Source organism: Pseudovibrio ascidiaceicola, from assembly GCF_900114245.1.
GTDB lineage: Bacteria > Pseudomonadota > Alphaproteobacteria > Rhizobiales > Stappiaceae > Pseudovibrio > Pseudovibrio ascidiaceicola.
Genome location: NZ_FOSK01000017.1, coordinates 57672 through 104537, shown reverse-complemented (window position 1 = coordinate 104537; position 46866 = coordinate 57672). Strand labels below are relative to the sequence as shown.

46 protein-coding genes (1 of these 46 cut by a window edge) are annotated in these 46866 nt (G+C 51.5%); 13 read left to right on the top strand and 33 right to left on the bottom strand.

The features are described 5' to 3' along the window. Positions 1–428: 428 nt before the first annotated feature. The 9 genes from BM231_RS24305 to BM231_RS24260 all read right to left on the bottom strand — a co-directional run bounded on the left by BM231_RS24305 (position 429) and on the right by BM231_RS24260 (position 11541). Positions 429–1043, bottom strand: a complete 615-nt coding sequence (locus BM231_RS24305; protein ID WP_093523673.1) for a TetR/AcrR family transcriptional regulator — start codon at positions 1041–1043, stop codon at positions 429–431. Positions 1044–1054: 11 nt separating this feature from the next. Next, complete coding sequence (locus BM231_RS24300; RefSeq protein ID WP_093523671.1) at positions 1055–1912, bottom strand: crotonase/enoyl-CoA hydratase family protein; 858 nt, start codon at positions 1910–1912, stop codon at positions 1055–1057. Positions 1913–2256: 344 nt separating this feature from the next. Then, the gene (locus tag BM231_RS24290; RefSeq protein WP_093523667.1) at positions 2257–5481 is read right to left on the bottom strand and encodes a 2Fe-2S iron-sulfur cluster-binding protein; all 3225 of its coding nucleotides are present in this window, start codon (positions 5479–5481) and stop codon (positions 2257–2259) included. 411 nt (positions 5482–5892) lie between these two features. After that, positions 5893–6276: a hypothetical protein gene (locus BM231_RS24285; protein WP_093523665.1), complete on the bottom strand. Its 384-nt coding sequence runs from the start codon at positions 6274–6276 to the stop codon at positions 5893–5895. 225 nt (positions 6277–6501) lie between these two features. Next, positions 6502–7038: a P-loop NTPase family protein gene (locus BM231_RS24280; RefSeq protein ID WP_093523663.1), complete on the bottom strand. Its 537-nt coding sequence runs from the start codon at positions 7036–7038 to the stop codon at positions 6502–6504. A 17-nt stretch (positions 7039–7055) separates the two neighbouring features. Next, positions 7056–8195 carry a helix-turn-helix transcriptional regulator gene (locus BM231_RS24275; protein ID WP_093523661.1) on the bottom strand — a complete coding sequence of 380 codons (1140 nt, stop codon included), beginning with the start codon at positions 8193–8195 and terminating at the stop codon, positions 7056–7058. After that, a complete protein-coding gene (locus BM231_RS24270; protein WP_063313058.1) occupies positions 8192–9337 on the bottom strand; it encodes a helix-turn-helix transcriptional regulator in 1146 nt (381 codons plus the stop codon). The genes BM231_RS24275 and BM231_RS24270 overlap by 4 nt, the downstream gene beginning before the upstream one ends. Before the next feature lie 187 nt (positions 9338–9524). Further along, on the bottom strand, positions 9525–10847 hold the full coding sequence (locus tag BM231_RS24265) for a sensor histidine kinase (protein ID WP_208860618.1): 1323 nt from the start codon (positions 10845–10847) through the stop codon (positions 9525–9527). After that, the gene (locus BM231_RS24260; protein WP_093523659.1) at positions 10837–11541 is read right to left on the bottom strand and encodes a response regulator transcription factor; all 705 of its coding nucleotides are present in this window, start codon (positions 11539–11541) and stop codon (positions 10837–10839) included. Before BM231_RS24260 ends, BM231_RS24265 begins: the two co-directional genes overlap by 11 nt. A gap of 235 nt (positions 11542–11776) precedes the next feature. Here BM231_RS24260 and BM231_RS24255 point away from each other — a divergent pair, with 235 nt between their 5' ends. Continuing rightward, a complete protein-coding gene (locus tag BM231_RS24255; protein ID WP_093523657.1) occupies positions 11777–12187 on the top strand; it encodes an OsmC family protein in 411 nt (136 codons plus the stop codon). 69 nt (positions 12188–12256) lie between these two features. Here BM231_RS24255 and BM231_RS24250 read toward each other — a convergent pair whose 3' ends face one another. Then, on the bottom strand, positions 12257–13108 hold the full coding sequence (locus BM231_RS24250) for a PhzF family phenazine biosynthesis protein (RefSeq protein WP_093523655.1): 852 nt from the start codon (positions 13106–13108) through the stop codon (positions 12257–12259). A gap of 114 nt (positions 13109–13222) precedes the next feature. Here BM231_RS24250 and BM231_RS24245 point away from each other — a divergent pair, with 114 nt between their 5' ends. Next, the gene (locus BM231_RS24245) at positions 13223–13678 is read left to right on the top strand and encodes an Lrp/AsnC family transcriptional regulator (RefSeq protein WP_093523653.1); all 456 of its coding nucleotides are present in this window, start codon (positions 13223–13225) and stop codon (positions 13676–13678) included. A 3-nt stretch (positions 13679–13681) separates the two neighbouring features. Here BM231_RS24245 and BM231_RS24240 read toward each other — a convergent pair whose 3' ends face one another. The 4 genes from BM231_RS24240 to BM231_RS24225 form a co-directional block, all read right to left on the bottom strand. After that, positions 13682–14074 carry a hypothetical protein gene (locus BM231_RS24240; protein WP_093523651.1) on the bottom strand — a complete coding sequence of 131 codons (393 nt, stop codon included), beginning with the start codon at positions 14072–14074 and terminating at the stop codon, positions 13682–13684. Positions 14075–14115: 41 nt separating this feature from the next. Continuing rightward, positions 14116–14394 carry a hypothetical protein gene (locus tag BM231_RS24235; RefSeq protein ID WP_093523649.1) on the bottom strand — a complete coding sequence of 93 codons (279 nt, stop codon included), beginning with the start codon at positions 14392–14394 and terminating at the stop codon, positions 14116–14118. Between the two features lie 170 nt (positions 14395–14564). Continuing rightward, on the bottom strand, positions 14565–15188 hold the full coding sequence (gene plsY, locus BM231_RS24230; RefSeq protein ID WP_093523647.1) for a glycerol-3-phosphate 1-O-acyltransferase PlsY: 624 nt from the start codon (positions 15186–15188) through the stop codon (positions 14565–14567). A gap of 11 nt (positions 15189–15199) precedes the next feature. Next, on the bottom strand, positions 15200–15790 hold the full coding sequence (locus BM231_RS24225; RefSeq protein WP_093523645.1) for a TetR/AcrR family transcriptional regulator: 591 nt from the start codon (positions 15788–15790) through the stop codon (positions 15200–15202). A 248-nt stretch (positions 15791–16038) separates the two neighbouring features. Here BM231_RS24225 and BM231_RS24220 point away from each other — a divergent pair, with 248 nt between their 5' ends. The 7 genes from BM231_RS24220 to BM231_RS24190 all read left to right on the top strand — a co-directional run bounded on the left by BM231_RS24220 (position 16039) and on the right by BM231_RS24190 (position 25433). Beyond that, the gene (locus BM231_RS24220) at positions 16039–17187 is read left to right on the top strand and encodes an isovaleryl-CoA dehydrogenase (RefSeq protein WP_208860621.1); all 1149 of its coding nucleotides are present in this window, start codon (positions 16039–16041) and stop codon (positions 17185–17187) included. Continuing rightward, complete coding sequence (locus tag BM231_RS24215; RefSeq protein WP_093523641.1) at positions 17187–18794, top strand: carboxyl transferase domain-containing protein; 1608 nt, start codon at positions 17187–17189, stop codon at positions 18792–18794. The genes BM231_RS24220 and BM231_RS24215 overlap by 1 nt, the downstream gene beginning before the upstream one ends. 10 nt (positions 18795–18804) lie before the next feature. Continuing rightward, positions 18805–20793, top strand: coding sequence for an acetyl-CoA carboxylase biotin carboxylase subunit (locus BM231_RS24210; RefSeq protein ID WP_093523639.1), 1989 nt, complete (start codon positions 18805–18807; stop codon positions 20791–20793). Positions 20794–20796: 3 nt separating this feature from the next. Then, positions 20797–22428, top strand: coding sequence for an acyl-CoA synthetase (locus BM231_RS24205; protein WP_093523637.1), 1632 nt, complete (start codon positions 20797–20799; stop codon positions 22426–22428). A gap of 6 nt (positions 22429–22434) precedes the next feature. After that, positions 22435–23298: a hydroxymethylglutaryl-CoA lyase gene (locus tag BM231_RS24200; protein WP_093523635.1), complete on the top strand. Its 864-nt coding sequence runs from the start codon at positions 22435–22437 to the stop codon at positions 23296–23298. Continuing rightward, complete coding sequence (locus BM231_RS24195; protein WP_093523633.1) at positions 23295–24080, top strand: enoyl-CoA hydratase-related protein; 786 nt, start codon at positions 23295–23297, stop codon at positions 24078–24080. Before BM231_RS24200 ends, BM231_RS24195 begins: the two co-directional genes overlap by 4 nt. A 108-nt stretch (positions 24081–24188) precedes the next feature. Continuing rightward, a complete protein-coding gene (locus BM231_RS24190; protein WP_093523631.1) occupies positions 24189–25433 on the top strand; it encodes a TCR/Tet family MFS transporter in 1245 nt (414 codons plus the stop codon). Between the two features lie 24 nt (positions 25434–25457). Here BM231_RS24190 and BM231_RS24185 read toward each other — a convergent pair whose 3' ends face one another. From BM231_RS24185 to BM231_RS24170, 4 genes are all read right to left on the bottom strand, one after another. Next, on the bottom strand, positions 25458–26018 hold the full coding sequence (locus BM231_RS24185) for an isochorismatase family protein (protein WP_093523629.1): 561 nt from the start codon (positions 26016–26018) through the stop codon (positions 25458–25460). A gap of 145 nt (positions 26019–26163) precedes the next feature. After that, complete coding sequence (locus BM231_RS24180; protein WP_093523627.1) at positions 26164–26712, bottom strand: cysteine hydrolase family protein; 549 nt, start codon at positions 26710–26712, stop codon at positions 26164–26166. Between the two features lie 34 nt (positions 26713–26746). Continuing rightward, positions 26747–27307: a cysteine hydrolase family protein gene (locus tag BM231_RS24175; RefSeq protein ID WP_093523625.1), complete on the bottom strand. Its 561-nt coding sequence runs from the start codon at positions 27305–27307 to the stop codon at positions 26747–26749. A gap of 158 nt (positions 27308–27465) precedes the next feature. Continuing rightward, positions 27466–28014 carry a cysteine hydrolase family protein gene (locus BM231_RS24170; protein ID WP_093523623.1) on the bottom strand — a complete coding sequence of 183 codons (549 nt, stop codon included), beginning with the start codon at positions 28012–28014 and terminating at the stop codon, positions 27466–27468. Positions 28015–28114: 100 nt separating this feature from the next. Between BM231_RS24170 and BM231_RS24165 the strand changes: the two genes are divergently transcribed. Beyond that, entirely contained in the window at positions 28115–29050 is a 936-nt protein-coding gene (locus BM231_RS24165) for a GlxA family transcriptional regulator (RefSeq protein WP_093523621.1), read from the top strand. On the opposite strand, the gene BM231_RS24160 is transcribed toward BM231_RS24165, so the two are convergent. From BM231_RS24160 to BM231_RS24120, 9 genes are all read right to left on the bottom strand, one after another. Then, positions 29047–29604, bottom strand: coding sequence for an isochorismatase family protein (locus BM231_RS24160; protein WP_063313076.1), 558 nt, complete (start codon positions 29602–29604; stop codon positions 29047–29049). The genes BM231_RS24165 and BM231_RS24160 overlap by 4 nt on opposite strands. Positions 29605–29809: 205 nt before the next feature. Then, a complete protein-coding gene (locus tag BM231_RS24155; protein ID WP_093523619.1) occupies positions 29810–30598 on the bottom strand; it encodes a nuclear transport factor 2 family protein in 789 nt (262 codons plus the stop codon). Positions 30599–30665: 67 nt separating this feature from the next. Continuing rightward, complete coding sequence (locus BM231_RS24150) at positions 30666–31106, bottom strand: ABZJ_00895 family protein (protein WP_093523617.1); 441 nt, start codon at positions 31104–31106, stop codon at positions 30666–30668. Between the two features lie 125 nt (positions 31107–31231). Beyond that, positions 31232–32455, bottom strand: a complete 1224-nt coding sequence (gene nqrF, locus BM231_RS24145; protein WP_093523615.1) for an NADH:ubiquinone reductase (Na(+)-transporting) subunit F — start codon at positions 32453–32455, stop codon at positions 31232–31234. Positions 32456–32467: 12 nt separating this feature from the next. Then, on the bottom strand, positions 32468–33076 hold the full coding sequence (nqrE, locus tag BM231_RS24140) for an NADH:ubiquinone reductase (Na(+)-transporting) subunit E (protein ID WP_057465438.1): 609 nt from the start codon (positions 33074–33076) through the stop codon (positions 32468–32470). A gap of 2 nt (positions 33077–33078) precedes the next feature. Beyond that, complete coding sequence (locus BM231_RS24135) at positions 33079–33735, bottom strand: NADH:ubiquinone reductase (Na(+)-transporting) subunit D (protein WP_057465439.1); 657 nt, start codon at positions 33733–33735, stop codon at positions 33079–33081. After that, positions 33735–34556, bottom strand: a complete 822-nt coding sequence (locus tag BM231_RS24130) for a Na(+)-translocating NADH-quinone reductase subunit C (RefSeq protein WP_093523613.1) — start codon at positions 34554–34556, stop codon at positions 33735–33737. Before BM231_RS24130 ends, BM231_RS24135 begins: the two co-directional genes overlap by 1 nt. After that, the gene (locus tag BM231_RS24125; protein ID WP_063301437.1) at positions 34549–35757 is read right to left on the bottom strand and encodes an NADH:ubiquinone reductase (Na(+)-transporting) subunit B; all 1209 of its coding nucleotides are present in this window, start codon (positions 35755–35757) and stop codon (positions 34549–34551) included. Before BM231_RS24125 ends, BM231_RS24130 begins: the two co-directional genes overlap by 8 nt. Positions 35758–35760: 3 nt before the next feature. Further along, positions 35761–37113 carry a Na(+)-translocating NADH-quinone reductase subunit A gene (locus tag BM231_RS24120; RefSeq protein WP_093523611.1) on the bottom strand — a complete coding sequence of 451 codons (1353 nt, stop codon included), beginning with the start codon at positions 37111–37113 and terminating at the stop codon, positions 35761–35763. 533 nt (positions 37114–37646) lie between these two features. On the opposite strand from BM231_RS24120, the gene BM231_RS24115 reads away from it, so the two are divergent. Both BM231_RS24115 and nqrM read left to right on the top strand, forming a co-directional pair. Continuing rightward, positions 37647–38675 carry an FAD:protein FMN transferase gene (locus BM231_RS24115; protein WP_093523609.1) on the top strand — a complete coding sequence of 343 codons (1029 nt, stop codon included), beginning with the start codon at positions 37647–37649 and terminating at the stop codon, positions 38673–38675. 12 nt (positions 38676–38687) lie between these two features. Continuing rightward, the gene (gene nqrM / locus BM231_RS24110; protein ID WP_093523607.1) at positions 38688–38921 is read left to right on the top strand and encodes a (Na+)-NQR maturation NqrM; all 234 of its coding nucleotides are present in this window, start codon (positions 38688–38690) and stop codon (positions 38919–38921) included. 55 nt (positions 38922–38976) lie between these two features. Here nqrM and BM231_RS24105 read toward each other — a convergent pair whose 3' ends face one another. Continuing rightward, on the bottom strand, positions 38977–39426 hold the full coding sequence (locus BM231_RS24105) for a hypothetical protein (protein WP_208860617.1): 450 nt from the start codon (positions 39424–39426) through the stop codon (positions 38977–38979). A gap of 96 nt (positions 39427–39522) precedes the next feature. Continuing rightward, complete coding sequence (locus BM231_RS24100; protein WP_063291484.1) at positions 39523–39738, bottom strand: hypothetical protein; 216 nt, start codon at positions 39736–39738, stop codon at positions 39523–39525. A 438-nt stretch (positions 39739–40176) separates the two neighbouring features. On the opposite strand from BM231_RS24100, the gene BM231_RS24095 reads away from it, so the two are divergent. Next, positions 40177–42036 carry a DEAD/DEAH box helicase gene (locus BM231_RS24095; RefSeq protein ID WP_093523603.1) on the top strand — a complete coding sequence of 620 codons (1860 nt, stop codon included), beginning with the start codon at positions 40177–40179 and terminating at the stop codon, positions 42034–42036. 1591 nt (positions 42037–43627) lie between these two features. On the opposite strand, the gene BM231_RS24090 is transcribed toward BM231_RS24095, so the two are convergent. The 4 genes from BM231_RS24090 to BM231_RS24075 all read right to left on the bottom strand — a co-directional run. Continuing rightward, on the bottom strand, positions 43628–44695 hold the full coding sequence (locus BM231_RS24090; protein WP_093523601.1) for a hypothetical protein: 1068 nt from the start codon (positions 44693–44695) through the stop codon (positions 43628–43630). Positions 44696–44816: 121 nt separating this feature from the next. Then, positions 44817–45293, bottom strand: coding sequence for a YaiI/YqxD family protein (locus tag BM231_RS24085; protein WP_057465450.1), 477 nt, complete (start codon positions 45291–45293; stop codon positions 44817–44819). Positions 45294–45365: 72 nt separating this feature from the next. Beyond that, positions 45366–46685: an amidase gene (locus BM231_RS24080; RefSeq protein WP_208860616.1), complete on the bottom strand. Its 1320-nt coding sequence runs from the start codon at positions 46683–46685 to the stop codon at positions 45366–45368. A gap of 164 nt (positions 46686–46849) precedes the next feature. Further along, positions 46850–46866, bottom strand: the 3' portion of a protein-coding gene (locus tag BM231_RS24075; RefSeq protein ID WP_093523597.1) for a CesT family type III secretion system chaperone. Its footprint extends 367 nt past the window's final position; only the last 17 of its 384 coding nucleotides appear in the window; its start codon lies off the right edge, out of view — the gene reads right to left on this strand; the stop codon is at positions 46850–46852.

Here is a 46866-nt window from a genome sequence, read left to right as displayed (position 1 = left end):
GGCCAAATCTCAGACCCAGGAGAACGTTCGCTCACCCCAGCACTTCGTCGCAAACACCCCTGCCCCAAAATGCAGCAAGCACAAACATCATCAGCACCCAGAGCAAACGGCCAAACTCAAACCACCTCAAGCCTTCAAATCAAGCCAACACTAAATATCAGCCCAATCCCGGCAACCAAATCACAACCAACAAAGTCTCAAGGAGAACATTACAGGAATAGACCACGATCAAATCAGGCTTCACTATCCAAACAAACGCCAAACACCCGACTATCGGTAAAACCCGAGTTCTTTGACAATTGAATAATGAACATCCCGAGCACCCCACACTGTGGCCAACATTGCAAAACCAATGCAGGCGGCAGGCTCTTACCTGAGCTAGCGGAAGAGGCAGCACGCTGTCACCCCAGAAAGAAAGCAAAAGCCAATCACCGACGTAAAAACTGTTCCAACAGGTAACGACCCTCATACTCCCAGTGAGACAGACGACCTGTATGACCCATCACCAACAATCCCATGCAATGCGCAATTGCACCCGCTGTCCACTCAGGAGGTCGGCCTCCAGCACAAGCACGGTCCTCAATCAAGTCAATCACTCCACCAACTTGCTGATTAAGAACGCCATCAAGATCACGCCCCAATCCAACCCGCTTCAATCCACCAAAAACATACAAACCCAAAGACAGATCATCCGGGCGTCCATTATAGAAGTCAAAGAATGCAAGCACACCAGCTCCAGCCTGCTCTTCTATAAGGGAACAGTTCTCAATGGCGTCAGTAACCACTAATTGCAATTCCTTGAGCGCCTCTTGCAAAACTGCGTAGTAAAGCTCTTCTTTGCCGTGAAAGTATGGGTAGATCGCTCCGGTTGTGCACCCGGAAGCACGGGCAATAGAACGCATCGAGGCACCGTCCAGACCTTCTTTTGCGAAAACATCACGTGCGGCATTCACAATGAGTGACCGGCGCGCTTCTCGCAGGTGGTCTGCCCGCCTTTCGCGGGCATTAACCTCGGTGCTTTCTTGGTTATTTAAGTCAGGCATAATCTCTCACATTAAAGGGGCGCATTAATTGGGCGGTTCGTGGTCCAATCAAAAGTGCCCTGATCACGCTCACGAACAGCTTGCTTCCACGATACATCTTCCGCTCGCTGTTTGAAGTTCATCCCTTCAGGGCTATGGCGTGTAATGCCGTCAAAAAGCGTCGCAATCATTTGAGTTTGGTAAAGTCCCATAGACTCAATTGCCTGGTTGATCATGAGTTTTTGCATCATAAGCTGGTTCACCGGAATGCCAGCCATCCGCTCAGCAAGCTTTTCAACTTCATCATCAAGTTGATCGGAAGGGACTGCTTTATGGATCAAGCCAATTCGCTCTGCCTCACGGCCATCAATCTTGTCACCAGTCAACAGCATGCGTTTTGCACGCTCCGGACCAAGCCGGTAAACCCACATTGCGGTTGTAGGGCACCCCCAAACGCGGACCGGCATATAACCAATGTGCGCATCCTCTGCCATGACAATCATATCTGAACACAATGCGATATCCGAACCACCGGCAACAGCATGACCATGCACTTTTGCGATGACAGGCCGATAGCTGCGCCACAACGACATAAATAGATCAGTATTCTGCTTCATGAAGGCATAATCCTTCATAGGATCCCAAGGCATTTCCTGAACGCCGGGGTTGCTGCCCTCAGCTTCAGCATAAGCCGTCAAATCATATCCAGCGCAAAATGCAGGTCCACTGCCGCCAAGCACGATGACATGAACACCATCATCAGAGTTAGCCCGCGCCACACAAGCCGCCAGTTCCTGCGGAATATCCATATCAATAGCGTTCATCACCTCTGGTCTGTTCAGCGTGATGCGTGCAATACGGCCATCTTTTTCATAAAGTACTTTAGTCATAACCTCTCCCATAACGACTCAATAAAAATATAACAGTGTTATATCTGAAAAAATTGGCCAATAGGAGAACTCGGCAGCTCAGTTAGCCTCCGGGTTTCAACGCTCCTAATACGTCTCTAGGTTCGGCATAACTATAGGATCCAACACCAACATCCATGTGATCCATTGATCCTGATATTTATACGCTCCAACAAAACTGAGATCTTGAAAAGCACCTCCCAACAGCACCTCACACCAAATACGGAGCATGCTCGGTTGAAAAATAAGAAGCCGCCAGAGAAGCATTAAGGCGGAAACATCAGTTCCCGCCTCACAACTCATGCAAAACATCGCTGAAAATTCATTTACAACTCAAGCCGAAGCTCTGCACCTTCATTTTTCGCACGCGAACAACACAGAACCAGAGTGTTTTCTTTTTCTTTCCCACTCAGCACAAAATCGCGATGCTCAACTTCAGCACCTTGGTACTTGGCAGTGCAAACCCCACAAATGCCATCCGAGCACTTAGTTGGCACAGAGATTCCCTTTTCATTCAGGACATCAGCCGCACTCTTGTCCTCTGGAATCTCAATACGCTCACCCGTTGACGCCAGTTTTACAAAAAAGCTCGTATTAACGTAGTCGCCCTGATCCGGCACCGAGAAATACTCTTTATGTAGGCTCTCTTCAGCCCAGCCCTGAGCAGCAGCAGTATCCAGCACACCATCCATGAAGACATCCGGACCACACGTGTAAATATGATATCCATCTTCAAAATCGGCTAGAATGGTGCTCAGATCTGCCCGCGTTCCCTCACTGGAACAATGGATAAAGGCCTTGTCCGACCAAGGAGCATTCTCAATTTCATCAATAAAACCAGCTTTGTGGCGGTAGCGAAAGCAATAGTGTAATTCAAAAGGTTTTCCAAGCACATGCAAACGATGCGCCATTGCAATCATTGGCGTCACACCAATTCCACCACCAAAGAGCAGGGTTTTCTTAGCATCCTCATCCAATGGGAAATGATTGATTGGTTTGGAAATGAAAACCCGGCGTCCCTCATGGAAAATCCGGTGCATCAGCGCAGATCCACCGCGCCCTTCTTTTTCTTCTAAAACACCAATCACATATTTACTGCTGTCTGCCGGATTGCCGGCCAGAGAGTACTGACGCAAAAACTCAGGGGCCACAACAACATCAATATGCGCTCCGGCTTCAAACACAGGCAAGGGAGAGCCATCATCCAGCATAAACTCGTAGCGTGATACCCCTTCCGCTTCCACATCCACCTTAGAAAGACGAACAGCCAAGACCGGCGACGAACTCGCGCTAACCTCATAAACAGGTGCAAGATCATTAGAGCCAGCCGCAAGTCGGGCTTTATACTCATCAGCAGAGATCATGCCCTGATAGGCTTTGATCCCCGCCTCGCGATCCATCATAAACGGAAACGGCCACGGATGCGGCGCAAGATTGGCTGGGTATACCGCCAGCGTCTGATCTTCATATTTGAGATCAAGATCAAGCTGCAGTTCACGCGCATTGGTCTCTTCAGCAATCACGTAGTTGCCATCACCGCTCGCGACGAGATCCCACCACCATTTCTTGACAGGGTTTATGGATCCGTTGCCTAACTTGTCATCCAGCTTAGCAAGAACCTTAGCAGAAGATGGCATCTTCATTGCCGTCCAGCGGAATGGAGCTTCGCTGAACAGGCCTTCAAGGTTCCACGGACACGTTTTCATGCAGCGACCGCACAAAGACCCTGCAGGCTGGGAGACGCGATATCGCGCGCACTTCTCGGAATCTGACTTCCAGATCTCGTAACCGTTGAACATGCGTTTCGGCCCGGCCGTGATAGCCCCGGATGGACACTCACGCGCGCATTTATTGCAGCTCTCACAAAAGCGTTGCAGGCCGAAATCAATTGGTTTGTCGTAGGTAAACGGCATATCTGTCGTCACCACGCCGGACTTTAAGCGCGGGCCGAGATAAGGGTTCAGAATAACCTCCCCAATCCGGCTCACTTCACCAAGACCAGAAAGCAGCAACAGCGGAGGCTGAAGAACCTCGCCATCCACCACAGAATGACAGCGCGCCGGATACCCAAGGCGGCGAATTTGCTCGGCGACAATACCGCCGATAATGGAAGTCCGCAAATATGCACGCATGGACTGAGCGCCGGAGATCCAGTCATCGCCACTGGCACCCTCCATTGTCTCATGCCCCTGATCCACCAGAATGGAGATCGCATTTTTGTGGTACGGCGTGATGGGTTCACCGCGCGCATCATGAGAATAATAGGCGTGATCCGGACAGCGGGACAGCCCAACCGCATCGGCTCCAAGGAAATAGAGTGCTGATTTTACGTTGGCCGCGTTTTTATCCAGATCCAGGGCACTCGGTGAAACGTCTGAGGCGGTCTCACCATCTTGCAGCAAGATCAACGCGGCAAGGGCACGGCGGGCGCAGTATCCCATCGGGTTTTTGGCGAGGTAACCGCCGTTTTTGGCCGCTTCCTGAAGAGGTTTCCCCATATCCCCAAAGAGAGCACGCGCAAACATGTCCGTCCGTTTGGGGACGCGTGGCACGCGCGGCTCATCAATAAAGGTCGTTGTCTCGTCAACCCGCTTGATCTTCTCAAACGGAAACGCCCCCATGTGATAATCGCGGTTCTCAAAGGGCTTCCGGTTGAAGGCATTCTTGAACGTTCCCATGCCCAGCTGCCATGCAGGGCCGTGAGAACTCCAGATATCCGCCAAACTCCGCGGCGCAAGCGGCTGGTCGGATGTCAGTTTAAGCGTGGTCGTCACAGCTGCCAGCGTAAATGCACGCCCGACATATGGATTGGAAACGATTGCGTCGCCGTCTTTCTCAAGCACTTCCACCAGTCCAGCAGAAACCGCTAATCGGTTCAGATCAACATCCGCACTGCTCGTGGTATGCGCACGCGCTTCAACCCCCAGCAAACGCAGATAGTTGGCAAGAACCACCGCCACTTCAGCCGCGCGGATAGCAGAGCGCTGCTCACAAGTACCCACGATCCAGTCACCACCGGGTTCATTAGCTCTCGGCTCACGCGGATGTTCCATCAACACCACCAGCGCAGAACCATGATGCGTCACAGGACCAGGTGTGGATGCAGCACTGTCGCGCACATCTGCCATCGTCACATCAATACCGGCTGCCAATGTCTTGGGCTGAAAACCCTGCAAATCTTTTGCTAGCTTATCCAGATCAGGGTTGCGCAGCGATTGCTCAAGAAAATGCTCCGGAATCAGGTCACAGGTACCCATCATCGTTGCATCAAAGAAGTAGCCTGCAGCTTTGAGGTGATTGGCCCGCTCCTGCGGATCATCTGGAATCTCAGAGAGCTTGGCATTGTGGGCTCCATCACGGATCGCATCCATGATCGCGCTGAAGGATGCCATCGAGTTACTCAGGATCTCTGGATTATCGGTCTGCGAGAAAACCGTTGGCACCACCCCAGGCACACGCCCCAGATCAACTGCCTCATGCGTCCGTTTCAATCGTTCAGAAGGATATGGCCCAAGATGAACCTTTCTGTTCTTATAAGAAAACAGACGCATATTACTCTCCCCCGGCCGGCTAGTTTGGCGATACTACTATGTCCCGGCTTATTAGCTCTTGCAGTGGCCTAGTCCTCCCCGACCAAACCACTACGAAAATTCATCAATCAACTCATAGGCATTGCTGAGCTCATGTCAACATTAAGCACCCAGATCACCGCGAGTTGAAAGAAAACCCGCAGCCAAACGACAATATAATTGCCACCCAAAGGATCACAATTGAGTTTTTCACTCAAGACGCTCATAATTTGAGGAGATACTGCCAGCAACGCAAACCCTCCAGACAGACAAATCCGTCTCAATGAAATGCATCTGAGAGCCGTGTTGGAACGATGGCTTGAGCTTACAAAAAAACAGCCGCCCGGTTAATGATGAACCGAACGACTGCTCTTCTGACAATAAAACTGGCTGCTACTTAATTTCAATCTCATATGTATTCCCACCGGATATGATGCGTCCTGCGGAATACATTCGAAATTTGGTCACGACCTTGTCTGTGCCGCGAAAATCTTTATCCGGCGAATAGTACATGATCAGATCGTTCGTCTGTTTACCTGCACATTTGCCTGCCGATTTTGGCAGAGCAGATCGGGATTGCACAAAACGAACCACACCATGCTCCGGCTTTTTGACAAAAGAGACTTTTGGCAAGGCTGCGGAGTTGCACGTCTCAGGAACATAATAGCTATAAACGTTAAGTTTTGCAGTACGGTTAGCTGCAACCTGCGACCTGATCAACTCAGCATTTGCACTGAACGAGAACACCACAAATAGGAAGATCCAAATGTATTTCATCGCAATTCTCCCAAAATTTAAATCAAAATTATATAAACTAGAGAATCGACAAAGCACAATCAAACATATGTAATATTCATATTGAACACACAAGTAGATCTACTCTTTAATTTCAGACTTCTCCCTTGCGTAAACCTTCATTCAAGAAAATAATCGCGAAAATATTTTAGAATACAAAATCTATTTTCATTTGCGAAATACCGTAAATTATTGATTATGCAGAGCTCATGCAGATGTTTGTAATACTTTTGCAACCAGATCATCACGACCTAATCTTCCATCGAGACGCAAAACAGGCGTTTCGCACTCTTTCAACCAAGCTTCATGCCGATGTCTGCTCCTGCCAGAAAAGTCTGGTTGCTCATATTGCGATGCCCACTGAAAGAAAGCTTCGTGCGTCTCAAACATGTCACCGCCTTCAAGAATACGATCTCCAAAGCGTTCTTTTTCTCGCTTCTTCAATCGTTGAAGACGCTCTTCCTGCGGCACACTTATGAAGACAATAAGAGAGCTTTGTGAAACCAGCGCTTTCGCCCAACCCTCACACGCTCCACTCAAAACCCATCCCCCCTCGCCCATAGCTGGTTTCATAAGCGAAATCCGTTCTTCTTCGGGCCGTTTTACTGAAAAGGGTGGCTCTGTTTGCTCCCAAAAATAATCATCAGAATCCACATGAGGAACCGAAAGAGCCTGAGCAAGCCTATGGCCAAGCGTGGTCGAACCGGCGCAAGAAGCTCCGAAGACATAAATACGTTTATGCAAGGCAAGAACCTTTCTTGCTAAGATAAGGAGGATGGAACGCGCGCGGCAAGGTCGCTGGCAATACGAACCAGCTCGCTTTGAGACCCAAAGCCAGCCTTTTCCGTTATTCGTGCCATATGATTACGCGCAGTATTATAGCTGATATGCATTTTGTCAGCTGTCTCCCGCATTGACAAGCCAACAACAAGGTTTTGGATCAGCTCCGCCTCTCGCTTCGTAACATCCATGCACTCCTGCAAATAGTTGACTGGCGCAACAGACACAACGGAAGGATCAATCACAATGGCAAGCACAGCATCATCGGCAGGAACAAAACAATCAAGATAAACAGGCGAACGCTCCAGTCCCCGAATAGGAGTCATTGCAAACAGAGCCCCTCGCATCTGCTCACTTTGAAGCGCTAAGGGGCCTATTGGCATTTTTCCAAGCCGAACTCTACTCGCAGTTTCTTCCAGCAATTTTCGCTGGTTATGAGAACGGACAGAAAGCTCACCACGACAATCAACTTGAATGAGGTTTGATGATTGAAACAAGCGCTCGGCTTCTACATTCGCAGCAGAAACATGCAATCCACGATCCAGGATCATCGCCGCACTGGGAACCCGCTCCAGCCAATGGGAATCTGAAGGAACCCATTGCTCTCGCTGCCGCAACTCAAGCGCCAAAGAAAAAGCTCGCTGAAAATGAGGCCGGATGCGCTCCAACGTATCACACAGGATCTGGTCTTCTTTGCCTACAAAGTCATCGGGCATTGTGAACGCAACAATCGCGGCATCGCCACCCTGACGATGCATCAAGAACCCACGCGAGCGATCAAAGGTGTTCTGTTTGGCAAGCACTCTTTCATAAAACTCAGAGCGCTTAACCACGTCTGGCGGGATGTAGCGTTCACTATACAGGACAGACTGAAACGGAGCGATAGCGGCGAGAGGAGGAAATGGATTGCAAGCTCCAGCTTCATTCATATCTGCAACCATACCCTCCGCAGCATTTTGAAAAGACATATAGTAATAGTCATTATTCAGATAACACTGAACCTGAACGCCAATCAGAACATCAGGATGGGAGGCAGCAAGACCTTCAAAAACCTGTCCAAGATCCTGCCCCAGTACCACACTGGAATACATTCTCCCGATCAGATCTTCACAATCCGTCATCTCACCCTCTGTCGCGGCACTCTCGCAGCAAGATCACTTGCAAGCCGAACCAACTCACTTTGAGAATTTACTGAAACCTTGTCGGCAATACGCGCCATATGATTGCGTGCAGTATTGTAGCTGATCTCCAGTGCATGAGAGGTCTCACCTACCGAAGCCCCACGAACCAGATACTGGAGTAACTCAGCCTCACGTTTAGAAACTCCGAAATAGTGCTGAAGGTTCTCCAGTTCCGCCAAGGGTTGATCCCCCGGATCCATTATCATGCAAAGAAGCGGCTGCGGCCCGCGTACAAAAGGAGCCAGATAAACAGGTGTTTCTGAGAGCACATTTATTGGCATCACAACAAAGAACGGATTGGGCGCTGCCTCACCAGTCAGGACCAGCGGCCCAAGGGGTTTGCCTGAGGTCCGACACTGCACAATAGCATCCTCAAACAACTTGCGATGTGCGTTATGGCGTGAAGAAACTTCTCCACGACGATCAATAAAGAAGCTCTGGCTGGAACCGAAAAACACTTCTGCCTGCTTGTTGGCAAAAGCAACATGATGCCCTTGATCCAGAATAAACGCCGCACTTGGAATACGATCCAGCCAGAAGGAGTAAGCATCTGTCAGACCACGTCTTTGTTCCAGATGTAGCGCCACCGAAAACGCATTTTGAAAATGAGGCCTGACAGTTTCAAGAGTGTGATCGAGCTGTACTGCATCAGGTCCGCCAAAATCAGATTGCACCGCTACCGAAACCATAGCCGCGTCCATCCCCTGACGATGGATCATAAAGCCGCGCACGCGGTCAAACACTCCGTAATCGCTGAAGACTTTGTCAAAAAAGTCAGTATCTCGAACTTCATCTTGGCTGATAAAATCCTCTGTATGTATCAAGCCATTCAATGGAGCAAATTTCGCAAATCTGGGTAATGGATTGCTCTGCCCCGCAGCAAGTATTTTCGCTTCCATATCCTCTTTGGTGTTGAGGAAGGCCATGTGATGATACTCGAGTGAATTAAGCGAGACGATCTTGTAACAGAGCATGGTCTCGCGAAAAGACGACGCCATTGGCTCAAACGCCTGCCCAATATCCTCACCAAGAGCGATATTGGCATAAAGTCGCTGGACCATTTCATCGTGTACGCTCTGCATCACCCCACCCGAATCGGACAAACACCTCTTATGTCTCTACGTAAATTAAATAGTAAAATTTCCAGATATCAATAAAACTGAAGAATATTTTCTTTGAGACGCTATAATTTCAAAACTCAAACTAGAACCACCCTAGAAATATCCTTAAATATTTTTATTTATTCATGACGAATACAAGCAATTTAAACTACTTACTATCTGCATCAGCAGGTCTCAGAACCAGACGCGTGATGATGGCATCCTTCTGCTCCTCAAGAGTAAAATCCCAGCCCATCCGTCGCGCTATACGCTCGCAAAGTGAAAGCCCAAAGCCGAAGCTTTCTTCATAAACAGAGGCAGCATCCGCTTTACTGCCAGCTGAGACAGGGTTCTCAATCTCAAAAACCCCATTTCGATAACTAATTTTGATCTCACCCTTCTGGGCATGCTGGAACGCGTTGCGGATCAGGTTACCAAACAAGATCAGCAAAGGCGCTTTAGGCAGCTCTGCTTCATCCTCACTCAAATCCAGTAGTTCTGTGAGCGGCTTATTCCCCTTCAGATAAGACAGCTCTTCAATACACCCAATAATCAGTTTCGCTGGCACAAGTTTCTCAACTCGTGGTGGCGCGGAGCTCTCTCTGCCCAACCAAAGCAAAGTCTCTACGATAATGCGCATGTTCAGGTTAGCCCGTTGAATACGCTCCACGGGCACTGTGTCGTCAGAGCCGCTTTCCTGACTTTTCAGGAGTGCAATATTGCCTGCAATCACTGTAATCGGTGTCCGCAGCTCATGGCTCGCATAGCGCAGAAACGTCTGCTCACGTTCAACAAACTCAGAGATCCGGGAAACGGTATCTGTGAGTTTCAGCGCAAGATTGTTCAGTTCACGAAACCTGAAGTTGGGAGGTGTTTCACCCACATTCTCAGCATTCAGTGATTGCGCCCAGTTCTCCAGATTTTGGATAGGTCGGATCAGCCGCTTCGATAAAATACGCGCACTCACAAAGGTCGCAAGCAGGTTGACAATCCCCACGATGGCAAACGCAAGAAGGACCACCTGATCATCTTCAGAATCCTCCGTATACTCTTCTGTACTCTCAAGCGTAATGTAGAGATTGCGACCATCTTTCAGCGGGTAGATGTACAGATAGAGGTAATAGGTCTCCTTGCAATTTCCCTCGGCATCGCAACCTCGATCTTCATCATCGTAATAAAGCTCCAGCGGCTCCAGTGTCTCATCCTTAAAACGACGAGACGCTTCAGCAGGCAACGCTTCAAGCGAAAAGGCACTCTGGATCAGGTAAGTCTCTGGCAGCGGAGCATCAGGATTTGCCTGCACAGCCTCTTCATAACTTTGCCCCAGATCATCTAGCAGGTAGATGATGCTCTCATCTGAGCCAGCCACAAAGAAGATTGGCAGCAAAAGCGTGTAGACCAGCAACAGCAGAATAACGCCAAGAAAGAAAGCGATACCAAGTTCGCGAAATATGCTACGCCCGCGCACTCTGGCTACTTTCTTACTCACCATCTATCTTCTCCCTCAGGCTGTATCCTCCGTTAGCATCACGGCAGATCACCTCAGTCTCTGCAGCCCGTTGGATTTGCTGGCGAAGTTTGTACAAATGCACATTCAGGCTGTTACTCTCCGGCGGTTCATCCCCCCACAACCCACGCTCTAACTGCTCCCGGCTCACTGATGCTGGGCTATGCTTGCTTAGAATTCCCAGGATCTTCCAGGCCGTCGGCGAGAGACGCAAAACACGGTCTCCGCGCTTCGCGATGTTCCGTGCAAAATCCACCTGTAAGTCAGCAACTTCAAATATCTTCGCCTTCGCACTCCGCCGCCCGGAAAGCGCCCGCAGCCTCACAACCAGCTCCTCAAACGCAAAGGGTTTGACCAGATAGTCGTCCGTTCCGGCTTCAAATCCAGCCAATTTGTCAGAAAGTTCATCCCGTGCAGTCAGCATCAAAACAGGGCGGTCAATGCCTTCCCGGCGCAACGTTTCACAAACAGTAAGACCATCCATCTTAGGCAACGTCAGATCCAGAATGATAACGTCAAAATATCCCTGCCGCGCAAATTCTAGACCCGCCTCACCATTGTAAGCGTGATCGCAGCTAATACCGTGGATTTTCAACACATCAGCAATCGTTCCGGCCAAATCCAGGTCATCTTCTACCAGCAGCGCAAGCAGGTTTTCAGTCTCATTCGTTGCCATCATTCTACCTGCCAAACTCGCCAATCAATTCCGTCATCAAAAGCACACCAATGCTGCAGCATCATGTGCTTCACCCCGCCCACATTGTGTTTACAACATATACCAGTAGAGCAAGCCCAATAACCAACGAGTGAACACCGTTGGTTTTTTCATCCCTGCCCGATATTTACGTAAGGCTGGGCTTGCTCGTATACATGTCGCAGCAACAACAATCTCCGAGAATGTTTGAGACATAAATATGCCGATTAAAATGAAGCCCAAGTCCTATGGCCCACTGACGGTCGCCTCTCATGAGTATGGACAGTTCTGGGTGACCAATGAGTTCGGCCATCAATACTCGGCAGGCTACGGAGACTCCGATGAGTTCTCCGCCCCATCAGACCTGATCATGTCCGCACTTGGGTCTTGCATGGCAATTTCTTTGGAAATGGTGGCCAAGCAGCAGAAGGTCTCACTCGGCAATGTCTACATCACCGTAAACGCTGAAAAAGCATCCACGCTGCCTCACCGCTTTGGCAGCTTCCATCTGGAATTCGCTCTCCCAGAGTTTAAGGACCGCGAAAGAGCAGAGGCTCTGATCAAAGCCGCCAAAGAGATCTGCACCGTGTCCAACACGCTAAACGCAGAGATTAGCTTCGCGCTCATCTAGCTTCTTCCAGTAAGAAGCCCGAGACAAATCTGCCTCGGGCTGAAAATTCCAACTCAATCAATGAAAGCGTCAAACCAGGCGCCGTGCAGCGCCGGAAATGCGCACAGAAGCGCCCGCCTCCGATGGGATTTTTGCCGAAATGAGCGATTTCAAACCCATATCCTCGCCCTGGACAATCTGGATCTCACCACCATGTGCCCAATCGATATCACGCAGGTAACCAGAAAACGCCGCCGCAGCAGCACCCGTGGCCGGGTCTTCAAACACACCAGCTGACGCAAACGCATTGCGCACATTAAACTCTTGCGGCCCACGAACATGAACCAGCATGATTGTCACAAGACCCTGCCCAAGCATGAACTGCTTCATTGCCTCCAGATCGTAAGCCATATCTGCGAGCTTAGCCCTGTCAGTCAAAGCAAGCACCAAATGATCCGCACCGCCATGCACCCGCGCAGGCAGAATGCGAAGATCCAGATCATCCTCACTTAAACCAAACAGCTCAAGTACCTGTGCTGTCACGTCATCACTCAGAGCTTCGCTCCTGGTCTGCGGAGATTGCAGAGCGGCTTGCAGCTGCCCGTTCTCCTGCCAGCTTTCCACTGAGATCACAGCTTCATTTAACTCAAGGCGATGTGTTTTCCGGCCTTGCTGCTGAGCCAGAACCGCGCCCAGCGCGATCGTCGCATGCCCACAAAACGGCACTTCATTTTCTGGCGAAAAATACCGCACCCGATACCCACCTTTATCAGCAAGAGGTACCGCAAACACGGTCTCGGAATACCCAAGATCAGCCGCAATAGACTGCATCTGCGCATCAGGAAGCATCGTCTCACCCACCAGCACACCTGCTGGGTTACCACCTTCGTCTCCATGAGAAAATGCCGAGATATGTTGAAGCGCTAAAAGATCTGTCTGCATGAGAACCTCCAATCGTCATGACTGAAAAAATAGCCAGCAATGGCCTCATGCTATATAGAGAAAGAAAGGCAAATTGCACGAAATGCCCTCACATTTTAAAGCGAGTTAACAGAAGTGCCTAAAGAGATAAAACAACTGGACGAAACTGCCTGTAAAATCCTAGAGATTCTGGAGCGCGACGCCCGCATCTCCATCAGCGAGCTGGCGGGCCGCATCGGCCTCTCCGCCCCCAGCACCACAGAGCGTGTTCGTAAGCTGGAGCAGGACGGCATCATCACAGGCTTTACGGTCGAGATAAATCCCAAGGCACTCGGCTATAGCCTGGAAGCAATCGTGCGCGTCAAACCAAGCCCTGGCAATCTGCATGTGGTGGAACAGCTCATCCTAAACGAACCCCGCTTCACCTCCTGCGATAAAGTCACCGGAGAAGACTGCTTCGTCACCCGCATCTACCTAAAAGACGTCAGCGAACTCGACGACCTGCTCGACCCTCTCCACGAAAAAGCAATGACCAACACATCAATTGTGAAGGCTTCTCCAATTAAGAACAGGATGGTTCCGCTACGGTGATAACTATTTTTGATGATTCTTTTCTTCCAGCTTCTGATTAAATAGATAGCCAAAAATAAAAGTAAGGAAGCCTGAGAGCACAGTTATGACCCTCTCAACTACAGTATCAAACTGCTCAGAGGGGAAATGGCCTAGAGATAAGATCCCCGAGTGAACGAGTATCCAAAAGGTGCAGACCAGACCAATTAATCCAGCCAAGCCATAAGCAATCATAATTGCTGTATTCTTGGAGGCATGTTCGTAAGAATTTTCAGTATAGCTAAATCGCGGAGTTCGATGAGTTTCGTTCTTGTATTCCTCAACTGAGTCTTGCAGAGATTGATTTTTCAATCCTGAGAAAGCCGCTTCTACAAACTTCAAGTCGTTTTCATAGGACGAAGCATCTTGCACTGACATAGGATCGTCTCACGTACTTAAAGTGCCATTTCCAGCTTTATTTAACTCACAATTGCTTTTGCAAGACCTTCTTCATAGCCTGCTTCCTGCAGCCGCAACATTGCCAGGTCATCAGCCTCAGAAATCTCGGACAGAATGTATTTAATCGCCTGTTTTACAGCATTAGCCTTAGCCCCATCAACACCATAATGTTTCGCTAGAGTACCAAAGCTTACTCGATCTAATGCGACTTCAAGAGAGCTTTTCTGTCTATTGTATCCATAGCCATACGTCGATTGAGAAGGCATCACTTCATGTTTCTCTTTTAACAAAGCTGACATCACATTCTCCAGTATGGTATTGTTTGCTTAGCAAACTGCTAAACGTAAGTTGCAGACGACCAACGCAAGCAATGACAAGACAGATTTTGAGTAAAGATTGAACAGATTATGCGGAAAGTATAAGTCTAAACTCAGCTGGCTATAAATACCCGATATTAGGGAGAAAAAATCTAGAAGCTCAGTTTATTCTCAGTACCGGAGAGCAGTCTGCCGATATTCGCGCGGTGCTTGGCAACCACGATGAATGCCATCGCCAGTGCGAAGATCTGGAAGTAGATTGTGTGACCAAACATCGGGATAAAGGAAAGCACAGTGAACAGCAGCGCGGCGCAGATGGAACCCAGAGAAACATAGCGGGTCGCAGCAACAATGAGCACAAAAGACCCAAGGCAGCTTAGCGCGATAATCGGATCCAGCATAAACAGCACAGCAGCAGCCGTCAGCACACCTTTGCCGCCTCTGAAGCCGATAAAGACCGGCCAGTTGTGGCCAACTATCGCCCCAGCCCCGGCAAGCAACATGCTCACACTGTCCACCGTAACACCTGAACCAGCGTATACACCCAGATACAGACCCACCAGACAAGCAACAATGCCTTTCAGGATATCTCCTACAAGAACAAGCAGAGCAGCAGGTTTGCCAAGCACGCGCAGTGTATTGGTAAGTCCGGCAGACTTGCTGCCATACTCACGGATATCCTTGCCATAGGCTTTGCCAACCAACACAGCCGTACTGATACTGCCCAGCAGATAACCCGCTCCAAGAGCTGCAATTAGCTTAATCAGATCAATCACAGGAATAGCCCCTAGCCCACAACGCCCTGTAGCACCAGTTTCTGGTGCACCTCGATAATCTCATCGATACTAAGACGTCCGTCGGGACGATACCAGAAGCAAACACCGGTCAGCATGGCAATGATCGCATAAGCGGCAACTTCCTGATCCACTTTAGGAAACACTTCTGCCCTAACCCCGTCGGACAAAATGTTCCGCAAATTGGCCTCATACTGGCTGCGTTTGGTCACAACATCCGCACGGTAGTCCTCCCCCAGAGACCGCAGCTCCAGATTCGCAATCACAACGTCCGCCCGGCGTTCAATGTGGTAGCGAATGTGAAACGCAACAAACGCTTTGAGACGGGAAACCGGGTCGTCCCCCTTGCCCTCCAGCTTCTCCCAGTTCTCAATCAAGCTGATCATATGCTGGTTCATCAGCGCCTGAAGCAGCTCGTCCTTACTCTCTACATAGCGATAGACTGACCCCGGCTGCACGCCCACCTCAGCTGCAAGCTGGCGAAGCGTCATCGCCTCAAAGCCCTTGGCTTCAATCAGCTTTTTCGCTGCTGCGTAAATCGCAGTTTTGGTATCTGCGCCAACGGAGCCTTTGGTTCGTGCCACGGTCTAAACCTTTTCCAATCAATCAGGAGACGCAATGTTTCAGCGCATGCCCGAGCGATGCCTAGCAGTTTTCGGGAAAGAATACGCAACAGGAAATGCGCCCTAAGGGTTATTGCATGGTAGCTGAGCCCCTGCTATTAATCAAACGAACGTTCGTTTAATTAATTTACGATCCACTGGGAAGCTCGTTAAAGAGCGTGGATCGCAGAGCTTCGGTAGCAGGAGGAAGCGCCGTGTTTGACGCTGTAATGAATTTTGGTCTTGGTGAAGATATTGACGCTCTGCGCGAAACCATTCGCCGGTGGGCACAAGACAAGCTCGCACCGCGCGCCGCTGAGATCGACGAGACCAACGAGTTCCCCAATGATCTCTGGAAAGAGATGGGTGACCTTGGCGTGCTTGGCATGACAGCTGACCCGGAATACGGCGGAACCGGCATGGGCTATCTCGCCCACGTTGTTGCGGTTGAGGAAATCTCCCGCGCCTCCGCATCTGTTGGCCTCTCCTACGGAGCACACTCCAACCTGTGTGTGAACCAGATCAACCGCCACGGCACCCCTGAGCAGAAGTCCAAATACCTGCCAAAGCTCTGCTCCGGTGAGCATGTGGGCTCTCTAGCCATGTCTGAGCCGGGCGCAGGCTCTGACGTTGTTTCCATGAAGCTGCGCGCTGAAAAGCGTAATGACCGCTACGTGCTCAATGGCAACAAAATGTGGATCACAAACGGCCCTGACGCCTCCACTCTGGTGGTCTACGCAAAGACTGATCCAGATGCTGGCCCCAAAGGCATGACAGCTTTCATCATCGAAAAAGGCATGAAGGGCTTCTCTACAGCGCAAAAGCTGGACAAACTCGGCATGCGCGGCTCCAACACGTGTGAGCTGGTCTTTGAAGACTGCGAAGTCCCATATGAGAACGTCCTCGGTGAAGAAGGCCGCGGTGTAAACGTGCTGATGTCCGGTCTGGACTACGAGCGCGTTGTCCTTTCCGGTGGTCCACTGGGCATCATGGCAGCAGCTATGGACATTGTGGTTCCTTACATCCACGAGCGCAAACAGTTCGGCAAAGCCATCGGTGAATTCCAGCTGATGCAGGGCAAAATCGCAGACATGTACACCCTGATGAACGCCTCCCGTTCCTACGTGTACGCCGTCGCAAATGCGTGTGACCGCGGCGAAACCACCCGTAAGGACTCCGCTGGCTGCATCCTCTATTCCGCAGAAAACGCAACCAAACTGGCGTTGGAAGCAATCCAGTCCCTCGGCGGTAACGGTTACATCAACGAATACCCAACCGGTCGCCTGCTGCGTGACGCGAAACTCTATGAAATCGGCGCAGGCACATCTGAAATTCGCCGTATGCTGATTGGTCGTGAGCTCTTCCAGGAAACCAAATAATGGCTGTTATCAAGTCTCAAGCTGCAACGGGTTCGGAAAGTTACAAAAACAACCGCGCCCTGCATCTCGCCGCAATGGATGAGGTGCGCACAGCAAGCCAGCAAGCCCTTTTGGGCGGGGGCGAAGGCCCTCGCGAACGGCACGTGTCCCGCGGCAAGATCCTCCCGCGTGAGCGCGTTGCCCGTCTGATCGACCCGGGTTCTCCATTTCTGGAAGTTGGCCAGTTTGCTGCCCACAACATGTATGAGGGCGCCTCGCCTTCAGCTGGCATAGTCACCGGCATTGGCCGGGTCAACGGCATTGAGTGCATGATCGTGGCCAACGATGCCACGGTGAAGGGCGGTACTTATTATCCGCTGACAGTCAAGAAGCACCTGCGCGCCCAAGAAATTGCCATGGAGAACAATCTCACATGCATTTACTTGGTGGATTCTGGCGGCGCTAACCTGCCCCAGCAGGATGAAGTGTTTCCGGACAAAGAGCACTTTGGTCGTATCTTCTACAATCAAGCCAACATGTCTGCAAAAGGCATTCCGCAAATCGCGGTGGTTATGGGTTCCTGTACCGCGGGTGGCGCATATGTGCCAGCCATGTGTGATGAGACCATCATCGTAAAAGAGCAAGGCACCATTTTCCTCGCCGGTCCTCCACTGGTGAAAGCCGCCACGGGCGAAGTGGTTTCTGCTGAAGATCTGGGCGGTGGGGATGTTCACACCCGCCTCTCCGGTGTGGCAGACCACTTGGCCCGTGACGATGCTCATGCTTTGGCACTGGCCCGTCAGGCTGTGTCCAACCTCAACCGTCGCAAGCCAGACCAGCTTCAGCTGCAAACGCCGGAAGATCCGCTCTACGATCCAGAAGAAATCCTCGGCGTTGTCCCTGCGGATCTGAAAACACCATACGACGTGCGTGAAGTCATCGCCCGCGTGGTGGATGGCTCTCGCTTTGATGAGTTCAAAGCCCGCTACGGCACCACGCTCGTCACCGGATTCGCTCACATCCACGGTATGCCTGTCGGCATTATCGCCAACAACGGTATTCTGTTCTCAGAAGCCGCGCTTAAAGGCGCCCACTTTGTAGAGCTGTGCTGTCAGCGTAAAATCCCGCTGGTCTTCCTGCAAAACATCACCGGCTTCATGGTCGGGCAGAAGTATGAGGCAGGCGGCATCGCAAAAGATGGCGCTAAGCTGGTAACAGCCGTGGCATGCGCAAAAGTTCCAAAAATCACCATGCTCATTGGCGGTTCCTTCGGCGCTGGCAACTACGGCATGTGTGGCCGGGCTTACTCACCGCGCATGCTCTGGACATGGCCAAGCTCCCGCATCTCCGTCATGGGCGGCCCGCAAGCTGCCGGCGTACTGGCAACAGTGCGCCGTGACGGCATTGAGCGCAAAGGCGGCACTTGGTCAGCGGAAGAAGAAGCAACCTTCAAACAGCCGATCATTGATCAGTTTGAAGAGCAAGGACACCCGCTCTACGCCTCTGCACGCCTCTGGGATGACGGCATTGTCGACCCGCGCAAAACTCGTGACGTCCTGGCACTGTCCATCGCAGCAAGCCTCAACGCACCAATCGAAGACACGCCATTCGGCGTCTTCCGCATGTAAGGGGCTCGGTATGTTCAAGAAAATCCTTATTGCGAACCGTGGCGAGATTGCTTGCCGTGTTGCAAAATCCGCCAAAGCCCTCGGCATCAAGGTTGTTGCTGTCTACTCAGATGCAGACCGCGATGCTCGCCACGTGCAGATGGCTGATGAGGCTTATCGCCTTGGCCCTGCGCCAGTGGCGGAGAGCTACCTCAACATTCCAGAGCTACTCAACGCTGCCAAAACCAGCGGCGCAGACGCCATCCATCCGGGCTACGGTTTTCTTTCAGAAAACCCGGAGTTCGTGGAAGCTGTCGAAGCAGCTGGCCTTGTCTTCATCGGCCCACCCGCGGACGCAATCCGCGCTATGGGCCTTAAAGATGCTGCCAAAAAACTCATGGAAGAATCCGGCGTTCCAGTCGTACCGGGTTATCATGGCAGCAACCAGGACGCTGAGTTCCTGAAAAGTGAATCCGACAAGATCGGCTATCCGGTCCTCATCAAAGCCCGCGCAGGCGGAGGCGGCAAAGGCATGCGCCGTGTTGATGATCCGGCAGACTTCTTTGAAGCTCTGGAAGGCGCTCAGCGCGAAGGTCAGTCCAGCTTTGGTGACCCACGCGTCCTCATCGAGAAGTACATCCTGTCACCACGCCACATCGAGGTGCAGGTCTTCTGTGATGGTCATGGCAATGCAGTACACCTGTTCGAGCGCGACTGCTCCTTGCAGCGTCGCCACCAAAAGGTGATCGAAGAAGCCCCTGCCCCCGGCATGACAGAAGAGATGCGCAGCGCCATGGGTAATGCTGCCGTTAAAGCAGCTCAGGCCGTGGGGTATGAAGGCGCTGGAACCGTTGAGTTCATTGTTGATGGCTCAGAAGGTCTACGATCTGACCGTTTCTGGTTCATGGAGATGAACACGCGCCTTCAGGTGGAACACCCAGTCACGGAAGCCATCACCGGTCAGGACTTGGTCAACTGGCAGCTCTCCGTAGCAGCTGGTGGCAAACTACCTCTGATGCAGGACGAGCTCACAATCTTCGGTCACGCATTCGAGGCACGTATCTACGCAGAGGATGCTGAAGCAGGCTTCCTGCCAGCAACCGGAACTTTGAACGAGCTGAAACTGCCGGAATTGTTCGCTCGTATCGACAGCGGTGTACGCAAAGGCGATACGATCACCCCTTACTACGATCCAATGATTGCAAAGGTGATCTGCCACGGCGAAACCCGTGAAGCTGCTCTGGCAAAAATGTCTCTGGCCTTGGAAAAGAGCCAGGCAGTTGGCTGCACCACCAACATCACCTTCCTGCATCGCCTCTGTAACCACGAAGGCTTCGCAAAAGGTGAGATGGATACGGGCCTCATTGACCGTGAACTGGAAACCCTCACCAAGCCGACAGCACCAACCAAGCACGCGTTCGCAATGGCAGCTCTCATCGAGCTCGGCTTTGCAACTGAAACTGCATTGGTCCATAACGATCCGTGGGTGAGCCTCACAGGTTGGCGTCATTGGACAGCAGCACAGCAAATTGCGCATCTGTCTTGGCGTGACGAAGTCACCGAAGTTGTGGCAAACCGTCATCATGATGGTAGCCTGACCGTTACGATTGATGGTGAAACCTTCAATTTGCAGATCCTCTCCGTAGACAACAACCACATGCGCGTGGATTTTGCCGGCCAGATCACCTCAGCTGATTTCTTCGCAGAAGACACCAGTCTCACATTATTCTCCGACGGTGTTACATGGCGTTTTGATTTGCCGGATCATCTGGCAGAGCAAGACGACAACACTGCCTCAGGCAATGCAATTGCCTCGCCAATGCCAGGTCTTGTACGGGCAGTAAACTGTAAGCCGGGTGACGAGGTTTCTGAAGGCGATACGTTGATCGTGACCGAAGCCATGAAGATGGAACACTCTCTCAAAGCACCGCGTGACGGCGTTGTGGCTGAAGTGATGGCATCTGCGGGTGACCAGGTGGAAGAAGGCGTTATACTCCTCACGCTTGAGGAGGAGGAATAACCGTTGTTGCCATCAGCGAATACCTATGAGGAACTCCGAGAAAAGTTTCAGTGGGACATCCCGGAGTTCTTTAACATTGGCGTAGATATCTGTGACAAGTGGGCGGACAAAGACGCCGCCCGCGAAGCACTCATCTTCGCCGAAGAAGACGGGCCAACAACCACCTACAGCTTTGGTGACTTGAAAAAGCTGAGCAATCAGCTGGCCAATCTGCTCCTATCTCAAGGCATAATCCGCGGTGATCGCGTCGGCATCCTGCTGCCGCAAGCACCAGAAACAGCCTTCTCTCATATTGCAATTCACAAGCTCGGCGGCATCTCCATTCCGCTCTTCTCCCTGTTTGGCGAAGAGGCACTGGAGTACCGACTGGGTAACTCCGGCGCCAAAGCTCTCATCACCAACAACGCTGGTGCTGCAAAGCTTGAAAAGATCCGCGAAAGCCTACCAGAGCTTGAACTAATCCTGAACATTGAGGGCACTGACTTTGGCACCCGCTCACTCCATGCAGAAATGGCAGAGCAGAGCGAAGACTTCACACCGGTGAAGACGAAGGCTGAAGATCCTGCCATCATCATCTACACCTCTGGCACCACAGGCCAGCCGAAAGGCGCGCTGCATGCACACCGCACGCTGCTGGGTCACCTGCCCGGTGTGGAGATGCCGCACAACATGTTCCCGAAGGAAGGTGACCGTTTCTGGACGCCTGCGGACTGGGCATGGATTGGCGGTTTGATTGATGTTCTCCTGCCGAGCCTGCACCACGGCGTTACAGTCGTTGCCTGTCGCTTCAAAAAGTTCAGCGGCGAAGCAGCTTTTCAGCTGATGCAGGATCTGAAAATTCGCAACGCCTTCATCCCACCAACCGCGTTGAAGATGATGCGGCAGGTTGAGAACCCGAAGGACCGCTGGACCTATTCCCTCCGCTCCCTCGGCAGTGGCGGCGAAGCCCTTGGCGCAGAGCTGATCCAATGGGGCCAAGACACGTTTGGCCTGACAATCAGCGAGTTCTATGGCCAGACCGAATGCAACCTCGTTGTCTCCACTTGCGCAGAACTGATGGAAACCCGTCCCGGCGTCACCGGCAAAGCCGTACCGGGCTTTGATGTGCAAATCGTAGACGACAAAGGCACCGTTCTCGAAGCTGGCCAGCTTGGCAATATTGGCGTTCGCGCACCAAACCCCGTCATGTTCCTCCAATACTGGAACAATCCGGAAGCCACGAAAAAGAAGTTCTCTGGCGAGTTTCTCATCACGGGCGACAAAGGCGTGATGGATAAGGATGGCTGGATCCAGTTTGTTGGCCGCGATGATGATGTCATCACCTCATCTGGTTACCGCATCGGTCCCGGTGAGATTGAAGACTGCCTGCTGAAACACGACACAGTTGCCATGGCAGGTGTCATCGGCAAGCCAGACAAGCTACGCACCGAGATCGTCAAAGCCTACATTGTGCTGAAGGAAGGTGTTGAGCCATCCGACGAACTGGCCAAGGAACTTTCTGATTTTGTAAAACAGCGATTAGCTGCGCATGAATATCCACGTGAACTGGAATTTGTCGAAGCCCTGCCAATGACAACAACCGGAAAGGTTATCCGCAGAGAACTTCGTGCCCGCGCTATCGACGAGGAGGTTTGATAAGCGATGAGCAAGAAACTAAACATTTTTGAGATGGGCCCGCGCGACGGCCTGCAAAATGAAAAAACGCTGATCCCGACAGCGAACAAGATCGAGCTGATCAACCGCCTCTCCGAGTGTGGGTTTGAAAAGATTGAAACATCCAGCTTTGTCTCGCCCAAATGGGTGCCGCAAATGGCAGATGCTGGAGAGGTTTTTGCAGGCATCACACGCAAGCCGGGCATTCGCTACACTGCGCTAACGCCAAATATCAAAGGCTATGAGCGTGCTAAGGCGTCTGGAGCTGACGAAGTTGCGGTCTTTGCATCCGCATCTGAGGGCTTCTCTCAAAAGAACATCAACTGTTCTATTGAAGAGAGCTTCGAACGCTTTGCTCCAATCGTAGACGCAGCAAAAGCAGACGGCATCCCGGTCCGCGGTTACGTCTCTTGCATCGTTGAGTGCCCATATGACGGCCCAACACCAGTCCAGAACGTAGCAATGGTTTCAGAACGTTTGCTGCAGATGGGTTGTTATGAGGTCTCACTCGGCGACACAATTGGCGCGGCAACTCCAGAAACCACAGAAGCGATGCTGGAGGCCGTTCTAAAAGTCATTCCAGCTGAGCAACTCGCAGGCCATTTCCACGACACCAAGGACTTGGCTCTGGCCAACATCATGTCCAGCATCAAAATGGGCCTTCGCACGTTCGATTCAGCCATCGGTGGTCTCGGTGGTTGTCCATATGCACCAGGAGCCAAAGGCAACGTCAGCACATTGGCCGTTGCAAAAATGGCAAAGCTACTGGACTACGACTCCGGCCTCAACATTGAGAAGCTGGAGCAAACGCAAGAGTTTATTCTCTCCATTAAAGAGGCGGCGGCGGCATGACTTATCAAAACCTTCGCATCGAAAAAGCAGACAACGGCATCACCACGCTCTTGCTGGCGCGCGCTGAAAAGCACAATGCTATGAACGCACAGATGATGGACGAACTGGTCGCTGCTGCTGAAGAACTGGACAACTGCGAGCAGACCCGCGCAATCATTCTGGCAGCGGACGGCGAAACTTTCTGTGCTGGCGGCGATCTCAAATGGATGCAAGCGCAGGCAGAGAAAGACCGCATTGGCAAAATGCAGGAAGCCAATCGTCTGGCAGGCATGCTGAAACGCCTCGACAACATGAAGAAGCCTCTGATCGCTCGTGTTCATGGTCCTGCTTACGGTGGCGGAGTTGGCATACTCAGCGTCTGTGATCTGGTGGTTGCTGCAGACAACACCAAGTTCGCGCTGACTGAGACCCGCCTCGGTCTGATCCCAGCAACCATCGGCACTTATGTTGTACGTCGCCTGGGCGAAGGTCACGCTCGACAAGTCTTCATGAATGCCCGCCCGTTTGGTGCGGAACGAGCCCATCACCTCGGTCTCGTCTCATTGGTGACAACACCAGAAGACCTGCACGCAGTAACACAGAAAGAAGCAGAAGCTTATTTGAACTGCGCACCGGGTGCCGTAGCCGACGCAAAAGCTCTTTGTCAGAATTTAGCTCGCATGCCGGTAGAAGATCAGATTGACTACACAGCAAATGCCCTAGCGGATAGATGGGAAACCACTGAAGCTCAGGCTGGAATTTCTGCATTCTTTGCTAAAGAAACACCACCGTGGCGTAAATAGATCTTCACTCTGATTGATTGACCTGCGGCATATGCACAAATGCTGAGTTTTTTCTTTACTTGCTGGGGCGCTTTGTTACATAGCATTTAGCGAAAAAACGAGAAAAGAATGCTGCCGACACTGCAATCTATCAGGTCAAAACAGGACTTTCACACCCTTGTCTTCATTGCAGGGACTGTTTTGCTGAACGCGATTGGTGCCGGATTGATCATTCCGGTGACCCCGGCACTCGTCGCAGAACTCAGCCAAACGACCATTGCAGATGCGGCACTCTGGGGTGGTTACATCGCGGCGAGCTATGCAGCAATGCAATTCCTTTTCGGTCCTGCTGTTGGCGCCATTTCCGACCGTTTTGGTCGTCGTCCAGTCCTGTTACTTTCTCTCGCTGTCCTGACAGTTGACTACCTGATCATGACCTTCGCAGGCTCCCTATGGGTTCTGTTCATTGGCAGGCTCTTCGCTGGAATAGCCAGCGCAACATACGCCACGGCCTATGCAGCTGTCTCCGACATCTCGCATAACGGCAAGCGCGCCACCCGCTTCGGCATGGTCGGCGCAGCCATCGGTTTTGGCTTTGTCATTGGCCCGGTCATCGGCGGGACACTTGCGCTCTTTGGCGTCCGAGTTCCCTTCTACATTTCCGCAGTTCTGATTGCGATAACCTTTGCTTACGGCCTATTTTATATGCCGGAAACTCTACCAAAGTCGGCGAGAAAGGCCATTCGCTGGCGCAGAGCAAACCCTATTGGCGCGGCCATGGACATCGCCCAGTCTCCTGTTCTGGTGTGGCTCTTCATTGCGCTCTTCCTGTTTGAAATGGCAAACTTTGTGTATCCGGCAATCTGGTCGTACTACACAATTGAAGCCTTCAATTGGACCACGGCTCAGGTAGGTCTCTCACTCGCTATCGTCGGCATTGGCTTCTCCAGCGTCAAAGGTGGTCTTATCCGCTGGATTATTCCGCGCAAAGGCGAAGCAAAGACCGTGCTTTATGGCTTCTTCTTCGCGGTGCTCGCACTGCTTGGTTTCGCATTCGCACCAAACACACTCACTGTTATCCTGCTCCTGCCACCAGCAGCGCTTGGTGCCATGATCCCACCTGCCATGATCGCCCTGATGAGCCATCACGTCTCTCAGGACAAGCAAGGCCGTCTGCAGGGCGCGCTGACAAGCATCATCGGACTTACGCTTGTGCTTTCCACCTTGATGATGACGCAGCTGTTCACCAGCTTCACAGCAGACAGTGCAGAGCTATACTATCCGGGCGCACCATTCCTGCTGGCCGCATCATTTATGCTGCTTGCCATTGGTCCATTCTGGGTTGGCCTGAGAAAGATCAATATCAGCGGCTGATCTCAAATGCCCTAGGATCCACGCCTACGCTGGAGAATGTCTCTGCAGATATTCATTTGTGGAGACAATATTGCTGCAAATGAACGACAGCGAAGCCATTATCGCTGCTTGCACAAACTCTTGCTGAGAAGACGTATCACAAGATCCCGGCTCCCGCGTCGCGCATGCATCATAAATAATCGTAATTGGGTATCCGAGTTCTGTCGTCGCATGTGCTGCAGCTGCAATGCAATCCTTGCTCATAGACCCGCAGATAACCAGTTCCTCAACATTTTCGTCATCCAGAATCTGCTTGAGATTGTTATTGAGGAAGATGTTGGAGGTATACTTGGTTACGATCGGTTCGTGCGGCAGCGGCTTCGCCATATCGTGGATCTCTGCGCCGATCGTACCTTCGACTGTAAAAGGCGCGTCTTTCTCTTTAAAATGATGCTGGATATGAACGATGGTTTGATCCTTAACGCGCGCATTTGTAAGCAGCATCTGAATGTTCTCCGCAGCCTCGAACTGCCCTTCCAACTCACATTTCCCACCGGGAAAGAAGTCGTTCTGACAGTCAATTATCAGCAACGCCGTTCTCGTCATCTTACGCTCAACACCTCACGTGACAGACCAACCCTGTAACAGTCTAATAGATATCGATTGACGGAACTCAGCTAGAAAAACCCGCATTTTTCATAAAACCTAGGAGTAAACACCAGACCTGATAAAGCCCGCACCACAAACCTGCTCAGTGCCCCAGATATTCCTCAGTCGAAATAACCTTGCCATAGGCAAATGAAAGCGCGGCCATAATCGCCCCTTGGACATATTTTGCGGGAACAACTTCCCCTTCAAACTCAAGGTCACATGTTGCACAAGCATCGTAGATAACGGTGATTGGATAACCAAGATCAACAGTCGCACGCGCTGCCGCATCAATGCACATATGAGACATGCCCCCGCAGATCACGATTTCCTCAACACCCACATCCTCTAAAATCTGCTGAAGGTTCGTGTTCAGGTAACTGTTGGCGGAATATTTGACCACCACATGCTCCCCCTCAGCGGGACTGCAACTATCATGCAGCTCTGCGCCGATGGTTCCCTCAACAAGGAACGGGGCGTACTTGTCTTTAAAGAAATGCTGGATATGGACAATGCATTCATCATTATCGCGAGCGTTCTTGAGCAAACGCTGAATGTTTGCAGCAGATTCAACCTGGCCCTCGAGTTCACACTTCCCCCCCGGGAAGAAATCGTTCTGACAATCAATAATGATTAGGGCTTTCTTGGCCATATCCCCTCAGGAGGTTGCTTATCCCAATCGTCGATTATGCTCCATTCAACGATTGAAGGAATTCATCGGTAGAAATCACGTTGCTATGCGCGAACCTTAAAGACGCCATCATCGCGGTGTGAACATGATCCGCAGGGACAGTTACGCCATTGAATTCAAGATCCTCTGTGGCACAGGCATCGTAGATGATGGTCAGCGGGTAACCCAGGTCAAGGGTCTGACGCGCAGTCGCGTTCACGCAGTTCTGGCTCATAGAACCACACATGACAATCTCATCAATACCAGCCTCAACGAGGATCTGCTGCAGGTTGGTATCCTTATAGCCATTCATATAGTTTTTAACGACAACAGGCTCCCCGTTCACGGGCCTGGCACACTCGTTAATCTCTACTCCTGGCGATCCCTCTACCAGATACGGCTCTGTTTTATCTTTGTACATGTGTTGAAGGTGGATGACGTTTTCGTCGTTATCTCGCACCACCTCAAGAAGACGGGCAATATTTTTTCCTGCTTCCACCTGCCCTGCTAAAGGACAGCTACCACCGGGGAAATAATCGTTCTGGCAGTCGACAATGATCAGGGCCCTTTTAGGCATAAGCACACCTCAGTCCTATTGGTCTTATTTGAGCAAACAATAAGGCCAACACGTTTAAGCATGCCGGATTTTAAAAAGCAGATTTTATAAAATCCCGACCTAACCTAGATCAGAAGCCAGCCTCAAGTGCCGGCTTCTGAAAGCAGCAAAAGCCTGCATTAAGCAGCCAGATACTCGTCTGTGCTGACAACTTTGCCGTATGCAAAAGCCAGTGATGCCATGAACGCACCGTGCACGTGCTTCGCAGGAATAGTTTCGCCGTTGTGTTCCATATCCAATGTCGCACAAGCATCTTCAATAATGGTCGCTGTATATCCCAGATCAACAGCACCGCGCACTGTTGCATCAATGCAGTTGTGAGACATAGAGCCGACAACAACCAGATGCTCAATGCCCTGCTCATCCAGCAATTCTTTCAGGTTGGTTTGCAGAAAGCTATTTGCAAACTGCTTGGTCACGAGCGGCTCACCATCCTGTGGCACCACATCATCATGAATTTTAACACCTTCAGTGCCTGCATTGAAGAACGGCGCATTGCCTGCTTCAACCACATGCTGAATGTGAATGACCGGTGTTTTCTTGCTGCGGCTGTCTTCCAACAGGCGCTTTACATTTTGAGCAGCTTCAACCTGCCCATTCAGCTCCCAGGCGCCACCAGGGAAATAGTCGTTCTGAACGTCAACAATAACCAGTGCGGATTTAGACATTTGTGCCTCCTTAGATTTGCTCTTGTCAGCAGCAAACCTAATCAACACCTCCAATCAACTCGATTGGCATATACGACATAAAACATGCTATAATTGCCACATGACTAGATCAGAGACACATCATCCTATCGGCATCCTGTCCTACACCGGCGCGCAACTCTCAGCGGTTTATGGGCTGATCGATATGTTCAACGCTGCCAGCAAAAGCAATGCCAGCAGCATTGAGGCAACCGTTCTTCACGAAGATCAGATCAGCTCAGTCGGAACCACCAGTTTCTCGGCGATAATCCTGCCTCCCAGTCTGGTTGATGATCACCCAACCGTCTCACCAGCACTCATCCAATGGCTCAAACACCAGCATGAGCATGGAGCCATTCTCTGCTCAATCTGCGTCGGTGCAATGCTACTCGCCGAAACGGGTATTCTCGATAACAGACCTGCGACAACCCATTGGGCAATCACCGAGGATTTTGCAAAGAAATACCCTTTGGTACAGCTCAATACTGACAAAATGATCGTCGACGAAGGCGATGTCATCACCGCAGGCGGTATCATGGCATGGACTGATCTGGGTCTCAGGTTGATCGATCACTTCATCGATCACACAACCATGCTCGAAGTCTCTCGCAGGTTTCTCATTGACCCGGCTGGGCGAGAACAGAAGAACTATAGTCGTTTCTACCCCAATTTCTCCCACGGTGATCAGGCTATTCTCAAAGCCCAACATTGGCTTCAGACCACCTATAAGAAAAAATTGACAGTACCCGAAATGGCAGAAAAAGCCGGACTGACAGGACGAACCTTCCAAAGACGGTTTGAAGTCGCGACAGGGCACACGCCAAACACCTATTTACAGCAACTACGCATAACTGAAGCACGCCAGCAGCTGGAGCAAACCAAACGGTCCTTCAACAAGATCGCATGGGACGTTGGTTACGAAGACCCAACAGCTTGCCGCCGCGTGTTCATCAAAACCACAGGCCTCAGCCCTGGTCAGTACCGACAAAAATTCGGATATCAAAGCACTGCAGCTTAATGAGGTTGGGTCAAAAACTCATCCGTCGAAACAACAGCCGCATTGGAAAAGATGAGAGAAGCCATAATTGAGGCCTGTACATCATCCACGGACACTTCACGCCCACGGAACTCCATGCAACTCGCTGCGCAGGCATCGTACACAACAGTCACCGGGTAACCGAGATCTAAAGTCGCCCGCGCTGTCTCAACAATGCAGTATTGTGTCATCGAACCGCAGATCACCAGATCATCTATCTTATGATCTGTCAGCAACTCCCGCAGGTTCGTCCCTTCTAGGGCATTGAAGTTATATTTGGTAACAATCGGCTCGCCATCTCTCGGCCAGACCATTTTATTGATCTCGGCACCAAAAGATCCTTCGGCCATGTAAGGTGACTTGGGGTCTTCATAAACATGTTTGATATGAATGACGAACTCATGGTGCTGTCGGGCATCCTTGAGTAACTGCACAATGTTAGTCGCAGCTTCCATCTGTTTCGGCAGCTCAAACTTCCCACCGGGAAAATGGTCGTTCTGGCATGCAATGATGAGCAAAGCGGTATTATGCGTCATACCCAACCCTCTACTGCGGATCCCAAGCTGGACGGTTCAGTTTCCCACGGGATACACGCAACAAGACTGAGAGCCTCAGCTAGATAGTCACCACCACAAAAGGCTCTAGTAAAAATTCACCAGCACGCATATTAGGAGCCAAAGTATTTAATCGACGCGCACACAAACAGTCGGATTTTAGAGAACTCTGAGGGTTAGCCACCCACTATGGTGCTCTGCGTGTTCCTTGATGATAAATCATGGACCACTGCTCATCCTCAAGCTTCCAAATGGATGTCCGCTGCGTCGCATTCTCGGCAATGCTGTAAAACACCTGAATGAGCCCCTCGCTCAACTCACGCAGCCGAAAATTCTCAATTGTTCTGACCGGATAATCCGCTGCCTCAGTCGGCAGCGCATCAAGCACCTGCGCTCGATCATATGTCCGGCCACTTGCACCAATCTCTATGAAGTCTGCATGCAGCAACTGGTCGAGCAGATGACGAGAACCTCGCACTGCCGGATCGAGCAATCGTTGCTCGAGTGAGAGAAGATTTGACTCCAGTGCTGTGAAGTCAAATTGCTTATCATCTTTGAATTTTTCAGTAACCCAGCCACCAAACCACAAGCCAGCTAGAATCAACCCAAATTGCGAAATAGCCCAACTAGCACCAAATTTAATGATGAGACCTTGAGGAGCTCTCTGCCCAAGTAAATTGAACATGCTTGCATAACTAAGAATGGCTTGCACTGATAAGAGGCTCAAAAAACACAAGACAGCCAATCCCAACACTGAATCAATGTTCAGCCTGACTTTCTGCCTCTCATAGATTTTATAACCAAGTAGAAAACTACTAACTGGGCCCATCGTCCAAGCGGCACGCCAAAACGAAATTTGTGCGTCAAAGATTTGAGCAATGATCATTCCGTAGACAAATATTATTGCAAGCATCAAAACATAAGTTATCGAAAACCGTCTAACATATTGAAAATAATTAATTTTTACATTTAACATCAAGACCTCAATGTAACGTGAGGGGTTATCTAACTTCCAAGCGACTTCCTACGCATTCCCATTGCGCTCACATTAGAACCTTAACTTCAGCCTTCTCAGCACCTCGTACTCCCTGCCTGAAGCCCAGCCAAATGAGCCCGAAGCTTAGCGCTTGTATCAATAATAATAAACCAACAGCCCGAACTGGGGTTAAAAGCACGCGGTCAAGATTTGGAAGCGAAAAGTAAACCAAGACACCGTCAATGATAAAGGTAATCAAACAGCAATAAGCGGCAAGTTTGGGCAAAATACGTTTATTCAGATGCTGTTTATGCTTCTTGGATATCGAATTTCCAACATTCATTCCAATTGAAAACCGAGCAACATAGCCAATGTATTGCAATGGGAGCACAACATCAAAGAACGTAAAACATACTATCGTAAGAATCATCAGGTTCACGCTGATGAGAAAATAAACCACTGCAAACATACGCAAGTAAGTCCATAAACTAATCTGCGAACTACCCATTACCACTACTCAAATCATCTCAATCATAAATTGCATTTATTATGACCTAAACCAAATTGAGGACAATAAAAAAACCCGGCGCCTCGCGACACCGGGTCTCTCACTTCTTGCAATGCTCTCAGCGATTAACCGCCGAAGTCGTCCAGCATGATGTCTTCACGTTCCACGCCCATATCAACCAACATGTTGATTACGGACTGGTTCATGATTGGAGGGCCACACATGTAGTACTCACAGTCTTCTGGCGCAGCGTGGTCCTTCAGGTACTCGTTGTAGAGCACGTTGTGAATGAACCCGGTGTAACCATCCCAATCATCATCTGGCTGCGGATCAGAAAGCGCCACATGCCATGTGAAATTCGGGAACTCTTTCGCCAGCTGGTCGAAGTCTTCAACGAAGAACATCTCTTTCTTGGAACGTGCACCGTACCAGAAAGTGATCTTACGATCGCGGTTCTCAAGACGTTTCAACTGATCAAAGATGTGCGAACGCATAGGCGCCATACCAGCACCACCACCGATGAACACCATTTCCTTGTTGGTTTCACGAGCAAAGAACTCACCAAACGGACCGGAAATTGTCACCTTGTCACCTGGCTTCAGGTTGAAGATGAAGGAGGACATCTTACCGGCAGGAATACCCTGAGTGCCAGGAGGCGGCGACGCCACACGAACATTCAGCATGATCATGCCTTTTTCGTCCGGGTAGTTTGCCATGGAGTAAGCACGTTCAACTGGCTCGTCCACGATGGACTCGTACTGCCAGAGATTGAACTTATCCCAGTCTTCGCGGTACTGCTCTTCGATGTCAAAGTCAGTGTATTTCAGCTTGTGCGCAGGCGCTTCAATCTGAATATAACCACCAGCGCGGAAGTTCACGTCTTCGCCTTCGGGCAGGTCCAGAACCAGCGCCTTAATGAAGGTTGCGACGTTCTCGTTGGAGCGAACAGTACACTCCCACTTTTTCACGCCGAACACTTCTTCAGGCACTTCGATCTTCATGTCCTGCTTCACAGCGACCTGACAGGAAAGACGGTCACCACAGCGTGCTTCACGCTTGGTGATATGGCTTTCTTCAGTTGCCAGAATAGAACCGCCACCCTCGTGCACTTTCACGCGGCACTGGGCACAGGTACCACCGCCACCACAGGCAGAAGGAACGAAGATTTTCTGATCTGCCAGAACGTTGAGAAGCTTGCCACCCGCAGGAACGGAGAGCGTCTTCTCACCATTGATACTGATCTGAACATCACCGGATGCAACCAGCTTGCTGCGTGCCATCAAAATGACGATCACCAGTGCAAGCACGATCAGAGTGAAGAGCGTAATGCCCCAGGTAAAGTCTTGCATCTACTCGTCCCCTTACAGCTTCACGCCTGAGAAAGCCATGAAACCCATAGCCATCAGACCAGCAGTGATGAAGGTGATGCCAAGACCCTGCAGTCCATCAGGAACATCAGAGTATTTCAGCTTTTCACGCACACCAGCCATTGCAGTAATCGCCAGCGCCCAACCAATACCGGAAGACACACCATAAACAGATGCTTCGCCCAGATTGTAGTCACGCTCCACCATGAACAGAGAACCACCCATAATCGCGCAGTTCACTGTGATCAGCGGCAGGAAGATACCCAGCGCATTGTAAAGCGCAGGGACATAGCGATCGAGGAACATCTCGAGGATCTGCACCACAGCAGCGATAACGCCGATGTAGGAGATCAGGCCCAGAAAGCGCAGATCAGTGCCTTCAAGCCCAGCCCATGCCAACGCATTGTCATTAAGCAGCGTGGTGTAAAGCACGTTGTTGATTGGCACAGTCAGCGCCTGCACAACAACAACGGAGATACCCAGACCCAGCGCAGTCTCAACCTTCTTGGAAACCGCAAGGAACGTACACATTCCAAGGAAGAAGGAGAGCGCGAGGTTCTCGATAAAGATCGCCTTGACGGCGAGGGAAAGAAGCCCTTCCATAATCAGTGAGCTCCCTCAGTTTCCATGATTTTATAGTCGCGCTTCTCAACCTGCGCAGGCTTCCAGGTACGGAAACCCCAGATCAGCAGGCCAATCACGAAGAACGCGGACGGAGGCAGCAGCAGCAGGCCGTTTGGCACATACCAGCCACCGTTGTTCACGGTCTCAAGGATCTGCACACCAAACAGGGAACCTGAGCCAAGCAGCTCACGAACAACACCAACCAGCAGCAGGATCAGGGAGTAGCCCAGACCGTTACCGATACCATCAAGGAAAGATGGGATTGGTGGGTTCTTCATCGCGTACGCTTCCGCACGGCCCATCACGATACAGTTGGTGATGATCAAACCAACAAACACGGAGAGTGTCTTGGAAATCTCGTAGAGATACGCCTTCAGAACCTGATCAACCAGAATAACGAGAGACGCAATAATCACCATCTGCACAATAATGCGGATAGAAGACGGGATCTGGTTACGCAAAAGAGAGATGAAGAAGTTGGAGAACGCTGTCACAAGCGTCACCGCAATCGCCATCACCAGCGCAACCTTCAAGGAAGAGGTTACCGCAAGCGCGGAACAGATGCCAAGAACCTGAAGCGTGATCGGGTTGTTATCGACCATCGGGTCCTTGAGCATGGACAAGTCTTTGCCAGCCATTACGCCTCTCCTTTTTTCAGATTGTCGAGGAAGGTCTTGAAGCCCTGCTCGCCCATCCAGAATTTGACGAGGTTGTCGACACCACGGGATGTCAACGTTGCACCTGCAATCGCATCAATGTGGTGTTTGGAGCCATCAATACCCGCTGGAGCAGATTTGCCGACACCGATGTCCACGGACCCGTTATCGCCATAAACCAGCTTGCCCGGCCACTGTGCCATCCATTTTGGATTGTCTACTTCCGCACCAAGACCAGGGGTCTCGCCATGGGAGTAAAAGCGCAGGCCGTAAACTTCATTTGCATCAGCATTCAGAGCGATGAAACCATAAAGCGTGGACCACAGACCGTAGCCATGTACTGGCAGAATGATACGCTCAATCTTGCCTGCATCATCGCGCAGCAAATAAACCGAAGCCAGTTTAGCCTGTCGTTTGATGGATGCCGGATCATTATCCAAAGCAATGGAAAGAACCGGATCTTTTGCAGCGGCGCGCTGGTCATAGGTCGCAGCGTCGGCCGCATCAGAGAACTTGCCAGTTGCAACATCAACAAGTCGCGGTTCAAAGGCACCAAATGCCTTTTCAACGTCGACACCAGCTTCATAAAGACCAGCAACCTTGAGGATGTTGGTTTTCTTATCTAGCGTTTTGTTGATTTCCTGCTGAGGCTTAAGCAGCACCGCAGCACCGGAAACAATCATCGAACAGATCAGACACAGAACCACAGCAACGGTAATCGTACGCGGAGCAGAGTCCAGAGGCATCGCGTTGAAGCGCGCCCAAAGGCCTGTAGGAGCTGTTGTGTTTTCAGCGTTAGGCATGGCGCTTCATCCTCCGTGTGATGTTCGCCTTCACAACGAAGTAGTCGATCAGCGGAGAAAAGATATTGCCGAACAGGATTGCCAACATCATGCCTTCTGGGAAGGCCGGGTTGATGACACGGATCAGAATGCACATCACGCCAATCAGGGCAGCGTAGATGTAACGGCCCGGATTTGTCATCGCAGCAGTCACAGGCTCAGTCACCATGAACACGAGGCCAAACATGAAGCCGCCAGTGACAAGGTGCCAATACCAAGGCATTGCAAACATCGGGTTGGTCTCAGAGCCAATCAGGTTCAGCAACAGGCTGAAACCAATCATGCCCGCCAGACAACCAAGAATGAGACGATAGTTTGCGATACCCGTGGTCACCAGGAACACACCGCCAAGAGCAATAGCAATCGTGGAGGTTTCACCGAAGGAACCCTGAATGGTACCGACGAAAGAGCTCATCCACGTGATGCCGTTTGCTGCCAGCCCCTGCATGCCGTCAGAGGCAGCAACACCCAGTGCAGTCGCACCGGAGAAGCCATCAACTGGCGTCCACACTGCATCACCAGACATAGCTGCCGGATAAGCAAAGTAGAGGAATGCACGGCCAACAAGCGCCGGGTTCAGGAAGTTTTTTCCTGTACCGCCAAACACTTCCTTACCGATCACCACACCAAACGCGATACCAAGACCAACCTGCCATAGCGGCGTAGAAGCTGGAAGGATCAGCGTGTAGAGCATGGAGGAAACAAAGAAGCCTTCGTTCACTTCGTGCCCACGCACAATGGCAAAGAGCACTTCGAAGATGCCGCCGACACCGAGCGTTACGATGTAAATCGGCAAGAAGTACAGCGCACCGTGCGCCATGTTGGCGAAGATGCTGTCCGGGTTAAAACCAATACCCAGCAGAGAGAGAATAAACGCTCTCCAACCAGCAGGCTCAGTAATGCCCATTGCGGCCAATGCAGAGTTTGTCTGCAGGCCAGTGTTGTACATGCCAAACAGGATCGCAGGGATCGTCGCCAGCACAACATACGTCATGACACGCTTCAGATCAGCGTGGTCACGAGCGTGCGGCGCAACGCTAGTCACTGTTTTTGGAGTGTAGATGAAGGTATCCACCATCTCATAGACGGCGTAAAACTTCTCGTACTTGCCACCCTTTTCAAAGAGCGGCGCAATACGATCAAACTTATCGCGCAAACTCACGGGTTAGCCCTCTTTCTCGATTTTATCAAGATTTGCACGCAGCGCAGCTCCGTATTCATTCTTGGAATGGCAGATGAAGGTGCATAGCGCCAAATCTTCTTCGTCCAACTCCAAAGCGCCAAGTTTCTGCGCCATGTCAGTGTCCAGCACCATCAAGGAGCGGAGCAGCTGAGTTGGAAGAACGTCGAGCGGCATGACCTTCTCATAAGTACCCAATGGAACGATTGCGCGGATGGAACCGTTCTTGTTGGTACCGAATGGGAACTGCAGCTTGGTGCGGAAGAACCCGGAAGGATGCACATTAAGGTTAGACCACTTCGTCATGAATGGGCGAACCCAGCCAACAACGTCTTGCTTGTGGTCTTCTTCCATCAGCGTCACCTGAGTGTGGTAACGGCCAAGGAAGGCAAACTGGTCGGCAGCAATAGTGCCGGAAAGGACGGACCCGGAAACGATACGAGCAGGAATGCCCGGCAGTGTTTCACCAGCCAGCAGATCATTCAGATCCGCACCAATGCGAGTTGTTACGAGGCGCGGCTTGGAAGCCAGCGGACCTGCAACAGAAACAACGCGGGAAACATCCAGTTCACCTGTCAGGAACAGGTTACCGATTGCGATGACATCCTGATAACCGATGGTCCAGACTGTCTTGTTTTCATTAACCGGGTCGAGGAAGTGAATGTGAGTACCCGCATTACCTGCTGGGTGCTTACCTTCAAAACTTTCCATCTGCACACCAGCAACGCTTGCACCCGGAAGGTTGTCCTTCGGGCTGTGGCAAACGAATGTGCGGCCATCGGTTAGTTTAGAGACAATCTGAAGCCCTGCTTCAAACGCGCCAGCATTCGCATTGATGATAACACCAGCATCCGCAGCAAGCGGGTTGGTGTCCATCGCAGTTACGAAAATGGAACGCGGCTGCGTTTCAAAAACCGGAACCTTGGAGTATGGGCGGGTACGGAAGCTTGTCCAAAGACCAGACTTGGCAAGCTGCTCACGAACGACAGATGCGTCCAGAGTTGCCAAAGCGCTGTTGTCAAACTTTGAGAAAGCGATCTGTTCTTCGTTACCATCATCCAGTTTGATGACAATGGTTTCCAGAACGCGACGTGCACCACGATTGACTGCTTCAACGACACCAGCACCCGGAGCAACATAGTTGATTTCAGGAGAGCGTTTGTCATTGAAAAGAGGTTGACCCTTTACGACGCGATCGCCTTCAGCAACCAACATACGCGGCTTCAACCCGTTGTAATCCCCGCCATTCACTGCAACACGGCGAACCTCTGGACCCTTGTGGATCTCTTGGTTCGGAGCACCGGTGATCGGCAGATCCAATCCTTTTGTAATCTTCATCCCTTACCCTGTCAGGCTTCTTATAGGGCAAACCACTAGATGTTCACGGGAGTATCTACGGGTAAATGATGCTAAGTCATTCTGCGAGTTACAAAATGCCGCGCATGCGGATTATTGACTTTCACAAGTCGAACCGAGATAAATCCCCCCACGGACCGTAATTTCAGCAACAAAGCCCGAGCATTGCTGAACGTCAGTCATCCATGGCTCCGGTTAGGAGTAACCGCCCGCATACCATTAAAGTGCGTTGCGGTCAGCTATTCCTACGGATTTATGCGGGCCAATACCCTGATATACCGCAAATTTCAATAGGGATTCGTGATATTGACGCAACGGCAACAAGGCTGTTTCGCGAAAATTTTATCTCAAATAAGTTTTCCCCTAACTTTTCACATGCACGTAGTACCACCTACTGATTTCTTCACCATCATCTATTGCTGATCTTTGCGACAGCAGTATCAAACCCTATTTAACTTGACAGAAAACCAGAATAAGCCGATTACGCGGGGAAATGAAAAAACTCTGAGGCCTAAATGCGCTTCCTCATTACAGCTCTCGTACTCATCTTTGTCACAGCATGTGTACCCAATGACAAAAGTCGCGAAGAAATCATACTTCACGGCAAAACCATGGGCACTACATTCAATGTCAAGGCCATCAAAGGGTCGTCCTCTGTAACCAAACAGGAACTGCAGCAGCAGGTTGACGAGGCTCTGGTTGGCGTCAATAAGGCCATGTCCAACTGGGACAAAAACTCCGAGATCAGCCGTTTTAACCGCTCCACCAGCACAGAATGGACGCCAATCTCCCGCGATTTCAGCATCGTGATGCAGGAGTCACTGCGCATTCATAACCTGACAGCTGGTTATTTTGACGTAACGTTGGCACCACTCATTGAGCTATGGGGCTTTGGCACCAAGCAGGATACCCCTCCTCAGCCAAGCCCACGCGAAATCCGCAACGCTCTTGAGTCAGTTGGCATGAGCACCATGCTGGAGTTTGAGACAGATCCACCAGCACTACGTAAGGTCAACACTGATACCACCGTCAATCTCTCCGCAATCGCAAAAGGCTTTGGCATCGACAAAGTTGCCTCTGTTATGGAGCAGAACGGCATCGACGAATACCTTGTCGAAATCGGCGGCGATCTGGTCACCAAAGGCAAAAACTCAAAAGACGAGCCGTGGGTCGTTGGCATCGAAAAGCCAGACTCCGCAACTCGTACGGTTCAGCAAATCGTACGAGTGAGCAACAAAGGCATGGCGACGTCTGGCGATTATCGCATATACAAGGAAGTCAACGGCAAACGCTTCTCACACATTATCGATGCAGCGTCCGGGCGCCCGGTAACGCATAAACTTGCATCGGTAACTATAATTGCTGACAATGCGATGCGCGCTGACGGTCTGGCAACAGCCCTCCTTGCAATGGGAGACAAGCGCGGCATGGCTCTGGCAGAGCGTGAAGGGATTGCCGCATTCTTCATCGTTCGTGAAGGCGACCACTTTATCACCCGGTCTTCCAGCGCGTTCAGAAAATTCGAGCAGTCTGCAGAGAAATAACGGAATATCGAAATGGCAACTTTCATCATCGCGTTTATCGTGCTGGTCCTGGTCGTAGCAGGAATGGCTATTGGCGCCGTTTTCAGAAACAAACCGATCACAGGCAGCTGCGGCGGCTTGAACGCGATTGAAGGCGCAGACCACTGCATCGTCTGTAAACGCGAAGTTGACCCGAACAGCCCGCTTCGTGAAAAGCTGCAGCCGTGTAAGCGCAAGCAAGCGATGCAAGAGCAGAGCGCAGCTTAACCGCGATCCATTTCAAGACGTTACGAGGGGCCGAAAGGCCCCTTTTGCATATCTACTATTTGCCCTCGGTATAATCTCGCGCCACGTCCGGGCCTTCACCACCAATCAGCTTGGCAAAGAAACCGGCGACAATCCCGAAGCCGACACCAATGGCGACAAAGCCAATGCCAAGAAACAAACTGCCGAGCGTCGGAAACAGCCCCTGCCCGATCGACGTCAGACTATCCCCGCCAATCAGCCAGAGCAGCAAGTTCATCCATCCGCAAATGAAACCACCGGAGAACCAGCTCGGCATGATGGACTTCAACAAAGGCAGATAGTTGATGACCCCGATCAACGCCACCAGACCACCAAGCGTAATGCACCACAGGATCAGACCGAACTGAACCACAAACGAAACATTCAGGTTAAGCAACGCGATGAAGTAGAGGCACAGGAGCCCAAAAGCCAAGCCAAACAACTTGGCTGTGATACCTCGTCTGATCAATGATGGCTTCGAAAACATACTCTTGGCTCCAATAAGTTTCTCGCGGCAGACCTCTGCCATTTGAGAGCTATCATATACCAAGGCTCTTAAAACTAGTTTTCTGCAACCAGAAAGTTATCTGCTCGCCCAGCCAAAATCAAAAACGCCGAACACCAGCAGCAGAAAGCTCGATAAGGCAAGCAACCCGAAGACCCAACACCGAAGTTTCCACCGCGCACCCTGAAGCTTCCAGGCATCTCTGAACAGACGCCCACTCAGAATGAACACAACAAGCAGGACCACTCCAACCCATGAGGGCATTGCGCCAAAGAAGTTTGAGAGCTGATCCATTTCGCCTCCGTGTGTTAATCGCCTCTCTTTAGGTCTACGGCACGGAAAACGCAAATAGTCTTAGCGTAAAGCGAAAAGCCACCGCTCTACTCAAAAATCAAAGCACCCAATTCCTCAACAGCACTTAGGTGGCAAACACCCGATTAATCTATCTCCACCAACGGTGATACTGCGCTTCAGGACCCTGTATTCTCGCCGTTTTCTAGAAGCTTAGAACCTCTGAACCACAGCAAACTTACATGTACCTTTCATATCTATTTTTTATATCTCATTGACCTTTTCACGAAGTCAGACTACAAGGCCCACGAAGAAAAGAGCTCGCTTGCCATTTGCCGCCTCATGGTCCCCCGTTATGGTTTCATGAGTGAGCGGAAGCGATGGGTAGGGCAACAAAGCTCTTGCTTTACAGATAATGACCCTCCTCGAAAGAAATACTAAATGACGATACCTGAAGGGGTTGCCCCAGCGCTTTCTACCGCACTAGAAAAGCGCGAATACACGTCTCTAACCCCGGTCCAGACAGCCGTTCTTGATGAAAAACTGAAAGGCAAAGACCTTTTGGTTTCTGCTCAGACAGGCTCTGGTAAAACAGTTGCATTCGGCATCGCTATTGCGCCGGAACTGCTGGGTGATGAAGAGCGTATGGGCCGTGCGAACGAACCTCTTGCATTGTGTGTTGCGCCAACCCGTGAACTGGCTATCCAGGTTTCTAAAGAACTGGAATGGCTCTACGGCGAAGCCGGTGCTCGTATCACCACTTGTGTTGGTGGTATGGATATGCGCCGTGAACGCCGCAATCTTTCTGCAGGCGCACACATCGTAGTCGGCACCCCAGGCCGCCTGCGTGACCATATTGAACGTGGTTCCTTTGATACTTCCTCACTTCGCACAGTTGTACTGGACGAAGCAGATGAAATGCTGGACCTTGGCTTCCGTGAAGACCTCGAATTCATTCTTGGCGCTGCACCACAAGAACGCCGCACCCTGCTGTTCTCCGCAACTGTTCCTCAGCAGATTGAAAGCCTCGCAAAACGCTTCCAGCGTGATGCACAGCGCATTTCAACAGTAAGCAATCGCGAACAGCACGCTGATATTGAATATCGCGCAATGCAGGTCGCACCAAACGACCGTGAAAACGCGATCATCAACGTCCTGCGTTTCTACGAAGCTCAGAACACCATCATCTTCTGCGGCACCCGCGAAATGGTGAAGCACCTGTCTGCCCGCCTCGGCAACCGTGGCTTCGCAGTCGTTGCTCTCTCCGGTGAGCTGAGCCAGGCAGAACGTAACCACGCTCTTGGCGCTATGCGTAATGGCCGGGCCCGCGTTTGTGTGGCAACTGATGTTGCTGCACGCGGCATTGACTTGCCAAACCTGGATCTGGTGATCCACGCAGACCTGCCAAACAACGCAGACACCCTGTTGCACCGTTCTGGCCGTACTGGTCGTGCAGGCCGTAAGGGCGTTTGTACTCTGGTTGTTCCACACACCCGCCGTCGCACTGCAACACGCCTTCTCGGCTTTGCAAAAGTGAAAGCGGAATGGGCTCCAGCGCCAACAGCCGATGAAATTCGCAACAAAGACCGTGAGCGCATCCTTGCGTCCTCCGATCTGCAGGAAGCACCGAGCGAAGAAGATCTGCCAATGGTGAAGGAACTTCTTGAGAAGTTCACCGCTGAGCAAATCGCAGCTGCTTACATGCGCCAGATCCATCAGGGTCTGCCTGCACCAGAAGAACTGCTGGCAACAAGCAACAATTTCGATAGTGAGCGTGAGCGCAAGCCACGCAAAGACTTCGACAACGGTGTTTGGTTCCGCCTCAACGTCGGTCGCAAACACAACGCTGAACCGCGTTGGTTGCTGCCAATGATCTGCCGCGCAGGTCACATCACCAAAAAAGACATCGGCTCCATCCGCATCTTTGATGCAGACGCCCGTTTCGAACTCGACGCAAAACTTGCTGACAAGTTCCTGGAAACTGTCAAAGAAAACGGTACTGGTGAAAAATCAATCACCATCACCCGTATCGAAGGCAATCCAGAGCGCAGCAGCAGTGGTCGCCCAGGTGGCAATCGCAACAACCGCAGTGGCGGTGGTGGCGGCGGTTACCGTGGCGAAGGCGGTCGTGGCGAAGGCGGACGCGGCGGTGAAGGCCGTGGTCGTGGTCGTCGTGAAGGCGGCGGTGGCGGTGGCTACCGTGGTGGCGAAGGTCGTGGCCGTGGTGGCGAAGGCCGTGGTCGTGGCGAAGGCAAGCCAGGTGGCGGCAAAAGCTTCCGCGATAACCGCGGCGGCGAATAAGCCTCACATTCCAAGATTTGAAAAACGGGCCTTCGGGTCCGTTTTTTTATGCCTGCATAGACCTCTCCCCACAAACACCAACACCACCACATGGCATCCCATGCAGTGTTGAAGCTAGAGTTCCCGATAATTGGGATGAGCAAGGCGGCAGGCAATACCTGCGCTACTTATTGAAACTAATTCTTCGGCATTGGCTACACGCCTTGCCCGGGCTTTCTTTAAATGAACAACGTCGCCTCTTTTGCCTATAAGGCACGATAGTCAGTTTCCTGAAAAGACAGTGGCTTATCCAGTCAGGTTTCCCTAGCCAGACAGTTCCTCCGTCTTTGATAGACACTTTCGCAAAAGCAGGTTTTACTGCCGGTACTCTTGTATCTATCACCGCGTGATACCCTATAGTCCTGGGCCCTTCCCCTCAAACCATGCGGCCACGTTTGAAGTTCGGTTCACCGGACCACTGAAAGGTGCGTTACGTCTCCCAGAAGCCCCGCCCAACCTACGACAAACTGACGGTCGCTCCGCCAGCAGCCCGTTACGTAGGCATAGGTTCAGAGTATGGGAGGATTTCAGGAGGGGAATAAGTTTTTTGAGACAGTCCACCCCACCCATCGATGTCATCCCGGGCGAAGACCCGGGACCCATACCCCCAGTATCAGAGATTAGCCGAGCGCCTCAGTAAAATAGTAAAGCAATCGGTTATAGATCCCGGCTCAAAGGCCGGGATGACACAGGAGGAAGCCGACGGGCTGACGCGCAAAAAGCCCGCCCTCATCATCCCGCACTCAATGCGGCACCCAGAGCCCCCACCAACGCCTACACGCACAGTACTGGATACCGGATCACCGCTCCGCTCATCCGGCATGACGGAGGTGGTGCAGCAAGCAGGCAAGGTGTCAATCGCTTCCCCTCCCTCATCATCCCGCACAAGCGCAGCGCGATGCGGGCCCCAGAGCCACCCCACCAACGCCAGCATCCGTACGCTAGTTGTTTCACATTGCCCTCACCTCTGGTGTCATCCCGGCCCCCGAGCCGGGACCCATACAGTGATTGCTTCAAACCGCGAATGTCGTGCTTGCCGTGACCTCACCATGGGTCCCGGGTCTCCGCTACACTCCGCCCGGGATGACAGTGATAGGAAACCGATTGGCTAAGGAGTAAAACCACTTTTGTGCAAGCACATGATAAGCATCAGCTCAAAACTCTGAACACCGCTTCTCTTCACACTGCATTCCCCCCCGTGTCATCCCGGCCCCCGAGCTGGGACCCATACAGTGATTGCTACAAACCGCGAATGTCGTGCTTACCGTGACCTCATCATGGGTCCCGGGTCTCTGCTACGCTCCGCCCGGGATGACAGTGAGAGGAAACCGATTGGCTAAGGAGTAAAACCACTTTTGTGCAAGCACATGATGCATCAGCCCAAAACTCTGCACACCGTATGCAGCGCCCCACCGCCGCCGTCATCCCGGCCCCCGAGCCGGGACCCAGAGCTCCACGCACCAGCAGTCATAGAACCGGAACACCAAATCTCCGCTCCGCTCGTCCGACATGACGACAGAGGCCTCCAGCACACGGACTCCACGCCGAGCCGCTACTCAAAGCAGGTCAGAACATCTCTCTCAAAGTACGGCTCTTGGTTAACCCAGAACATGTAGTCCACCTTCATAAAATCTTTCGCAAAAGCATGAAGCAGCGGCACAATGTTTTGGTCATTTTCGATCACCTCAGTGGTGCCCGTCCGTCCCGTATAGTTCCCATCCTGAATAGCAATCCCGAGAGGTGCGGTGTACGCCCGCTCATGCATCATGGCGATGGTATGGTTCAGCTGACCACGACGCTTGAACATAAGATCCGGCGCCCCCAGACCAACACCAACGCTTTCGCCATATTCATAGATTGAATTCAGGTAGCCCTTATCTTCGAAGGGAAGCCACTCGCCCGGCATAAAGTTCGCGTATTGCATCGACACAGACGTCGGAAACGCAGCCTTCATCGCAGACATATTGCCTTTCAGCGCTTCAGAATATCTGGCCGGACTGAACTGCTCATCATCCGCAGCAGACACCCCAATGGCTGTCTCCTGCAAATTGATGCCCTCAATCCGCCCATCAAAGGCTTTCCCCAGCGCCTGAAGAAGCTTGGTAAACCGCTCCTGCACCTTGCTGTTCCAACGCTTTGCGACCCAACCTTCCGGCTCGTTGTTATCGTCAAACTGATAAACAGCGCCGCCTGCATACTCATCAGAAAGAAGATAGTCAGGAACAGGCACGTAGCCCGGGTCAAACGAAGCATCCTGAAGCTGGACGAACAGCGTTTTGCCTTTGGACTCCAGATACGCCAAATCCGCTTCAATCAGAGAAAAATCATAGTTTCCCTCAGAGGTTTCAAGCGCGCGCCACGGATACATGATCTGCGCGCCTGCAAACCGGGAGCTCTCCAAAAACGGATGCTCCTCAATCGCTTCACGATCTCTGGCAAAATAAACAAAGTGTTTGATGCTGTCCGGAGCGATTGGACAAGCAGCACCCAGATACTCTTTGTAAGCCTCTGCATACCGATCCGCAGGATTCTTCCACTTGGCGAACGCAGAAGGAGACGAAAACGAAAAAAGCGCAACAAGGCCTAAGGCAACTGATTTGCGCACGCTGATAACTGGCATAGGGAAACGACCTGACGTCTATCGAGAGTAGAGCCCCAGAAAAGCGCTCAACTTTGTCGACAAAGAGGCCTACAGCACGTCATCGCCAGTTTTCACAGTGCTTAATGGCAAACATTGCCCGCTATACCGAAAATCCCTGACGCTTCAGCTGCTGAATGATCTGATCAATCTTCTGCAAAAACTGAGATCGGTCTTTCGGTGAGAACGGGCGCGGCCCACCTGTCTGCTCCCCAAAGCTGCGCAAATCTTCCATCAGGTTACGTGTCGCCAGCGCCATGCCAATGGAAGCTTCATCAAACACTTTTCCTTTGGGGGACAGCGCAAGCGCACCAGCCTTCACCACGCGGTCAGCCAGCGGAATATCCTGCGTCACAACAATATCACCCGGCACGGCCCGCTCAGCAATCCAGTCATCCGCAACATCAGGCCCGTCAGGCACAATCACCCGCTCCACGTCCATGTCGCGCGGCGTGTTGATGAAACTGTTGGCAACAACAAACACCTTCAGACGATACCGGTCAGCAACCTTGTAAATCTCGTCTTTGACGGGGCACGCGTCCGCATCAATATAAATAAGTATCTTTTTAGCGCTGGTCACAGCAGCTCTTCTCCTGCATCGCAGTGTATTCTCAAAAAGAGGTTCCGGTTTTCGGATGAGAATACGCTCAAATCAGCCCTTTAGTCGCGCAGGAGCAATCACTTTGTCAATCAGACTTGCCATTTCAAGCACATGCCAGTCACGTCCAGCCCGTCCAATCAACATCAAACCGGTCCCTGGCATGCCATGCGGGTTCATGGGAACAGTCGCAGCACACCCATCAACCCAGTTCACCGCACGCGTGTTCTGCGAAAGCTGACAGCCAAATTTCTCCGGATTGCTATCAACATCCTCAAGCAGCGGCGCAACAGTCGGCACCGTCGGCGCAATCAGAATATCAAACTTGCCCGCCATCTCTTTAAAGGCACGAATAGCTTCCACCCGCTTTGAGCGTGCCTCTTCCATCTCCTTGCTCGTCACCTCAGTCGACTTGAGGATCCGCTGCACCACATAAGGATCACCAGTCTCTTTCAGACCTTCCAGATACCCGCCAATCAAAGCAGTGGTCTCGTAACTGCAGATCGTCCCAAGGAACGTCGCGCTATGGCACAAGACAGGCTCCGAAACCGGCGCAATGATAGCCCCCGCATCCCGGATCGCCTGCATCGAGCGGTCAAAATCCGCACTCACCTGCGTATCCAGCCCCTCAGCCAACGGCGAAGCCACAAGCCCCACATGCAATCCATCAAGGCTCTTTATCTTGCGCGGAGCAAGACATTGCCCGGAAAGCACCGCCTGCAAACGGGTACACATATGCATTGATCGCGCAATAAAGCCGACCGTATCAAAGGAAGGACAGACAGAGAAAAGCCCCTTGGTCGAAATCGTCGCCCGCGTTGGCTTAAAACCGTAAAGCCCATTAAGCGCTGCCGGAATACGCACAGACCCGCCAGTATCCGTTGCCAACGCTGCATCACACAGCCCCAGCCCCACACTTGCAACAGCGCCCGAGGATGAACCTCCGGGAATGCGTGCAGGATCAATTACATTTGCAGGGGACCCAAAACAGGGATTGAGCCCAAGCCCCGTAAAACCCAACTCACTCATATTGGTACGGCCACAGGTAAACGCCCCTGCTGCTTTCAGAGCAGAAACCACCTTGGCATCTTCACAAGCCGGAGCCCGACCACGTAGAAACGGCGAGCCTGCACTGGTGACAATGCCGGTTTCATCAAACAGGTCTTTGAGAGAAACAGCCACGCCATGCAAAGGCAACGAGTCATGCGCTTCTTTCTGCCGTTGATCGGCAGCTTCAGCCGCACGCATAATCCTCTCGGCATCAAACTCCAGAAACACACGCTCTACACATCCATCAGGCAGGTCCATTGCCCGATCAATATATCGGCGCGCTACATCTACCGCTCTGAAATGTATACGAGGATCTGTCGACAAGTTATCTCCACTCATCACGCATGCATATTTATCGCACTTTGATGGTTGTCGCCTGTTTTCCTCGTGAGTTCAATCATCTCCAAACAAAAGAGATACCAGTCTATTAATCTGCCACGGCGAAGCGTGGCAAAACTTCAGTGTATCGCAGAAAAGTGGGAACTGGTTTAGTTCTGAGCTGTGA

What these genes read in the sequence shown, in the direction of transcription:
- BM231_RS24305 (WP_093523673.1), bottom strand. Translation starts at nt 1,043, where the DNA reads ATGCCTGACTTAAATAACCAAGAAAGCACCGAGGTTAATGCCCGCGAA.
- BM231_RS24300 (WP_093523671.1), bottom strand. Translation starts at nt 1,912, where the DNA reads ATGACTAAAGTACTTTATGAAAAAGATGGCCGTATTGCACGCATCACG.
- BM231_RS24290 (WP_093523667.1), bottom strand. Translation starts at nt 5,481, where the DNA reads ATGCGTCTGTTTTCTTATAAGAACAGAAAGGTTCATCTTGGGCCATAT.
- BM231_RS24285 (WP_093523665.1), bottom strand. Translation starts at nt 6,276, where the DNA reads ATGAAATACATTTGGATCTTCCTATTTGTGGTGTTCTCGTTCAGTGCA.
- BM231_RS24275 (WP_093523661.1), bottom strand. Translation starts at nt 8,195, where the DNA reads ATGACGGATTGTGAAGATCTGATCGGGAGAATGTATTCCAGTGTGGTA.
- BM231_RS24270 (WP_063313058.1), bottom strand. Translation starts at nt 9,337, where the DNA reads ATGCAGAGCGTACACGATGAAATGGTCCAGCGACTTTATGCCAATATC.
- BM231_RS24265 (WP_208860618.1), bottom strand. Translation starts at nt 10,847, where the DNA reads ATGGTGAGTAAGAAAGTAGCCAGAGTGCGCGGGCGTAGCATATTTCGC.
- BM231_RS24260 (WP_093523659.1), bottom strand. Translation starts at nt 11,541, where the DNA reads ATGATGGCAACGAATGAGACTGAAAACCTGCTTGCGCTGCTGGTAGAA.
- BM231_RS24255 (WP_093523657.1), top strand. Translation starts at nt 11,777, where the DNA reads ATGCCGATTAAAATGAAGCCCAAGTCCTATGGCCCACTGACGGTCGCC.
- BM231_RS24250 (WP_093523655.1), bottom strand. Translation starts at nt 13,108, where the DNA reads ATGCAGACAGATCTTTTAGCGCTTCAACATATCTCGGCATTTTCTCAT.
- BM231_RS24240 (WP_093523651.1), bottom strand. Translation starts at nt 14,074, where the DNA reads ATGTCAGTGCAAGATGCTTCGTCCTATGAAAACGACTTGAAGTTTGTA.
- BM231_RS24235 (WP_093523649.1), bottom strand. Translation starts at nt 14,394, where the DNA reads ATGTCAGCTTTGTTAAAAGAGAAACATGAAGTGATGCCTTCTCAATCG.
- BM231_RS24220 (WP_208860621.1), top strand. Translation starts at nt 16,039, where the DNA reads ATGAATTTTGGTCTTGGTGAAGATATTGACGCTCTGCGCGAAACCATT.
- BM231_RS24215 (WP_093523641.1), top strand. Translation starts at nt 17,187, where the DNA reads ATGGCTGTTATCAAGTCTCAAGCTGCAACGGGTTCGGAAAGTTACAAA.
- BM231_RS24210 (WP_093523639.1), top strand. Translation starts at nt 18,805, where the DNA reads ATGTTCAAGAAAATCCTTATTGCGAACCGTGGCGAGATTGCTTGCCGT.
- BM231_RS24200 (WP_093523635.1), top strand. Translation starts at nt 22,435, where the DNA reads ATGAGCAAGAAACTAAACATTTTTGAGATGGGCCCGCGCGACGGCCTG.
- BM231_RS24195 (WP_093523633.1), top strand. Translation starts at nt 23,295, where the DNA reads ATGACTTATCAAAACCTTCGCATCGAAAAAGCAGACAACGGCATCACC.
- BM231_RS24190 (WP_093523631.1), top strand. Translation starts at nt 24,189, where the DNA reads ATGCTGCCGACACTGCAATCTATCAGGTCAAAACAGGACTTTCACACC.
- BM231_RS24185 (WP_093523629.1), bottom strand. Translation starts at nt 26,018, where the DNA reads ATGACGAGAACGGCGTTGCTGATAATTGACTGTCAGAACGACTTCTTT.
- BM231_RS24180 (WP_093523627.1), bottom strand. Translation starts at nt 26,712, where the DNA reads ATGGCCAAGAAAGCCCTAATCATTATTGATTGTCAGAACGATTTCTTC.
- BM231_RS24175 (WP_093523625.1), bottom strand. Translation starts at nt 27,307, where the DNA reads ATGCCTAAAAGGGCCCTGATCATTGTCGACTGCCAGAACGATTATTTC.
- BM231_RS24170 (WP_093523623.1), bottom strand. Translation starts at nt 28,014, where the DNA reads ATGTCTAAATCCGCACTGGTTATTGTTGACGTTCAGAACGACTATTTC.
- BM231_RS24165 (WP_093523621.1), top strand. Translation starts at nt 28,115, where the DNA reads ATGACTAGATCAGAGACACATCATCCTATCGGCATCCTGTCCTACACC.
- BM231_RS24160 (WP_063313076.1), bottom strand. Translation starts at nt 29,604, where the DNA reads ATGACGCATAATACCGCTTTGCTCATCATTGCATGCCAGAACGACCAT.
- BM231_RS24155 (WP_093523619.1), bottom strand. Translation starts at nt 30,598, where the DNA reads ATGTTAAATGTAAAAATTAATTATTTTCAATATGTTAGACGGTTTTCG.
- BM231_RS24150 (WP_093523617.1), bottom strand. Translation starts at nt 31,106, where the DNA reads ATGGGTAGTTCGCAGATTAGTTTATGGACTTACTTGCGTATGTTTGCA.
- nqrF (WP_093523615.1), bottom strand. Translation starts at nt 32,455, where the DNA reads ATGCAAGACTTTACCTGGGGCATTACGCTCTTCACTCTGATCGTGCTT.
- nqrE (WP_057465438.1), bottom strand. Translation starts at nt 33,076, where the DNA reads ATGGAAGGGCTTCTTTCCCTCGCCGTCAAGGCGATCTTTATCGAGAAC.
- BM231_RS24135 (WP_057465439.1), bottom strand. Translation starts at nt 33,735, where the DNA reads ATGGCTGGCAAAGACTTGTCCATGCTCAAGGACCCGATGGTCGATAAC.
- BM231_RS24130 (WP_093523613.1), bottom strand. Translation starts at nt 34,556, where the DNA reads ATGCCTAACGCTGAAAACACAACAGCTCCTACAGGCCTTTGGGCGCGC.
- BM231_RS24120 (WP_093523611.1), bottom strand. Translation starts at nt 37,113, where the DNA reads ATGAAGATTACAAAAGGATTGGATCTGCCGATCACCGGTGCTCCGAAC.
- BM231_RS24115 (WP_093523609.1), top strand. Translation starts at nt 37,647, where the DNA reads ATGCGCTTCCTCATTACAGCTCTCGTACTCATCTTTGTCACAGCATGT.
- nqrM (WP_093523607.1), top strand. Translation starts at nt 38,688, where the DNA reads ATGGCAACTTTCATCATCGCGTTTATCGTGCTGGTCCTGGTCGTAGCA.
- BM231_RS24105 (WP_208860617.1), bottom strand. Translation starts at nt 39,426, where the DNA reads ATGTTTTCGAAGCCATCATTGATCAGACGAGGTATCACAGCCAAGTTG.
- BM231_RS24100 (WP_063291484.1), bottom strand. Translation starts at nt 39,738, where the DNA reads ATGGATCAGCTCTCAAACTTCTTTGGCGCAATGCCCTCATGGGTTGGA.
- BM231_RS24095 (WP_093523603.1), top strand. Translation starts at nt 40,177, where the DNA reads ATGACGATACCTGAAGGGGTTGCCCCAGCGCTTTCTACCGCACTAGAA.
- BM231_RS24090 (WP_093523601.1), bottom strand. Translation starts at nt 44,695, where the DNA reads ATGCCAGTTATCAGCGTGCGCAAATCAGTTGCCTTAGGCCTTGTTGCG.